Annotated in this window: 52 protein-coding genes, 1 tRNA gene and 1 pseudogene (2 of these 54 running past the window's edge); 21 read left to right on the top strand and 33 right to left on the bottom strand. The window is 71.3% G+C overall.

The window, feature by feature from the left end; genetic code table 11:
* From ACN27J_RS00820 to ACN27J_RS00805, 4 genes are all read right to left on the bottom strand, one after another.
* A protein-coding gene (locus ACN27J_RS00820) for an ATP-binding cassette domain-containing protein (protein ID WP_421362340.1) crosses the window boundary here: on the bottom strand, positions 1-1,995 show its 5' portion. It extends 573 nt beyond the left edge of the window; only the first 1,995 of its 2,568 coding nucleotides appear in the window; it begins with the start codon at positions 1,993-1,995; its stop codon lies off the left edge, out of view.
* Positions 1,996-2,000: 5 nt separating this feature from the next.
* Positions 2,001-3,179: a substrate-binding domain-containing protein gene (locus ACN27J_RS00815; RefSeq protein ID WP_421362337.1), complete on the bottom strand. Its 1,179-nt coding sequence runs from the start codon at positions 3,177-3,179 to the stop codon at positions 2,001-2,003.
* 185 nt (positions 3,180-3,364) lie between these two features.
* Entirely contained in the window at positions 3,365-4,399 is a 1,035-nt protein-coding gene (locus ACN27J_RS00810) for an ABC transporter permease (protein ID WP_421362334.1), read from the bottom strand.
* A complete protein-coding gene (locus ACN27J_RS00805; RefSeq protein WP_421362331.1) occupies positions 4,396-5,784 on the bottom strand; it encodes an amidohydrolase family protein in 1,389 nt (462 codons plus the stop codon). The genes ACN27J_RS00810 and ACN27J_RS00805 overlap by 4 nt, the downstream gene beginning before the upstream one ends.
* Positions 5,785-6,008: 224 nt before the next feature.
* Between ACN27J_RS00805 and ACN27J_RS00800 the strand changes: the two genes are divergently transcribed.
* Positions 6,009-6,629, top strand: coding sequence for a helix-turn-helix domain-containing protein (locus ACN27J_RS00800; RefSeq protein ID WP_421362328.1), 621 nt, complete (start codon positions 6,009-6,011; stop codon positions 6,627-6,629).
* Between the two features lie 21 nt (positions 6,630-6,650).
* Here ACN27J_RS00800 and ACN27J_RS00795 read toward each other — a convergent pair whose 3' ends face one another.
* The 3 genes from ACN27J_RS00795 to ACN27J_RS00785 form a co-directional block, all read right to left on the bottom strand.
* Entirely contained in the window at positions 6,651-7,931 is a 1,281-nt protein-coding gene (locus ACN27J_RS00795; RefSeq protein ID WP_421362325.1) for a glycosyltransferase, read from the bottom strand.
* Positions 7,928-8,389 carry a GbsR/MarR family transcriptional regulator gene (locus tag ACN27J_RS00790; protein ID WP_421362322.1) on the bottom strand — a complete coding sequence of 154 codons (462 nt, stop codon included), beginning with the start codon at positions 8,387-8,389 and terminating at the stop codon, positions 7,928-7,930. The genes ACN27J_RS00795 and ACN27J_RS00790 overlap by 4 nt, the downstream gene beginning before the upstream one ends.
* Positions 8,390-8,532: 143 nt before the next feature.
* Positions 8,533-9,450: an SDR family NAD(P)-dependent oxidoreductase gene (locus tag ACN27J_RS00785; protein ID WP_421362320.1), complete on the bottom strand. Its 918-nt coding sequence runs from the start codon at positions 9,448-9,450 to the stop codon at positions 8,533-8,535.
* A gap of 87 nt (positions 9,451-9,537) precedes the next feature.
* On the opposite strand from ACN27J_RS00785, the gene ACN27J_RS00780 reads away from it, so the two are divergent.
* Positions 9,538-10,113 carry a TetR/AcrR family transcriptional regulator gene (locus tag ACN27J_RS00780; RefSeq protein WP_421362317.1) on the top strand — a complete coding sequence of 192 codons (576 nt, stop codon included), beginning with the start codon at positions 9,538-9,540 and terminating at the stop codon, positions 10,111-10,113.
* Positions 10,114-10,123: 10 nt separating this feature from the next.
* On the opposite strand, the gene ACN27J_RS00775 is transcribed toward ACN27J_RS00780, so the two are convergent.
* On the bottom strand, positions 10,124-11,605 hold the full coding sequence (locus ACN27J_RS00775) for an AAA family ATPase (protein WP_421362314.1): 1,482 nt from the start codon (positions 11,603-11,605) through the stop codon (positions 10,124-10,126).
* A gap of 95 nt (positions 11,606-11,700) precedes the next feature.
* On the opposite strand from ACN27J_RS00775, the gene ACN27J_RS00770 reads away from it, so the two are divergent.
* A complete protein-coding gene (locus ACN27J_RS00770) occupies positions 11,701-11,874 on the top strand; it encodes a hypothetical protein (protein ID WP_421362311.1) in 174 nt (57 codons plus the stop codon).
* A gap of 34 nt (positions 11,875-11,908) precedes the next feature.
* Here ACN27J_RS00770 and ACN27J_RS00765 read toward each other — a convergent pair whose 3' ends face one another.
* Positions 11,909-13,084 carry a helix-turn-helix domain-containing protein gene (locus ACN27J_RS00765; protein WP_421362308.1) on the bottom strand — a complete coding sequence of 392 codons (1,176 nt, stop codon included), beginning with the start codon at positions 13,082-13,084 and terminating at the stop codon, positions 11,909-11,911.
* Positions 13,081-13,350: a flavin reductase gene (locus tag ACN27J_RS00760; RefSeq protein WP_421362305.1), complete on the bottom strand. Its 270-nt coding sequence runs from the start codon at positions 13,348-13,350 to the stop codon at positions 13,081-13,083. The genes ACN27J_RS00765 and ACN27J_RS00760 overlap by 4 nt, the downstream gene beginning before the upstream one ends.
* Before the next feature lie 421 nt (positions 13,351-13,771).
* Between ACN27J_RS00760 and ACN27J_RS00755 the strand changes: the two genes are divergently transcribed.
* Both ACN27J_RS00755 and ACN27J_RS00750 read left to right on the top strand, forming a co-directional pair.
* The gene (locus ACN27J_RS00755; RefSeq protein WP_421372067.1) at positions 13,772-15,130 is read left to right on the top strand and encodes a hypothetical protein; all 1,359 of its coding nucleotides are present in this window, start codon (positions 13,772-13,774) and stop codon (positions 15,128-15,130) included.
* Positions 15,127-15,690: a flavoprotein gene (locus ACN27J_RS00750; protein ID WP_421362303.1), complete on the top strand. Its 564-nt coding sequence runs from the start codon at positions 15,127-15,129 to the stop codon at positions 15,688-15,690. Before ACN27J_RS00755 ends, ACN27J_RS00750 begins: the two co-directional genes overlap by 4 nt.
* Before the next feature lie 155 nt (positions 15,691-15,845).
* Here ACN27J_RS00750 and ACN27J_RS00745 read toward each other — a convergent pair whose 3' ends face one another.
* The 6 genes from ACN27J_RS00745 to ACN27J_RS00720 are packed head-to-tail and all read right to left on the bottom strand — an operon-like array spanning position 15,846 to position 21,111.
* On the bottom strand, positions 15,846-16,238 hold the full coding sequence (locus ACN27J_RS00745) for a hypothetical protein (protein ID WP_421362300.1): 393 nt from the start codon (positions 16,236-16,238) through the stop codon (positions 15,846-15,848).
* 13 nt (positions 16,239-16,251) lie between these two features.
* The gene (locus tag ACN27J_RS00740; protein ID WP_421362297.1) at positions 16,252-16,968 is read right to left on the bottom strand and encodes a DUF624 domain-containing protein; all 717 of its coding nucleotides are present in this window, start codon (positions 16,966-16,968) and stop codon (positions 16,252-16,254) included.
* 11 nt (positions 16,969-16,979) lie between these two features.
* The gene (locus tag ACN27J_RS00735; RefSeq protein WP_123600899.1) at positions 16,980-17,801 is read right to left on the bottom strand and encodes a carbohydrate ABC transporter permease; all 822 of its coding nucleotides are present in this window, start codon (positions 17,799-17,801) and stop codon (positions 16,980-16,982) included.
* Positions 17,798-18,745 (bottom strand): carbohydrate ABC transporter permease, encoded by a 948-nt coding sequence (locus tag ACN27J_RS00730; RefSeq protein ID WP_421362293.1) that lies wholly within the window; start codon positions 18,743-18,745, stop codon positions 17,798-17,800. Before ACN27J_RS00730 ends, ACN27J_RS00735 begins: the two co-directional genes overlap by 4 nt.
* A gap of 8 nt (positions 18,746-18,753) precedes the next feature.
* Positions 18,754-20,040, bottom strand: coding sequence for an ABC transporter substrate-binding protein (locus ACN27J_RS00725; protein WP_421362291.1), 1,287 nt, complete (start codon positions 20,038-20,040; stop codon positions 18,754-18,756).
* Positions 20,041-20,097: 57 nt separating this feature from the next.
* A complete protein-coding gene (locus ACN27J_RS00720; RefSeq protein ID WP_421372065.1) occupies positions 20,098-21,111 on the bottom strand; it encodes a hydroxyacid dehydrogenase in 1,014 nt (337 codons plus the stop codon).
* Positions 21,112-21,275: 164 nt separating this feature from the next.
* On the opposite strand from ACN27J_RS00720, the gene ACN27J_RS00715 reads away from it, so the two are divergent.
* Positions 21,276-22,373: a substrate-binding domain-containing protein gene (locus ACN27J_RS00715; RefSeq protein ID WP_421362289.1), complete on the top strand. Its 1,098-nt coding sequence runs from the start codon at positions 21,276-21,278 to the stop codon at positions 22,371-22,373.
* Positions 22,374-22,375: 2 nt separating this feature from the next.
* Here the strand turns inward: ACN27J_RS00715 and ACN27J_RS00710 are convergent, their stop codons facing one another.
* From ACN27J_RS00710 to ACN27J_RS00680, 7 genes are all read right to left on the bottom strand, one after another.
* Entirely contained in the window at positions 22,376-24,397 is a 2,022-nt protein-coding gene (locus tag ACN27J_RS00710; protein ID WP_421362286.1) for a DUF2264 domain-containing protein, read from the bottom strand.
* Positions 24,394-26,310 carry a heparinase gene (locus tag ACN27J_RS00705; protein ID WP_421362283.1) on the bottom strand — a complete coding sequence of 639 codons (1,917 nt, stop codon included), beginning with the start codon at positions 26,308-26,310 and terminating at the stop codon, positions 24,394-24,396. Before ACN27J_RS00705 ends, ACN27J_RS00710 begins: the two co-directional genes overlap by 4 nt.
* Positions 26,307-27,089, bottom strand: coding sequence for a sugar phosphate isomerase/epimerase family protein (locus ACN27J_RS00700; protein WP_421362280.1), 783 nt, complete (start codon positions 27,087-27,089; stop codon positions 26,307-26,309). The genes ACN27J_RS00705 and ACN27J_RS00700 overlap by 4 nt, the downstream gene beginning before the upstream one ends.
* A gap of 145 nt (positions 27,090-27,234) precedes the next feature.
* Positions 27,235-28,005, bottom strand: coding sequence for an SAM-dependent methyltransferase (locus tag ACN27J_RS00695; protein ID WP_421362277.1), 771 nt, complete (start codon positions 28,003-28,005; stop codon positions 27,235-27,237).
* A gap of 260 nt (positions 28,006-28,265) precedes the next feature.
* Positions 28,266-30,725 carry an FtsX-like permease family protein gene (locus ACN27J_RS00690; RefSeq protein WP_421362274.1) on the bottom strand — a complete coding sequence of 820 codons (2,460 nt, stop codon included), beginning with the start codon at positions 30,723-30,725 and terminating at the stop codon, positions 28,266-28,268.
* On the bottom strand, positions 30,722-31,447 hold the full coding sequence (locus tag ACN27J_RS00685; RefSeq protein ID WP_421362270.1) for an ABC transporter ATP-binding protein: 726 nt from the start codon (positions 31,445-31,447) through the stop codon (positions 30,722-30,724). Before ACN27J_RS00685 ends, ACN27J_RS00690 begins: the two co-directional genes overlap by 4 nt.
* The gene (locus ACN27J_RS00680; protein ID WP_421362267.1) at positions 31,444-32,043 is read right to left on the bottom strand and encodes a helix-turn-helix transcriptional regulator; all 600 of its coding nucleotides are present in this window, start codon (positions 32,041-32,043) and stop codon (positions 31,444-31,446) included. Before ACN27J_RS00680 ends, ACN27J_RS00685 begins: the two co-directional genes overlap by 4 nt.
* Before the next feature lie 150 nt (positions 32,044-32,193).
* Here ACN27J_RS00680 and ACN27J_RS00675 point away from each other — a divergent pair, with 150 nt between their 5' ends.
* From ACN27J_RS00675 to ACN27J_RS00665, 3 genes are all read left to right on the top strand, one after another.
* Positions 32,194-33,045, top strand: a complete 852-nt coding sequence (locus ACN27J_RS00675; protein WP_421362264.1) for a hypothetical protein — start codon at positions 32,194-32,196, stop codon at positions 33,043-33,045.
* A gap of 150 nt (positions 33,046-33,195) precedes the next feature.
* Positions 33,196-33,489, top strand: coding sequence for a type II toxin-antitoxin system Phd/YefM family antitoxin (locus tag ACN27J_RS00670; RefSeq protein WP_421362261.1), 294 nt, complete (start codon positions 33,196-33,198; stop codon positions 33,487-33,489).
* 137 nt (positions 33,490-33,626) lie between these two features.
* On the top strand, positions 33,627-33,767 hold the full coding sequence (locus ACN27J_RS00665; RefSeq protein ID WP_421362259.1) for a type II toxin-antitoxin system RelE family toxin: 141 nt from the start codon (positions 33,627-33,629) through the stop codon (positions 33,765-33,767).
* Positions 33,768-33,853: 86 nt separating this feature from the next.
* On the opposite strand, the gene ACN27J_RS00660 is transcribed toward ACN27J_RS00665, so the two are convergent.
* A tRNA-Val gene (locus ACN27J_RS00660) sits at positions 33,854-33,928 on the bottom strand.
* A 60-nt stretch (positions 33,929-33,988) separates the two neighbouring features.
* The gene (locus ACN27J_RS00655) at positions 33,989-34,474 is read right to left on the bottom strand and encodes a TIGR02611 family protein (RefSeq protein WP_421362256.1); all 486 of its coding nucleotides are present in this window, start codon (positions 34,472-34,474) and stop codon (positions 33,989-33,991) included.
* Between the two features lie 384 nt (positions 34,475-34,858).
* Here ACN27J_RS00655 and ACN27J_RS00650 point away from each other — a divergent pair, with 384 nt between their 5' ends.
* The 5 genes from ACN27J_RS00650 to ACN27J_RS00630 all read left to right on the top strand — a co-directional run bounded on the left by ACN27J_RS00650 (position 34,859) and on the right by ACN27J_RS00630 (position 37,775).
* Positions 34,859-35,290 (top strand): SsgA family sporulation/cell division regulator, encoded by a 432-nt coding sequence (locus ACN27J_RS00650; protein ID WP_123600885.1) that lies wholly within the window; start codon positions 34,859-34,861, stop codon positions 35,288-35,290.
* A 193-nt stretch (positions 35,291-35,483) separates the two neighbouring features.
* The gene (locus tag ACN27J_RS00645; protein ID WP_421362254.1) at positions 35,484-36,470 is read left to right on the top strand and encodes a helix-turn-helix domain-containing protein; all 987 of its coding nucleotides are present in this window, start codon (positions 35,484-35,486) and stop codon (positions 36,468-36,470) included.
* On the top strand, positions 36,425-36,880 hold the full coding sequence (locus tag ACN27J_RS00640; RefSeq protein WP_123600883.1) for an RrF2 family transcriptional regulator: 456 nt from the start codon (positions 36,425-36,427) through the stop codon (positions 36,878-36,880). Before ACN27J_RS00645 ends, ACN27J_RS00640 begins: the two co-directional genes overlap by 46 nt.
* 89 nt (positions 36,881-36,969) lie before the next feature.
* On the top strand, positions 36,970-37,149 hold the full coding sequence (locus ACN27J_RS00635) for a DUF4236 domain-containing protein (protein ID WP_278168316.1): 180 nt from the start codon (positions 36,970-36,972) through the stop codon (positions 37,147-37,149).
* 74 nt (positions 37,150-37,223) lie between these two features.
* Positions 37,224-37,775: a potassium channel family protein gene (locus tag ACN27J_RS00630; RefSeq protein WP_421362250.1), complete on the top strand. Its 552-nt coding sequence runs from the start codon at positions 37,224-37,226 to the stop codon at positions 37,773-37,775.
* Here ACN27J_RS00630 and ACN27J_RS00625 read toward each other — a convergent pair.
* Positions 37,726-38,691, bottom strand: coding sequence for a hypothetical protein (locus ACN27J_RS00625; protein WP_421362247.1), 966 nt, complete (start codon positions 38,689-38,691; stop codon positions 37,726-37,728). The genes ACN27J_RS00630 and ACN27J_RS00625 overlap by 50 nt on opposite strands.
* A gap of 91 nt (positions 38,692-38,782) precedes the next feature.
* Complete coding sequence (locus ACN27J_RS00620) at positions 38,783-39,304, bottom strand: VOC family protein (protein ID WP_421362245.1); 522 nt, start codon at positions 39,302-39,304, stop codon at positions 38,783-38,785.
* A 50-nt stretch (positions 39,305-39,354) separates the two neighbouring features.
* Between ACN27J_RS00620 and ACN27J_RS00615 the strand changes: the two genes are divergently transcribed.
* Both ACN27J_RS00615 and ACN27J_RS00610 read left to right on the top strand, forming a co-directional pair.
* The gene (locus ACN27J_RS00615) at positions 39,355-39,828 is read left to right on the top strand and encodes a MarR family winged helix-turn-helix transcriptional regulator (RefSeq protein WP_421372064.1); all 474 of its coding nucleotides are present in this window, start codon (positions 39,355-39,357) and stop codon (positions 39,826-39,828) included.
* A gap of 103 nt (positions 39,829-39,931) precedes the next feature.
* Positions 39,932-40,447 (top strand): annotated as a pseudogene (locus ACN27J_RS00610) (tetratricopeptide repeat protein); the annotation flags it as partial.
* 2,017 nt (positions 40,448-42,464) lie between these two features.
* Here the strand turns inward: ACN27J_RS00610 and ACN27J_RS00605 are convergent.
* Positions 42,465-43,970 (bottom strand): sensor histidine kinase, encoded by a 1,506-nt coding sequence (locus ACN27J_RS00605; RefSeq protein ID WP_421362242.1) that lies wholly within the window; start codon positions 43,968-43,970, stop codon positions 42,465-42,467.
* Entirely contained in the window at positions 43,967-44,623 is a 657-nt protein-coding gene (locus tag ACN27J_RS00600; protein WP_421362239.1) for a response regulator transcription factor, read from the bottom strand. Before ACN27J_RS00600 ends, ACN27J_RS00605 begins: the two co-directional genes overlap by 4 nt.
* 136 nt (positions 44,624-44,759) lie before the next feature.
* On the opposite strand from ACN27J_RS00600, the gene ACN27J_RS00595 reads away from it, so the two are divergent.
* The 3 genes from ACN27J_RS00595 (at position 44,760) to ACN27J_RS00585 (ending at position 48,180) form a co-directional block, all read left to right on the top strand.
* Complete coding sequence (locus ACN27J_RS00595; RefSeq protein ID WP_421362236.1) at positions 44,760-45,965, top strand: LolA family protein; 1,206 nt, start codon at positions 44,760-44,762, stop codon at positions 45,963-45,965.
* 256 nt (positions 45,966-46,221) lie between these two features.
* Positions 46,222-47,601, top strand: coding sequence for a cellulase family glycosylhydrolase (locus tag ACN27J_RS00590; RefSeq protein ID WP_421362234.1), 1,380 nt, complete (start codon positions 46,222-46,224; stop codon positions 47,599-47,601).
* A gap of 138 nt (positions 47,602-47,739) precedes the next feature.
* Positions 47,740-48,180 carry an NUDIX hydrolase gene (locus ACN27J_RS00585; protein ID WP_278168308.1) on the top strand — a complete coding sequence of 147 codons (441 nt, stop codon included), beginning with the start codon at positions 47,740-47,742 and terminating at the stop codon, positions 48,178-48,180.
* Positions 48,181-48,211: 31 nt separating this feature from the next.
* Here the strand turns inward: ACN27J_RS00585 and ACN27J_RS00580 are convergent, their stop codons facing one another.
* The 4 genes from ACN27J_RS00580 to ACN27J_RS00565 all read right to left on the bottom strand — a co-directional run bounded on the left by ACN27J_RS00580 (position 48,212) and on the right by ACN27J_RS00565 (position 52,453).
* Positions 48,212-48,910 carry a DedA family protein gene (locus tag ACN27J_RS00580; protein ID WP_421362231.1) on the bottom strand — a complete coding sequence of 233 codons (699 nt, stop codon included), beginning with the start codon at positions 48,908-48,910 and terminating at the stop codon, positions 48,212-48,214.
* 143 nt (positions 48,911-49,053) lie between these two features.
* On the bottom strand, positions 49,054-50,592 hold the full coding sequence (locus tag ACN27J_RS00575; protein WP_421362229.1) for an alpha-N-arabinofuranosidase: 1,539 nt from the start codon (positions 50,590-50,592) through the stop codon (positions 49,054-49,056).
* A 186-nt stretch (positions 50,593-50,778) separates the two neighbouring features.
* Positions 50,779-51,606, bottom strand: coding sequence for an SAM-dependent methyltransferase (locus ACN27J_RS00570; RefSeq protein ID WP_421362226.1), 828 nt, complete (start codon positions 51,604-51,606; stop codon positions 50,779-50,781).
* Between the two features lie 181 nt (positions 51,607-51,787).
* Positions 51,788-52,453, bottom strand: coding sequence for an HAD family hydrolase (locus ACN27J_RS00565; protein ID WP_421362223.1), 666 nt, complete (start codon positions 52,451-52,453; stop codon positions 51,788-51,790).
* A 143-nt stretch (positions 52,454-52,596) separates the two neighbouring features.
* Between ACN27J_RS00565 and ACN27J_RS00560 the strand changes: the two genes are divergently transcribed.
* Positions 52,597-53,457, top strand: a complete 861-nt coding sequence (locus ACN27J_RS00560; RefSeq protein WP_421362221.1) for a universal stress protein — start codon at positions 52,597-52,599, stop codon at positions 53,455-53,457.
* A gap of 162 nt (positions 53,458-53,619) precedes the next feature.
* On the top strand, positions 53,620-55,896 hold the 5' portion of the coding sequence (gene ppdK, locus ACN27J_RS00555) for a pyruvate, phosphate dikinase (RefSeq protein WP_421362219.1). Its footprint extends 417 nt past the window's final position; 2,277 of the gene's 2,694 nt are visible here — the first part of the coding sequence; its start codon is at positions 53,620-53,622; its stop codon lies beyond the right edge, outside the window.

Here is a 55,896-nt window from a genome sequence, read left to right as displayed (position 1 = left end):
CCCGAGTACGCCGATCCCGGTGATCAGTGTGGCCACCACCGGGGGCAGCCCCACGGCGGTCACCAGGGTCCCGTTTATCAGGCCGACCAGGATGCCGGCGCCGACAGCCGCGACGATCCCGACGGCGAAGGCGGCGGGTGCGCCGTCGGCGAAGAACGACACGACGACCACCGCGACCGCCACCGTCGAACCGACCGACAGGTCGATCCCGCCGGTGAGGACGACGACCAGTTGAGCCAGGCCGACCAGGGCCAGCGACGCCGCGGCGACCAGCAGCTGCTGCAGGCTGATCAGGCTCAGGAAGGCCGGCGACGACGCGGCGGTGACCGCGCCGCCCACGACGGTCATCGCCAGCACCGCCAGGGTCTGTGTCTCGCCGCCGAACAGCCGCCGCCGGGGCGTACGGGTCGGGTTGGCACCGTGCTCGACCGCCGCTTCGGTGGCGAGTACGGCGGCGCCGGTGACGTGCCGTTCGGAAAGCGTGTCGGCGGCCAGTTCGGCCTGCACCCGACCCCGGGAGAAGACCAGCACCCGGTCGCAGAGCCCTTCCAGCTCGACCGCGTCGGTGGACAGCACCACCACGGCGGTGCCGCGTGCGGCCAGCTCGCGCAGTACCCGGTAGATCTCCACCCGGGCGCCGGCGTCGACACCCTGGGTGGGGTCCTCGACCAGCAGTACGGCGGGCTCGCCGAGCGCCGCCCGGGCCAGCAGCGCCTTCTGCTGGTTGCCGCCGGACAGCGCGCCGACCGGGCTGTCCAGGGTGGCCGTCTTGACCCGCAGCGACGTCACCGCGGCGGCCACGGTCTGCCGCTCCGCGCCCCGCCGGGGCAGCACCTTGCCGATCGACACCGTCGGCAGGTGCGTGGCGGCCACGTTCTCCCGGACGCTGAGCTGGCCGAACATCGCTTCGGCGAGCCGTTCCCCGGAGAGGAAGACGATGCCGTGGCGGGCGGCGGCGGCCGGCCCGGTCAGCCGTACCGGCCGGCTGTCGACCGCCACCCGGCCGCTAGCCGGCACCAGGCCGGCGAGCGCCCGCAGGAACTGCCGCTGCCCGTTGCCTTCCACCCCGGCGAGGCCGAGGATCTCGCCACGGCGTACTCCGCCGTCGACGCCCCGGAACCCGGTGCCGGTGAGCCCGTCGAAGGTCAGCAGCGGCAGGCCGGGGTCGGCCTGCCCGGCTGCAGGCAGGTCGGCGGCGGCCCGCCCGGCTGTGGTCGGCGCGGCTGTGGGCAGATCGGCCTTTGGTGGGAAGGTGGTCTCCAACGAGCGCCCGACGATCAGCTCGACGATCTCCTCGTCGGTCTGCGTCCCGACGTCGCCGCTGTCGACCACCCGGCCGTCGCGCAGCACGGTCAGCCGCTGCGCGATCTGGCGGATCTCCGGGATCCGGTGGGTGATGTAGACGACCGCCCCGCCGGCCGCGACCAGCCGGCGGACCTGTTCGAACAGCCACTCGGTCTCGTCCGGCCCGAGCGCCTCGGTGGGCTCGTCGAGGACGAGCACCTGCGGTTCGCTGCCGAGCGCGGCGGCGATCTCGACCAGGTGCGCCTGGCGTGGGGTGAGGTCGGCGACCAGGGTGGCGGCGTCGATGGGCAGACCGAGTTCGTCGAGGTGGCGGCGGGTCCAGGCGGCCACCTGGTCGACGCCGGGCCGGACCCGCTCGGGCAGCAGCATCAGCATCGACTCGGCGACGGTGAGGCTGCCGACGAGCACCGGCGTCTGGTAGACCAGCGCCAGGCCGTCGGCACGGGCCAGCGCCGGGGTCAGCCGCCGGTGCTCCCGCCCGAGCAGGGTGATGGTGCCCGAGTCGGGGGCCACCGCGCCGGCGGCGACCCCGACCAGGGTGGACTTTCCGGCCCCGTTCTCACCGAGGACGGCGTGCACCTCGCCGGCCCGCACGGTCAGGTCGACCCCGTCGAGGGCGCGGACGCCCGGATAGGTCTTGACGATCCCGCGCAGGGTCAACACGGTGTCGTGGCGGACCGACGTCGTCATCGCGGTCAGCCCTCGAACAACGCGGCGAGGTCGTCGGCGGACAGCTGCGACGAGGGTGAGGCGCCCGGCGGCAGCGCCGGCTGGCAGGCGTCGGCGGGGGTGACCGCGCCGTCGGCGGCTCCGGTGGAGTCCTCGTAGAGGCTGAGCTGGATCAGCGACGGCTCCGGGTTGTCCAGGCCGTTGATCTGCGCGAGCGCCTTGCGCAGCCCGACCCGGCCGATCCAGGTACGGGCCGACACGGTGGCCAGTTCGAAGGCCGGGTTGTCGGCCTTGGCGTCGTCGAACAGGCAGCTCAGTTCGTTGTCGTCGGTGGTGGCGATCGGCACCAGCGGCCGGCCGGCGCTCTGGAACGCCCGGATGGCGCCCATCGTGGCGGTGCCGTAGTCGCTGATCACGCCGTCGATCTGCGGGTACCTGGCGAGCAGCCCGGCCATCGCCTGCTGGGTCATGGCCGGGTCCCAGTTGGTGGTGACCGGTTCCGGGGTCAGTACGTTGATCTGCGGGGCGGTGGCGAAGACCTCGTTGATGCCTTCGAGTTCCTGCTGGCTGACCGCGTTGCCGGCCGGGCCGCCGAGCAGGACGACGTTGCCGCCCTCGGCGCCGAGCCGGTCGACCATCCACTGTGCCCACAGCACGCCGTCGTGCCGGGTGTCCCAGTCGACGTAGTCGAAGTAGTCGGTGCCGGGCGTACCGGTGGGGTCGGCGGCGATCGGGACGACGACCACACCGGCGGCGTGGGCGGCCTGGATCGCCGGCAGATGCGACGCGCCCGGTCCGGCGGACGGGACGACGAGCAGGATGTCGACGCCCTTGGCGGTCATGCCGGTGATCGCCGACAGGGTGGCCTGCAGGTCGCCGCGGCCGGCGGCGTACTCGACGCCCTCGATCGCCGGGCACTTCTGTGCCTCGTCCTCGACCTCGGCGCGCAGGATCCGCGACCACGAGTTGGTGCCGAAGCCGTCGACCAGGCCGACGGTGACCGGTTCGTCGCCGCAGACCTCGCTCATGTCGATCAGGTCGGACAGCGGGCCGGTGTTGCCGATGGCGACGGCGCCGCCGTCGGTGCCGGTGTCCTCGTTCGGGGCGGCGGTCGATGAGCAGGCGGTGACGGTGAGGCAGGCGGTGGCGAACAGGGTGACGGCTGCGGACCGCCGGTGGCGGCGCAGGTTGGTTGTTCGGGTCATCGGATTCTCCTGACTTGGTGATGGATCAGGATCATGAAATAGAGTGAAAATTCATCTGAATATGGCCGCAGTGGGCCAGCCGGCGGAGGTCTCCGCCGACGGGGTCGGTTCGTCAAGGGCTGGTCTTGTCCGTTGGTCCGGTCGCGTTCTCCGGTCCGGGCGTGCTGTCCGTTGGTCCGGTCTGGCTATCCGCTGGTACGTCTGATCGCCCGTTGGCGCAGTCGCGCCGCGAGGCTGAGTTGAACCACCACGCCCACGCCGATGATCACGGCCTGGACGATGTTCTGGATCGCGGCGGTCTGGCTGTACGTCTGCACCAGCTGGTTGAGCTGGCCGAGGAACAGTGCGCCCAGGGCGGTGCCGACGAGGCTGCCCCGGCCGCCGGTGAGTGCGGTGCCGCCGAGCACGACGGCGGCCACCGACGGCAGCAGGTAGCTGTCCCCCGCGCTGAGCGTGGTGGTGCGCAGGAAGCCGGCGAGCAGCACCCCGGTGGCCCCGGCGAGCAGCCCGGACAGCAGGTAGGCGGCGACCGTGTAGCGCCGGGTGTTGATGCCGGCCGCGTGTGCGGCCCGCCGGTTCGCGCCGACCAGCTCGAACCGGCGGCCGACCACGGTGGTCTTGAGGACGAGTTGGGCGACGACGACCAGCGCCACCGCCAGGTAGAGCAGGTTGGGCAGGCCGAGGGTACGGCCCACCGCGAAGCCGGCGAACGACTCGGTGACCTGGGCGCTGTAGCCGCCGGACAGGTACTGCACGAAGCCGAGCAGTACCGCGTTCATCGCGAGGGTGACGACCAGGGCGGGCAGCCCCAGGTAGGTCACCACAAGCCCGCTGGCCAGTCCGGCGACCGCCGCGACGAGCAGCGCCAGCCCGATCGCCGGCGCGAGCCCGAGAGCGTCCGCGCCGCCGTAGCGGGCGACGACGAGCGCGCCGAGGGCGATGCCACCGGCCACCGACAGGTCAAGGCCGGCCTGCTGCACGACCAGGGTCTGGCCGAGCGAGACCACCATGGTCAGCGCGGCGAACGGCAGCATGGCCAGCAGCGCCGTGCTGCCGACACTGGCCGGCGAGATGATCGCGCTGGCGGCGAAGAGCACCACGACCGCGGCCAGGGCGCGGCTGGCGGGCCAGCCGGCGAGTTGCACCCGCAGCGGGTCGGCCAGCCGCACGGCCGGTGTCGTCGGTGTCGGCGGTGCGCCCGCCACGGTCTGGGTGCTCATGCCAGCAGCAGCTTCGGGTCTGGCTGCCAGCCGCCGCCGATCGCCGCGCCGTCGAGCGAGGAGATGACGTGGTCGCGGGAGGCTTCGGCGAGGTCCCGCAGCCGGTCTAGGTCCACCCCGACGAGCTTGCCGTCGCGCTTGACGAACCGGCCGGCCACCAGCACGTCGCGGACCATTCCGGGGTGGGCGGCGTAGACGATGGAGGCGACCGGGTTGTTCATCGGCATCGTGGCGAGTGAGTCGCCGGCCAGGATGACGATGTCCGCCGCCTTGCCGACCTCCAGCGAGCCGGTGACCGCGTCCAGCCCGTTGGCCCGCGCGCCCTCGATGGTGGCGAAGCGCAGCACGTCGGCGCAGGACAGCCGGACCCGCTCGGGGGCCTCGCCGGCCGCGACCGCCGCGCTGTTGTCGGTGGCCCGCTGCACGGCGAGGGCGGTACGCATGGTGGTGAACATGTCGCCGCCGATGGAGCTGCACACGTCGACCGACAGCGACGGCCGTACGCCGAGGTCGAGTAGCCGTCCGGTGGCCGGCCAGCCGTGCCCCATCTGCATCTCCACGTCGGGGGCGATCGACGCGGTGCCGCCGGTGTCGGCGATCAGCCGCAGCTCGTCGTCGGCGAGCGTGTTGCAGTGCACGTAGGTGACCTGGTCGCTGAGCAGGCCCTCGCCGTTCATCTGGTGAATCGGCTTGATCTTGCCCCAGTGTCCGTCACCGACGTGCACCGACACCCGCAGGTCGAGTTCGCGGGCGAGCTGGAAGTCGCCCTTGGTGACCTCCAGGGTGCTGAACTGCGGTCCGCGCAGCGCCAGCCCCATGGTGACCAGGCCGGTGTTGTCGGCGAACCGGCCGGCGCGCAGCCGACGTACGTCGGCCTCGGGGTGCGGCACCGGTGAGGGCATCTCCCCGCCCCACTGCTGCGCGCCCCCGCCGTGGGCGAACACCGCGCGGAGTCCGGCGTCGGTGAGGGCGTCGACGGCGGCGTCGGCGTGGTCGGGGGTGAACAGGTTGTGTGACCAGTCGAGCAGGGTGGTGATGCCGGCGTCGAGCGCTTCCAGCGCGCCGATCAGCGTTCCGGCGTAGGTGTCCTCGGGCCGGAAGTAGCGGCTCAGCCCGACGTGCAGGCCGACCAGGTACTGGTCCAGGGTCCAGTCCGAGGCGATGTTGCGGACCACCGCCTGCCAGGTGTGCCGGTGGGTGTCGACCAGACCGGGCATGACGATGCGCCCGGACACGTCCACCCGCTGCGCGTCACCGGCGGGCAGGTCACGGCCGATCGCTGTGATCACGCCGTTGTCGATCAGTACGTCCGCCGGCCAGAGCACCTCGTCTGACCCGGCGCACGTGACAACTATTCCTCCCGCGAGCAGGACGTTGCCTGTCATCGGTGCCGTCCCTTCGTCGAACCATGTGAACGTCTTGAAACTCAGGTGACTCGTCCAGGAAATGTGTCTGCCCAGGATGAGACGCACACCACGCCGGTGTCAAGCCTCAGTCAACACTTCGTTCAACAACACTCACCGAAACCCGGCATCAGCTAGCCGACACCGGGCGTGATCGGGTAGATTCACAGAGATCGACTGATTGGGCTGTTTGGGGTGGCTTGACATTGTCTGAGGCGGAAGACCTGGGTGGGCGGATCCGCGCCGCCCGCCAGGCACGCGGTATGTCGCTGCGGGCGCTGGCCAAGAAGGTCGGCGTCTCCGCGAGCATGCTCTCACTGGTGGAGACCGGCCGGTCCCGCTCCTCGGTGAGCACGCTGTACGCGATCGTCGAAGCCCTCGACATGTCGATGGTCGACCTGTTCGACACCCCGCCGTCGCCGAACGGCTCCGCACCGGTCCCCGCCGCCACCATCGAGGCCCGGCTGGACACCGAGGTGGCAATCGTGCGTCGCGACCAGGGTCGACGGATCGAGATGGACAGCGGCGTCGTCTGGGAGCAGCTCGGCCCGGCGACCGGGTCCGGCACCGAGTTTCTGCGGGTCACCTACCCGCCCGGTGCGAAGTCCAGTGTGTCCGGCCGGTTCCAGCGGCACACCGGCCACGAGCATGCCTACATCATGGCCGGTGAGCTGACCTGCCAGGTCGGCTTCCAGGAGGTCGTGCTCGGCACCGGGGACAGCATGGTGTTCGACTCGTCCCGCCCGCACCTGCTGGAGAACCGCAGCGACCGGGACGTGCACGCGATCTGGTTCATCGTGCGCCCCAAGCCCGACTCGGGACCATGAACGTCGGCGACCTGAGAGCGGTCACGCCACGGCCGCTTCGATCCGCGCGACCGCGCTCGCGACGCCGTCCTCGGCCGTGATGCGCCGCCCCAACCCGGCCGCCGCGTCCCGGACGTCGGCGTCGGTGGTGACCTGGCGGATCGCGGCGGCGAGCCGCTGTGCGGTGAGTGTGGACTGCGGCACCGGGGCGCTACCCGCGCCGAGCGCGGCGACCCGCCGACCCCAGAAGAACTGGTCCAGGATGAACGGGCAGATCACCGACGGTCGGCCGGCGCGCAGCGCCGCGGCGGTGGTGCCGGCCCCGCCGTGGTGCACCACGGCGGACACCCGGGGAAACAACCAGTCGTGCGGCGCCTGGGTGATGGGCAGGACGGTGTCCGGCAGGTCCGCCGCGTCCAGTCCGCCCCAGCCGGTGGCGACGATGCCGCGTACGCCGGCCAGGCGCAACGCTTCGCCGACGGCGCGGGTGAGGCGCTGCGGGTCGCGCCCGGCCATGCTGCCGAAGCCGACGTACACGGGCGGTTCGCGGGCGTCGAGGAAGTCGACCAGCTCGGCCGGCGGCTGCCAACCGGTGGCGCCGTCGAGGAACCAGTATCCGGTGAGCTGGGCGTGGCCGGGCCAGTCGGCGGGGCGGGGCAGGACGTGGCCGCTGATCGCGTGCAGCACCGGGATCGGCCGCCCGTCGGGCAGCCGGGTTGCCAGGGCCGCGCCGCTGGTCCTGGCCAGCCCCAACGTCTCCTGCCGGAAGGTGTTGACCATGCCGTCGTACATCCGGTAGCCGGCACCGGCGAGACGGTAGGTGAGCCGGTTGTACGGGCGGCCGAGCGGCAACGCGGGCATGCCGATCATCGGGAAGTCGCCGGTCGCCACGGACATCGGTACGGGCACCGCCTGCACTGCCGGCACGCCGAGTTTCTCGGCGACGTGCGGGCCGGCCAGCGCCTTGGGGTGGTAGACGATCACGTCCGGGTCGGCCTGGCGGGCCGCCTGCCAGACGTCGGCCAGCAGCCCCCGGTTGATCGGGTTCGCCTGCCGGGCCAGCCTGATGTTGGTCCTGATCGAGCCGAGAAGCCCGGTGGTGTCCTCCATCGCGGCGCGGCCCGCCGCCGAGTCGAGCAGTTGCAGGATCTCGTCGCCGAGGTGGCCGTACGTCAGTCCGTGGTCGGTGACGAAGGACCGGAACCTGGCGCAGGTGGCCAGGGTGACGTCGTGGCCGGCCGCCCGCAGCCCGGTGCCGAGCGCCAGGTACGGCTGGACGTCGCCGCGAGACCCGACGGTGACCACCAGGACCCGCACCGTCACACGTCCCGTTTGGTCTGCCGCCGGAACTCCTCCATCAGCGCGGGCGTCCGTTCGATCATGAACGTGTAGAAGTCGCGGGTGTGCCGGAGCCGGTCCGCCTCCGGAGCGTCCGCGTCGCCGACGAGATCGATGCCGCGCTGCATCAGGTCGATGAAGGTGCGCATCTTGTCGGTGGGGTCGATCGCCCGGGCGAAGGCGTCCGGGTGCATCTCGTACGCGTGGCCCCGGCCGCTGGTCGGCACCCGACGCACCATGCCGGACTGCTCCAGCGCCCGCATCCCGGCCGAGACGGAGGCCTTGGACAGCCCGACCGCCTGGCACAGTTGCGCGGTGGTCTGGCCCGGCGGGTCGCAGATCAGCAGCCAGCCGAGCAGCTTGCCGAACGCCGGGGTGGTGCCCATCTGAGCGAGGGCGACACCGACCTCTTCGGCGTACCGCCGCCCGGCGTCCGGGTCCACGCACATCTCCTTCGCCGCCGAAAACGCCCCACCATGAGGAACGCCACCATCGAAGAACGCCAGTATCACGAACGTTCAGGACTTCCCGAACGTCAACGGTAACACGGCTGCTGGTGACGCGATCCGCAGCGGCCCCACTCAGCTCAGCGGCGGGCGAGCGCCTGGTCGATCAGTTGCTCGCTGTCGACCCAGAGCTGCTGGGCCCGAGCGACGTCGTACGACTCGGGTGAGGACGGGGCGATCTTCGGACCCTCCAGGTAGGCGCCGGTGGTGCCGTCGAACCGGGCGTCGCTGACCAGGTCGGCCAGGTGCCGGGCGGAGGCCCGGGAGCTGCGCGCGCCGGGCAGCAGCGCGCTGATCAGTGGTGCGGCCATCCGGTAGCCGGCCCGGGCGAGCGCCGGGTAGTCGCGGGACAGGCTGGTGTCGGGCATCAGCCCCGGGTCGTACGCGTTGACGCTGATCGGCCGTCCGTCCAGTCGGCGGGCGAGCTCGTAGACGAAGTAGATGTTCGCCAGCTTCGAGGTGGAGTAGCGGACCCGACCCGCCGTCGAGGTCGGGTCGGCATCCGGCGGCGGGTCGGCGAGCTCGCGGGCGCTCGTCCAGCGCGGCTCCGGAAAGCCCATGCCCTTCTCCCGCCAGTGGGTGCCGCTGCTGACGATCGCGATCCGGGCCCCGGCGGGCAGGTCGTCCAGCAGCCCGGTGACGAGCAGGTGGTGACCGAGGTGGTTGGTGGCGAAGGTCAGCTCGTAGCCGTCGGCGGACCGGCGTACCCCGTCGATGACCTGGATGCCGGCGTTGCCGACGATGGCGTGCAGCGGCGGACGCTGCCCGGGCTGGCGCAGTGCTCCGGCCGCGTCGGCCACCGATTTCAGGTCGGCCAGGTCGATCCGGAGCAGTTCGAGGCTCGCTGCGGGTGTCCGGCGACGGATCTGCCGGGCCGCTGCCTCTCCCCGGCTCTCTGACCGGTGGCCGAGCACGACGTGCCAGCCCTGGGCGGCGAGCCGCGCGGCGACGCGCAGCCCGAGGCCGGTGGTGGCCCCGGTGATGACGACGGTTCTCATCGGTGTGCACCCTTCGACAGGTTGACGTTGTCAACCTGACTCTACGTCGTCCAGGTTGACAACGTCAACCTGATCTAGGATCGGGCAATGAGCACCCGGGACGACCTGGTCGCAGCGGCGACCGCACTGCTCGACGAGGGCGGCCCGGAGCGGGTCACCCTGCGGGAGGTCGGCCGTCGTGCCGGTGTGTCGCACAACGCGCCGTACAAGCACTTCACCGACAAGCAGGCCCTGTTGGAGGCCGTCGCCATCCAGGAGTTCGACCGGCTCGAACGGGTCATGACAGCGACACCGACGCCACGGGCCGAGGCCGCCGCGCTGCTGCGGCGCGTCATGCTCGACTACGTACGCTGGGCGCAGCGGCACCCGCGTCGGTTCGCGCTGGTCTACGGGTGGTCGATGAACGCCTCCGCAGACCTGCACGAGCGGGCCGGTGCCACCTGGCGGCGACTCGTCGAGCTGACCGCCGAAGCCCAGGCAGCCGGGGCCCTGCCCGCCGGCGACCCGCAACGGGCCGCCGCGCTGGTCCGCGCGCTGGCGCACGGCGCCGCCGACCTGTCCATCACCGGCCACCTGGCGGCCGACGGAAAGGGCCGGGCCAGCGCCGAGGACCTGGTCGAGGACCTGCTCCGGGTGCTGCGTCAGGCCGGCCGGTCGAGCTGACGTCGTTCGCTCAGGATAGGTCCGCCGCGTACAAGCGGTCCAGGTCGACGAGCTGGACGCCGGGGTCCGTGGCCGCCACGGTGCGAAGGTCGTCGGCGAAGCCGCCGCTGAACAGCAGCAGCCGGCACCGGTCGGCCCGGACGCTGTCGCGGCCACGCAACAGGCTACGGATGTGCGCCAGGCGTTGCAGGTGGCCGGTGCCGACGGTCTCCTGCCACTTGGCCTCGCCGATCGCGAGGAGCTCCTCGCTGCCCTGCTCGTCGCGACCGAAGACCGCCACGTCCACCTCGCGCTGAGTGCGGGCGGCGGGGTCGTTGACGACACCGGCCGCGACCCGGGTCGGAAAGCCGCCGAGAACGTCCGGATCGGCTTCCCAGCGGGTCCATTCGCGGCAGATCGTTTCGAAGTGCGGGCCGACGACCTTGCTCAGGAACGTGCGCTGCAGCCGAGGCCAGACCTGCCGCGACCGACCCACACGCTCCAGATCGCCCCAGGCCGGGCGCATCACGGCGTGGTAGAAGACGAGCAGTGGCTCAGCGATCCGGTAGACGCCCCGGTTGCTCTTGAACGCATCCTCCTCCCGCACGACCAGACCGACGTCCTCCAGCACACCCAGCGGATGGGCCAGGTCGGACGTCTGCCGACCCAGGAAGTTGGCGATCTCCCCACGCCGGGTACGACCGTCCGCGATCGCCGCCAGCACCGAGTGGTACAAAGCGGGGTCGCGGATGTCCGGCTCCTCCGCCAACAGGTAGCGGGCCTCCCGGAACAGCGGGCGGGCCGGGTTCAACACGGCCCGCACCACCCAGTCGTCGAAATCGTCCGGCCCGGCCGGTGAGTCGTCCTGCGTGAACTCGTGCCGGTAGGCGGGGGTGCCGCCGACGATCGCGTTGACCAGCAGGGCGGTGCGTGGGTCGGCGATCCCCCAGAACCGGGCCGCTGCCCGGTAGTCGAGCGTGCGGACCACCAACTCCAGGCCGGCCCGTCCGCGCAGCGGCGCGGTGCCGGCCAGCAGGCCGCCCATGAACGACAGCGCCGAACCGCACAACAGCAGCCGCACCTGGGTGTTCGACCGCTGTCCCGCCGGGTCGAGCGCCCGCTGGATGATCGAGGGAAGTGCCGGACTGACGCGGGCCAGGAACGGAAACTCGTCGATCACCACCGGCAGTGGTCTGGCAGGGGCGAGTGTCATCGTCCGGGTGACTGCCTCGTCCCAGTTCGCAAACCGCAGCGGCGTCGCCTCACCCAGATAGCCGCCGAGCGCCTCACCGTACTGGCGCAACGCGTCAGCCTCGGACGACTCCGTGGCGGTGAACATGAACCCGCCAGCTACCCGTACCAGCGCGTCGAGCAGGAACGTCTTGCCCTGACGGCGACGACCGGAGACCACTCCCAGCGTCGCCCCGCCCTGCGGCAGTCGCGCGAACCGGACCAACTCGTCCCACTCGACGTCACGGTCGAAAATCTCCGCCGGCTTCTCCACCCGCACCACCCCGCCACGCTAGTGTAAGCGTAGTTACTATAACTATACTTACACCTTGCCGGCCCGAGATTGCCTACCCCTCGACCCAGCTGACAGGAGAGGTAATGACCGAGTTCCACGACTGGGACGACGTCCGCAGCGAACTACACGACGGGGACGACGCCGCGCTGGCGACGGAACGCGCGCGTACCGAGGCATGGATCAGCGCCTTCCACCTCACCGAGGAACGCGGTGACACTGCCCGGCCGGCGCCGACGAGGGAACCTGCATTGTCGTAAAACTGGCGGGTTGAGGGTCATACAGGTTCCCTCGTCACGAAACGCCGGTCGTCAGCCCGAGCGCCGTCGCCAGCCGGGCGACGCCGGCCATGTCCGGCCCGCACCGGGCGATCTCCGCCACGACCGTACGGGCGGAGGGCCGGCAGCGGATCTCAGCCGGTGCGACGCGGTCCGCCTCGACGAGCCACCGTCCCGCCGCTGGGAAGTCGCCGACGTCGAGGTGTGCCCGCGCGGCGTCTATCAGGTACGCCGCCCGATGCTCCGCCGGCAGCCCGCGCCACGTCTGCCGCCCGGCGGCTGCCTCGTGTCGGCGTACCGCCTGCCGGGCGTCGCCCGACTCCACGGCCGCCACGACGTGCGCCAGCTCGACGGCCGCCGGGCCGAAGCTCGCCGTACGATAGTCCAGCCCGTCGCCGATGCGGCCAGCGACGTCAGCGGCCCGGCCGAGCAGCTCGTCGACGCTGTGGGTCTCGCCGCAGCCGGCAGCGGCCAACCCGGCCTGCAGCAGCAACGTCCCGTACACCGTGCCGCGCTCGACAGACGCCGCCGCGATGCGGTCGGCGGCGGCGACCGTCGTCGTCATCGCCAACCGGTCCTGGCCCAACCCACGCAGCGCCTGCCCGAGCGGCACCGCCGCCGACCCGGCCAGCACCGGATCACCGCCAGCCACGGCAAGCGCCCGATCGGCCGCCAACCAGGCCAACTCCGGCTCACCCACCTTGACCAGCACGAGCGCGATAATCCGGTACGCCCGCACCAACAACTCCGCCCCAGGCCCAGGACGGGTGGCGTGCAGCCGCCGAGCGGCGTCCAGCAACTCCGGCACCGTCCGCAGCAGCCGGGGATAATCCCCATGCTGGTACGTCGACCAGGCATGCTCCACCCGCTGCGTGACCTCGTGTTCCCCTGCCGGTCCGCTGTCGACGGCGGTGAACACCTCGTAGCTGGCCAGCGCCGCTCGGACCGCCGCCACCCCGTCGACCGCCCCACCGGCCTCCGCTGGCCGGTCCGGGCCGACCAACTCCGCCGGGTCGACCCGCAGCACCTCGGCGACCTGCCGGATCAGCGAAAACCGGTCCAACGTCCGGACACCACGCTCCACCTTCTCCACCCAGCTCTTCGACCGACCGACCCGGTCGGCGAGCACCTGCTGGGTCATCCGCCGCCGTACCCGCCACAGCGCGATCCGACGCCCGACGGCCACGCTCATCGCCTGCCACCCGCGTCGATCCAGGTCCACGACACGAAGCGTTCGTACAACTCGGCCGGGTCGGTGATCCCGGCCTCCTCGGCGGCGGTCGTCAGCAGGTCGCCGACGTCGATCGACAGCGCCAGCGGCTCACCGACGTACGCCTCCGCCAACTGCGTCCGGCCCGGCGGACACGGCCACGGCGTACCCTCCGGACAGACCGCACAACACCACGACGGACGCACCGGCTCATGCACCGGCCCACCGCCGGCCCGGGGCTTCTTCACCGCAGGTAATGCCGGCCGGCGTTACCACCCCGTCGCTCCGCACGATCCGTCCGCGTCGCAGGCCGACGATCCGGCGGCGGCACCGTCCGATCGACGAACCGCCGCCGCCCCGGCACCGGATACACCACATCCACCGGTACATCCGCACGCTGAAACCACTTCCCGAACACGGTCCCCCCTCAACGAGTGTTGGAAGGGCGGCGACCCGAGGTGGCTCTCCACGTCAACCCCGGGCCGCCGCCCGGCACCCGCCGCCGCAGCTCAAAGGCGTGCACGGCGGCGGGGCCACATGTCCAGGTTGGCCGGTTGAACCCTCAGCGGAAATGTCCGCACGGTGCACTGACGGTGCACGTCCGTGAACCTACGTACGGTTACGATCAGCGGCACGCACCTGAGCTTTGCCCGTCGAAAGGACGTGCAGATGACGACCGTGAGTGCCTGGACCGGTTGGGAAGCGAACGCGCTACGCAAGGCACTACGAATGAGTGTGACCGACTTCGCCGAGCATCTCGGGGCAGCGCGACGTACCGTGGCGAAGTGGAGCAGTCGAGGCCGTGACATCCAGTTGCGTGCCGAGATGCAGGCGGCGCTGGACACCGTCCTGGCCCAAGCGTCGGCGGAGGCTCGTCAGCGTTTCGCACAGCTCTGCGATGCGAGCACCAGCGGTGCACCCACGGGTCAGTCAGCTGCCCTCGTCGCACTCCACGCCGGTTGTCTGGCTCATACTGACGGCGGAGGCAATCCCGATCTTGACCAGGATGAGAACGTGCGGCGCAGAGATTTTCTGACCGATACGGCTGTCAAAGGCGCCGCCGCGATCCCGACCGTGGCGCACCTGCTCGACGTGCTGTTGTCTCCCGGCCGTGATGCTGCCGGACCTGGTTCGCCCATCTCCGTGCAGGACCTCGCCGCCCAGGTCGCTCAGGTCAAGGGTGACTACCAGGCATGCCGCTACGGGCGCACCCTCGACCGGCTCGTAACCCTCCTCCCAGCCTTCACCGCAGCGAGATCGCAGCAGGCCAGCGAGCGTTCCGTACTCGATGCACTCGCCGCCGACCTCTACCACGTCGTCGGTAGCGTGCTGCTGAAGCACGGCGACACCTCGATGGCGCTTGTGGCAGCCGAGCGCAGCACCCGATACGGACTCGACAGCGGCGATCCTCTCGCTATCGGCACCAGTGCACGGATAATGACCCACGCGCTGATGAGCAACGGCCACACCCGACAAGCTGTCACCTTCGCGCAGATATCCGCCACTACCGTCAGTGACGTCACCGGGCTCGGCTCCAAACACGCCCTCGCCGTCTACGGCGCGCTCCTGCTCCGTGGCTCGATCGCCGCTGCAAGGATCGAAGACCGCGACGTTGCCGCCACCATGCTGGACGAGGCGACTCAGGCCGCCAACCGGCTGGGGCACGACGGCAACGACCGGTGGACCGGCTTCGGCCCTACCAACGTGCTGCAGCACCGGGTCAACGTTGCCCTCGCCCTCGGCGACGCCGGCACCGCCATCACCTACGCTCGCCAGGTACAGATCGACAAGATCATCCTCAAGGAACGCAAAGCAGCCTTGTTCGTCGACGTCGCACAGGCGTACGCCCAGTGGGGACGTCATGAGCAGGGACTGTCAGCGCTACGGACCGCCTTCGGGATCGCGCCGGAGGAGATCTGTGCCCGCCCGGCGGTGCACCGCATCGTCGAGAACCTCGCCGCTCTGTCACGCGGGCACCTACGAAGCCACGTCACCGAGTTCGCCGCCAATGCAGGGATTCGGCTGTGACCTCAGGGCACCTCCGGATTGTTGTGTGCGGTGCTGGGCCCGCCGCCGATGTTCTCCGACTCGTTGAAGCGGCACAGGAGCAGTCGTGGGCGACGACGGTCGTCGCAACCACCAGTGCACTCGACTTCATCGACGCCTCCGCCGTCACCGGGCTGACCGGCAACCCCGTACGCAGCTCATACCAGACTTCAGACGTCGGCGGTCGGCGGACCTTGCCACCGGTGGACGCGGTGATCATCGCACCCGCGACGTACAACACAGTCAACAAGCTCGCCTGCGGCGTCGCCGACACCTACCCGCTCACCTCAACCGCCGAACTGATCGGACGCGGTGTCCCCACCGTCGTCGTGCCGTTCGTCAACGCCGCGCTGGCCGCCCGTGCCCCGTACCAACGCTCCATCGCCGACCTGCGGGCCGAAGGCGTCCGGGTCATCTCCGGCCCGAACGACGACTGGACACCACACCCACCAGGCACCGGCACCGACCGGCAAGCCGCGTTTCCGTGGAGGAAGGCGTTTCGGCTCGCCGTCGAGCCGGACCAGCATCGTGCTCGCCCGTAGCGAAACTCGGCAGTGACGAGGAGACATGTGACTCGTCATGCACTTGCCGGGAGCACCTGTATGACCAAACAGGTGCTGTCGTCAGTGCAGGCGATCTCCGAGCCGGCGGAAGGCGTCCTCGATCGCCACGCGGTCCAGCAGCGGATCATCGGCGCTCACGCGACGTTCAATTCTTGCGGCGATACGTAGACTCCGCGACGGCGGAACGCCGCCGGGGCGTGCACCACCGCGTCGACCCGCGCGGCCCGGGTGTTGAACGGGAACCAGAACCGGCGCAGTGATCGTGCCTCGGCCCATGCCGGTGCCCCGCGACCATCCTTGGTCGCCAGGTGTTCCGTCAACGCGGCCAGGAACACGTCCCAGCGCTCATCGCCGGTGACAGCCGGCTCCTGCTCCAGCAGAGCAGTCCGATTCTCCGCTGGCTCCGACCGGTACTCCTCAAGGAACTCCGCCACCAACCGCCACCGTCGCTGCTCGTCAGCGCCGACGAGCAGCGCGCCCAGCCCCGCCACCGTCAGCGACTCGTAGCTCTCATCGTTACTCCGCACGCCCTCGACGCTATTACCCGCGAGGCGGTTCAAAGGGCAGGGCGGGGGACAGTGCGACGCGGCTGTTAACCCAGACGACCAGCAGCGCGCAGCCGGGCAGCGTCGCCAACGCCAGCAGCGGGGCCTGGTTGACCGACAGCAGGGCGGCCAGCAGCACGACCAGGCTGAGCAGGCTCAGCGGCGCCCGGCGTACCGCCGACCAGGCCGCGGCCCGGACCGCCGCGCGCACGCCCAGGCCCGGGGCCAGCTCGACCAGGGCCAGCAGCAGCACCGTCGTGGCCAGGACCACGACGGCGGTGACGACCAGCAGTGGTACGAGCACCGCCGGCCAGCCGGCGTCGTGCAGCCAGACGATGTCGGTCACCAGGACCGCGATCAGCGCTGTCGCCGCCGCCCAGCGCCGCGTCGCTGCGGCGAAGTTCCGCCGGTACGCGCGGAAGTACTCGCGTACCGGTGCCCGGTCGTCGTCCTCGGCCTGCCGCAGGTGACCGAACGCGGCGGCGACCGCCGGCCCGACGCTGACCGACAGCAGCCCGAAGAAGACCGGGTAGCGCCACGGCTGGGCGACGACGGCGAGCGCGACCAGCAGCGGCAGGTTGGCCACGGCCAGCCCGAGGTTGACCACCAGCACCCGGTGCACCAGTGACCAGATCGTCGACCAGGTGTCCGCGCCGACGTTGACCCGCGCGGTCAGCGACGGCCGCAGTGGCTGCCGGGCCGGTTGACGCATGCCGGCCGCCGTCATTTCAACCCACTCGTGGCGATGCCCTGCACGAAGTAGCGCTGGCCGAACAGGAAGACGACCAGGATCGGCAGGATCGACAGCACCGAACCGGTCATGATCATGGCGTACTCGGCCTCGTAGAGCCCGATGAAGGTCCGCAGCCCGATCTGTACGGTCCAGAGGTCGTTGCTGGTCAGGTAGATGAACGGTCCCATGTAGTCGTTCCAGGTGTTGACGAAGGTGAGCAGCGCCAGGCTGGCCAGCGCCGGCTTGGACAACGGGAGCACGATCCGCGCCCAGATGCCGTACTCGTTGAGGCCGTCGATGCGGGCGGCCTCGGTCAGCTCGTCGGGGATGGTCAGGTAGTACTGCCGCATCAGGAACACCCCGAACGCGCCGAACGCCTGCAGCAGGATCAGCGACAGGTGGGTGTTCACCAGGCCGAGCCGCTCCATGATGATGTACTGCGGCACCATGTACGCCTGCCAGGGCACGGCGATCGTGGCGATGTAGGCGAGGAACAGCAGGTCGCGGCCCGGAAAACTGATCTTCGCGAAGCCGTACGCGGCGAAGCTGCCGGTGAGCACCTGCAGGAACGTGATGGTGACGCTGAGGAACATCGAGTTGTACAGGTAGGTGCCGAGCGGGATCCGGTCCCAGATGCGGACGTAGTTGTCGAAGTGGAACTCCTGCGGGATCCACTGGATCGGCACGGTGAGCACCTGCGAGTCCAGCTTGACCGAGGAGACCAGCATCCAGGCGAACGGCACCAGCACGGCCAGGCCGAGGACGGTGAGCAGCACCTGCAGGACGGCCCGGCGCAGCACGGCGAGGCTCATCGTTCCCCCCTCCGTTGCAGCTGGAACTGGACCACCGTGATCACCAGGACGACCACGAACAGCACCATGGCGATCGCCGACGAGTAGCCGAACCGGCCCTGGGTGATCCCCTCCCGGAAGATCAGCTGCGACAGCACCAGCGTGGCGCGGCCCGGACCGCCCTCGGTCATCACCTGGATCAGGTCGAACACCTTGAAGCTGGAGATGGTCAGCATGATCAGCACGAAGAAGGTGGTGGGCCGCAGCGACGGCACGGTGATGTGCCGGAACCGCTGCCAGGCCGACGCCCCGTCGGTGCGGGCCGCCTCGTACAGCTCGGCCGGGATGGTCTGCAGCCCGGCCAGGTAGAGCACCATGTAGTAGCCCATGTCCCGCCAGACACTGGTGATGATCACCGCCGGCATCGCCCAGGTCGTCGAGGTGGTCCAGCCCGGCGGGTTGTCGACACCGATCGCCCGCAGCAGCTGGTTGACCGGCCCGGCGTCCGGGTTGAACAGCATGTTCCACACCACGGCCACCGCGACCAGCGCGGTGATGTAGGGGAAGAACAACGCGGTACGGAAGAACCGTACGCCGCGCAGCGCCCGGTTGAGCAGTACGGCGAAGCCGAGCGCGGCGACCAGGGTCAACGGGATGTGGCCGAGCGCGTAGTAGGTGGTGTTGTACAGCGCGGTCCAGAAGGTTTCACTGCCCACCATGCGGCGGAAGTTGTCCAGCCCGACCCATTCCGGGGTGCTGTAGGAGTTCCACTCCATGAAGGCCAGCGCCAGCGCGGCGACCACGGGCACCAGGGTGAGCGCGGCGAAGCCGACGAAGTTCGGCAGGATGAAGCTCCAGCCGGCCAGGGTGTTGCGTCGGCGCAGCCGACGTGCCGCACCGGCACCCGGCGGCGGACCGCCGGGTACCGGTGTGCGTACGGTGTCGATCGGGGTGTGGATCGCCATGGTGAGGGTCAGTCGACCTCGGAGGTGACCCGCTTGCCCATCTCGGCGATCCCGTCGTCGACGGACCGCTCGCCGATCATGATCAGCTCGTGCTCCTCGGTGAGGATGACGTCCACGTCGGAGGACTTCTCGCTGACCGGCATCTCCAGCACCACCTCGTCCGGCTGGAACGCCGCCTGGGCGACCTCGTCGTTGGTCATGCCGTCGACGCCAAAGTAGGTCTCGGTGATCGTCTCGTCGGAGTAGGCCGGGTAGACGCCGATGCTGGCGATCGCCGCCGCGCCCTCGGGGCCGGCGGCCCAGGCGACGAAGGTCCGGGCGGCCTCGGAGTTGCGGGCCTTGTTGTTGACCGCGAACGCGGTCGGCGAGCCGAAGGTGGTGACCGGGCCGCCCTCGGTGACCTGCGGCAGCGGCGCGATGCCCCAGTCGACGTCGATGCTGCCGGCCTTCTTCTCCTCGATCAGCCGGGCCGCGTACCAGGTGCCCATCGGCAGCATCGCGGCCTGCTCGGTGGAGAACATCGTGTGGTACTGGACCTTCTGCGTCGACGCGGTGGCCCACGGCAGAGTGGCGCCGGCGTCCTGCAGGTCGAGGACCATCTCGTAGCGATCCTTGAGGAAGCCGTACTCGCCGCCGATCAGGTCACCGCCGCTCTGCGCCGCCGCCGTCGAGTGGATGATGGATCGCCAGGTGTGGTGGTAGGTGCCGTAGACGGTGTCCTGGCCGCTGCCGCTGGTCAGCTGCTTGGCCAAGTCGGCGTACTCGGCCCAGGTGAGGCTGGTCAGGTCGGCGCCGGTGTCGGCGAGCATGGCCTTGTTGTAGTACAGGACCCAGAAGTCCTGCCGGTACGGCAACGCGAAGTAGTCCCCGTCGAGGTTGAACGGCTCCAGGCTGAGGTACTTGCTCTGATCGAGGTCGGCGGCCTCGTCGGCCACCGACGCCAACTGGCCGCGCAGCGCGTACCGGGAGTAGTCGGTGACGTTCTTCATGGTCAGCACGTCGGTCTGGTCGCCACCGGCCAGCATGGTGGTGACCTTCTCGGCATAGTCGTCGGCGAGGATGTCCACCGGCTGCACGTCGATGTCCGGGTGGGCGGCCTCGAACCCGTCGATCAGGGCCGCGAACTCGGGGGTGCTGTCGTAGTTCCACAGGGCGATGGTGAGGATCTCGCGACCGTCGTCGCCGACGGCCGGCTCGTCGCCACCACCGCAGCCGGCGGTGACGAGAACCACTGCGGTCGCGGTGGCCACCGCCCTGCCGATGTGTCGGTTCATCCTGCCGGTGTGTCGGTTCATCAGGTGACTCCTTTTGCGGAGGGTGCGGGGTTTCGTAGTGGTGCGGAGCCCGGCCGGTCAGGCGTGCAGCGTGAACGCGTCCGGGGTGACTTCGGCGTGCAGTGGTTCCCCGCCGGTCCAGCGGGCCAGTTCGTCGAGGGTGTGGTCGGTCAGCCGGTGGATCTCGGTGCCGAGGGAGCCGGCCAGGTGCGGGCTGACCATGACGTTCGGGCTGCCACGCAGGGCAGCGTCGACGGGTAGCGGTTCGGGGTCGGTGACGTCGAGGATCGCGTACAGCCGGCCGGAGCGGCACTCGGCGGCGAGCGCCGCCGGGTCGACCAGACTGCCCCGGGCCGTGTTGATCACGGTCGCGTGGTCGGGCAGCAGCGCGAGTTCGGCCGCGCCGATCATGCGGTACGTGCTGGGCAGCTCCGGCGCGTGCAGGGTGAGGATGTCGCTGTGCGGCAGCAGCTCGGCCAGCTCGACCAGGGTGCCGCCGGCCAGGGTGACCTCGGCCGGATCGGCGTACGGGTCGGCTACCAGGCAGCGGGCCGAGTCGAGGCAGCCGATCAGGTCGACCACCCGGCGACCGATCCGGGAGAAGCCGACGACGCCGATGGTGCGGCGGTAGTTGGACAGGTCGCCGTGCCCGTGGTGGTGGCTCCATCCTCGGTACGCCCGGTCGGGGTCGGCGGCGATGAACGGCACCTTCTTGCCGGCGAAGATGATCGCGGCGAGGGTGTACTCGGCGACCGGCACGGCGTTGGCGTCGGCGGCGGTGCTGACCTGGATGCCGCGCCGCCATACCTCCTCGGTCACCAGTGACCGGACGCTGCCGGCGGCGTGGAAGACGGCGCGCAGGGCGGGCGCGGTGTCGAGGCGTTGCCGGGTCAGCGGGGGTGCCCCCCAGGACGTCACCAGCACCTCGACCGTGGCCAGCCGGGCGCGTACTGCCGGCGAGTCGATTTCGTCGGCCCAGACCGGGTCGGCCAGGGCGACGAGGCGGCCGAGGCGCTCCAGCCGTGGCTCGTCGAAGTGGGCCCGGTAGGAGTCCCGGTCCATCACGACGAGCGCCTGCGGCGGGGTGTGCACCGTCAACGTGTCTCCTCGGTGGCGAATCTCCGGCCGACGTCCGACGTCGTGGGGACCTGCTGGATTCGCCGATGTGACATGGTTAACCTACGGTGAACATGCTCGCTACCAGCCGATCTCATTCGGTCGGAAACGTTCGCGAACGAACATGGACGGGAGTGCCCATGCCGGCGGACCGGATGTTCAACCTGCAACGCCGGGAGCGGCTGCTGGAGGAGCTACGCCGGCACGGATCGGTACGGGTGGCCGACCTCGCCCCGCTGCTCGGGGTCAGCGAGCTGACCGTACGCCGCGACATCGCCGCCCTGGCCGAGAGCAACCTGCTGACCAGGGTGCACGGTGGCGCCACCCTGCCCACCCAGCTGGGGCCGGCGCCGCGCCGACCCCGGGTGGCGCCGACCCGGTTCACCATCGGCATGGTGGTGCCGTCACTGGACTACTACTGGCCGCAGATCGTCACCGGCGCCCGCAGCGCCGCCGCCTCGCTCGGCGTGCACATCCAGCTGCGCGGGTCGAGCTACGACCCGACCGAGGACCGCCGGCAGATCACCCGGCTGATCGACGCGCAGCAGGTGCAGGGTCTGCTGCTGGCACCCAGCCTGGACACCGACGGCGCCGCCGACATGATCGCCTGGATCGGCAACCTGCCGGTGCCGACGATCCTGGTGGAACGGCAGGCCCCCCGGTGGACCCCGACCCTGCGCCAGCTCGAATGGGTCCGCAGCGACCACGCCCTCGGCCTGGAGATGGCCGTACGGCACCTGCACGAGCACGGTCACCGTCGGATCGGCCTGGTGCTGTCCAAGGGCAGTCCCACCTCCGCCCACCTCGCCCAGGGCTGGGCGCTGGCCTGCGCGGACCTCGGCCTGCCCGCCGACCTGGTCATCCGGGAGGCGGTCGCGTTGGACGCCCCGGGGCACCGGGAAATCATCGGCGACGTGCTGCGGCGGTGCCGCCGCGAAGGCGTCACCGCGCTGATCGTGCACGGCGACCCGGACGCCATGTCGGTCGCGCAGTACTGCGCCGAGCAGGGTGTGCCGATCCCCGACCAGCTCGCCCTGGTCTCCTACGACGACGAGGTGGCGCACCTGGCCGAGCCGGCGCTCAGTTCCGTCCGCCCGCCGAAGAACCAGGTGGGCCGGGTGGCGGTCGAGCTGATGGTGGCCCGGCTGGTCGAGGGCCGACGCCGCCCCGTGCAACGGGTGCTGATCACCCCCGAACTGGTGATCCGCGACTCGTCCACCCCCCGGCCGCCGCGCTGACCTCACCCCGGCGCGGCCGGCAGCGGCATCGTCGAGGTGTGACCGTCCGGCCAGCGGATGTCGATCGTGTCGCCCGCACCGCCGGGCGTCACCGCAACCACCGGCGCGGCGGCATCCGCCGGGTCTCCCCCGGCGCCGGCCGAGTCTCCCCCGGCGCCGGCCTGGTCGGATCCGGTGCCGGTCAGTGTCACGGCCGCGACGTGCACCCGGCCGGGCACCGGCGCGGCGGCGGTCCGCAGCACCGGCACCGCCACTTGATCACCCAGCGGCGAGGTACCCCGCTCCCGGCGTACCAGCGCATGCTCGAAGCCGGCCAGGCCGACCAGCCGGGAGGTGACCGCGGCGCCGGCCACGACGGACACCGGCGGGTCGCCGACGGTACGCGCCGACGGCGGTACGTCACCGGCGACCGGCCAGCCGCTGAACTCCAGCACGGTGCCGCCGTCGAGACCGTCGGCGGAGTCGACCCGGGCCAGCCGTACCTCGGTCGGGCCGCGCACCGCCGAGGCCATGGTGACCACCGGGCCGCGGCGCAGCCGGCCCCGCCGGCCGGACCCGTGGTCCGGGCCGGTGTCGTCGGCGGTGTCGACCCAGTGGGTGTCGGCCCGCGACACCGCCCAGCCGACCCCGTCGACCAGCCGGCAGTCGACCGTCACGAACCCGTTGCGGTGACTGCGCCGGCCCGCGCCGTCAACGACGGTGACCGAATTGTCCGACGGGTCGCCGACGGTGGCCCCGGTCAGCGGCGGCATCGTCGCCGTCGAGTAGCCGAGCCGGGCGTACAGCGGCGAGTCGGCGCGCTCGTCGCCGGGCACCGAATGGTCGGTGCCGTGGTTGACCACCCGGACCACGCCGTCACGCCGGGTGCCGGTGACCAGCCAGCCCGGTGTCGGCAGCGCGGCCAGCAGGTCCGCCCGCTCGACCGGCAACGGCTGTTCGGTCGCCGTCCACACCGGATGATCGGCCGGCAGGGCCAGCCCCAGCATCCCCTTCGCCGCCCAGTACGGCGACCCGGGCCCCGAGTACGACTGGGCCATCGCCGGCCACTCGTGGTGCCAGCCGATGGGCAGCAGGCCACGCCGGTCCGGCGCCCCATGGTCGTGGAAGTGGCGCAGCATCCCGCTGGCCGCCCGGCGCAGCACCCCCGGCGCCACGTCGGTCGCACCGGTCATCGCCCCGACCCACAGCGGTGCGGCCGCTGCGAACCGGTACGCCAGGCTGCGGCCCTGCATCAGCGGCGACCCGTCGGCCCCGATCAGCCGGACCGCATCGTCGAGGAACGCCGCCAGCCGCTGACGCCACGCCTGACGCAGTCTGTCGGGGCACAGGTCACCGGCCTGATCGGCCCAGAGCAGCGGGTAGACGTGCAACGCCCAGCCGACGTAGTGGTCGTAGGCGCGTTCCGGGCCGTCGGAGTACCAGCCGTCGGCCCGGTACAGCGACTCGTGCACCCGCAGCCCGGACTCGATGTCCTCAGTCGACCACGGCCCGCCGACCGAGCGCAGGAACGTCTCCACGACGATCTGGAACCACACCCAGTTGATCGGCGGATACGCCTGCCCGACGACGGTGGCGAGCCAGTCGACGGTCCGCTGCCGGGTCGCCTCGTCGAGCCGGTCCCACAGCCAGGGCCGGGTCAGGTGCAGCCCGAGCGCGATCGAGCAGGCTTCGACCTTGGCCTGGTCCAGCCGGTCCGGGCGGGGCCAGGCCGTCGGCGAGGCCGGGTCGGTGCCGGCGCGCAGCCCGGCGGCGTACCAGTCGGTGAGGCCGTGCGGGTCGGCGCCGGCTTCGCCGCGCAGCCGGACCGCCGCCAGCAGAAACGACCGGGCGAACGCCTCCAGCGAGTCGCTGTCCGGCCCGTAGGCGCTCGACCGGCCGGGCAGGTCGATGCGGGCATGGTCAGGCGAGGCGTACCGGCGCAGCGCCAGCAGCATCCGGTCGGCGGCCGCCGCCCAGTGCGCGCGGGTGTAGCCGGTGTACGGCGACAGCCGCCGGTCCTCGGCGACCTCTTCATCGGCGATCATTCGGTGCCTCCGTTGACGGTCACGGTGACGGAACCGGTCCGCTGGGCCGGCAGGGTGAGCACGAGCCGGTGCACGGCTGGACCCCAGACGTCGCGCAGCAGCGGGTCGTCGACCGGCTGCCGGTCCAGCCGGCCGGCCCCGAGCCGCGGATCCCAGGCCAGCACGGCGGTCCTGCCGGCCAGGGTCCGGACGGCGAGCCGCCCGGCGGTGTGGGTCAGCGGTTCACCGGCGAGGGTGTGGTGCAGCCGCAGGTCGGCCGGGTCGTCGACCTGCCACCGCTCGGTGACGGTGACCGTCGACCGGCGGCGGTCCAGCCGCACCTGCCGCAGCCACGACCGGCAGCCGGCCTCCGGCGGGTACGCGCCGGCCAGGTCGAGGCGCAGCGCGTCGGTGTCGGTGTCGGTGTCGACGGCGACTGCCGACGCCCGGAAGTCGCGGCCAGCGGCCTGACCGTGGCCGCCGACGACCGGCAGGTTGTGCCATTCGCTGCGGGTCACCCACTGCTCGTAGCGGCGGTCGGTGAACGAGATCGCGGTGTAGGTGGGCTGGCCGAGGTCGATCAGCACCGGGCACCCGTCCAGGGCGACGAGGTACGAGCCGACGTCGTTGTGGTTGTGGTTCTCGTCGTTGTGGCCGCCCTTGACCGCCACGGTCAGCCCGCGTGGGCTGCCGGCCCGCTCCCGGCTGACCAGCAGTTGCAGGTCGGGCAGCCAGGTGGTGGCCGGCAACGGCGGCGCGGTCGGTGGTTGGGTGAGCCACTGTGGATCGGTCAGCCCGAGCACCGCCCGGCCCAGCCCGGCGGCGACCGTCACGGCCGGTTCGCCCGGGGTACGGTGACTGGCCGCGAAGTCGATCACCTGCCGGTCACCGGTGGCCCGGCCCCACCGGTGCAGCACCTGCCAGGCCTGCGCGGCGCTCGGCCGGGCCGGCCCGTCACCGACGTTGACGTACCAGCCGTCGCCGAGGGCCATCCGGTGCGGGTAGCGGGCCAGTTGCGGCAGCGGCGGCCACCGCCACGGGTCCAGCCGGCCGCCGAGGACCCGGTCGAGCAGGTCGAGCGCTTCGGCCAGCCGGGCCGGCCCGTTCCACCAGTACGCGTACCCTTCGTCGCAGCCGCCGTCGGCGGGCAGCGAGCCGAGGTAGCGGTCGAGTCCGTCGACGACGAGATTGACCGTTCGGGTCCGGACGTCCGCGTCCTCGACCAGGAACAACGCGGCGGCCAGCAGGTGGCCGTGGATCCACGGGTTCCAGTTGTGCAGGTGCCCGTCCAGGCCGAGCCAGTGCCAGTCGCGGCTGCCCAGGAACGGCTCGATCACCCGGGCGCGGGTCTCCCGGCGGATCCGTTGGCGCAGCCCCGGAGTGCGCTCGTCGAGCGCCGTACCGAGGATCAGGTCGGCCCAGGCCAGCACGGCGACCGTCTCGGCGGCCCCGAGGTCCAGGAACGGCCGGTCGACGTCGGGCACTACCCGACCGGCCTCGGCGGCGAACTGCTCGTGCGCGGCCCAGCACCAGGTGGTCTGCTCGCAGAGCAGCAGCAGCCCGTCGGCGGCCTCGTCGAGGTAGGGCTGGCCGTGCAGCGCGGCGGCCAGCGCCGCAGTGGCGGTACGCCGCCGCAACTCACCGGCGGGCTGCTCGTACGCGGTCCGGACCCCGTCGCGCCAGTAGCGGGCGTAGTCGGACAGCAGCAGTCGGGGCCAGTCGGTACCCCGGTCGGCCTCGGCGGCGGCCACGATGGCCCGCTCGGTGACATCGTCGACGTGCGGCCAGGCCTCCCCACCGGTGCCGGTCATGGCCCCGATCGCCTGCCGTGCCCGGCCGAGCGCCGCCGTCCGCTGGTGCGGGTCCAGTGCCGCCCACCGGCGGGCGAGCGGCCCGGGCCCGGCCGTCGCCGGCGGCCCGAACGCAGCCGTCATGCTGATCCTGCAGTGATCAGCTGGGCCAGCGAAGCCGCTTCGGTGGCGACCCGGGCGGGGTCGTCGTCGATCACGAACTCCAACAGGGCGTCAAAGTCGCGGCCGGTACCGCGCAGTTCGGCGAAGACGTCGCGCCAGAGCCGGTCGCGGGCGGTCAACGGCAGCCGCTCGTAGCGTGGCCACCAGGAGAAGACATGCACCGCGTCGGCCCAGGGCAGCATTTGGCGCAGGTCGTCGACGGCGGCGGCGTCGGGCAGGTCGAGCGGCGGCTGCCAGTACGTGCGTACCGCCGGATGGTCGACGTCGGCGAGCAGCCGCAGTGCCGAATCGGCGGTGTCGGTCAACGTGTCGGAGTGGTATTCGAAGGCGAGGGTGACGCCGGCATCGGCGGCCCGCTTGGCGGCGGCCCGGGTGGCCCGGACCACCGCCCGACGCTGGTCGGCGCTGGCCTGCGCCGAGCCGAGGGTGCCGGCCCAGATCCGGATCCGGGGTGCGCCGAGCGCGACCGCGCTGGCTAGTACGGCCGGAAAGTCGTCGGCCGGGTCGGAGCCGGCCCGGTAGTAGGAGCCGTACGAGGCGACTTCGACGCCGCGGTCCCGGCTGGCCGCGCGGACCAGGGCGGCGGCCCGGGTGTCGCCGGGCGGCACGTGCACGTCGCCGCCCCATTCGACGCGACGCAGGCCGGCCCGTGCGGCGACGTCCAGCACGGTGAGCGCCGGTTCCCGCCGGAGGGTCACCGAGCACATGCCACTGTGAAGCACCTGGTCGGTGGCTGTCACGTGCCCTCCTGGCGGGATCGGCAAGCGCTTTCCGCGAGACCCTAGATCAGCCGCCGGGCGAGTGCAACCACAGCGGGTCGACCGGGTCCGGGGCGATCGCCCGGGGGTCACGTGGACGATGCGCCTACCGGCCATCTGTCCTGGGTCAAGGCTTACGTCCCAACCCGGCCCCGATGATCTTCCCGGCGAGGGTCATCGGGTCCGGCACGACGCTGGTCGGGTCCGGACGCCAGAGCGGGTTGTAGACAACGCCCGGCTCCACCAGCTCCATGCCGGTGAAGAAGCCGCAGACCTCGTCGAAGCTGCGGAATCGTCCGCTTCCCAGGTCAGTGAGCATCACCTGTTCGATCTCGGCGGTCTCATCGCCGCCGTCAATGAAATGGGTGATGAACAGGTAGCTGCCCGACACGACGGCGTCCCGGTAACGCGCGACCAGCTGGCCGGGGTGCTGTGAGTCATCGAGGTGGTGGAGCACGGCCACCATGAGCAGTCCGACCGGTCGGTCGAGATCGATCACGGCCCGCAGATCGGGATGGTTCAGCACCGAGTCGGGGTCGCAGAAATCGGCTGTGATCACCGTAGTGTTCTGGTTCTCGGCCAGCAACGCGCGGCCGTGGGCCAGAACCATCGGATCGATGTCGACATAGACGACCCGGGCCTGCGGATTCACGCTCTGCGCGACCTCGTGGGTGTTCTGTACCGTCGGCAGGCCGGCGCCGAGGTCGATGAACTGATCGATGCCCTGGCTGGCCAGGTACCGAACGCCCCTGCCCAGCACGGCCCGGTTGTAGAGCGGCACGTCGGCACCACCGGGGGTGATCTCCATCAGCTTGTCGCGGACGGCCCGGTCGACAGCGAAGTTGTCCTTGCCGCCCAGCAGCGCGTCGTAGACCCGGGCCACGCTCGGGACCGTCATATCCACCCCGATCGGGGGCCCGGACTCTGAGTGCTGGACCTCGTCGACGTTGGAACTTTCGGCTCGCCTATCCACTAAGAGACTCCCGAGGGTGGCACGGTCGTGACAGGGAGAACAGCATAGCGAGATGCTGTGGCCACTGTGGCCAGCTGCCACCGAGAAGGTCTACCGGCCCTTGTCATGACGCCCTGTCGGTGCACGGTACCGGGCGATCCGAGCCGGCGGGCCGGTCCGCCCGCCGGCTCGGTGCAGTTGTCCGTCTACTCCAGCCGTAGGCGGACCAGGGATTGCGGCTCCCGCCCGGAAAGCAGCCAGCCGAGAGCTGCCGCGACCAACGGGACGCCGACAGCGATCACCAGGAGATCAACGACCGGCACGCGCGCCAGCTCGGTCAACTGGTCGCGGGACGAGCCGGCCAGGATGACGGTGTACGTGGCGCCGATGCCCAGAATCCCGCCCAGCAGTGCGAGTCCACCAGCTGTTGCCGACGTGAGCGTACGGCGGATACGACCCGATGCGCCGACCGCGGTCAACGTGCGCAGATCGCCCGCCGCCTCGGCTCGGATCAGCCCGACGGTCATCGCGAGAATCGCCAGCGCGAGGAGGGCACCACCCGCCGTCGCGGTAACGCGGAGGGTGAGCAGCCCGTCGCGCCGGTCGCGGTCCTCGACTACCAGCCCCGCGTCGAGCGCGAATTCCCGCGCTCCGGTGAGTTGTTCGTCGGTCAGCGGCTGGGCGGATTCCACCAACCAGCCGGTCCGCGCCGCTTCCCAGTTGTTCCGCTCCAGCGCGGCCGGAGTGAGAACCGTCGTCGGAAGCGAGTCGAACTGCTGGTCCGGCAGCCACTCGGTGGTCGACGGCGGGAAGGACCGCGCGGCCTCGCCGGAGCCGGCGATCAGCAGTAGGTCGGAGCCGGGCCGGGTGGTCAGCACGTCCGTTGTCTGGTCGATGTCGGCGGGATCGACGCCGTAGTAACCCAGCAGTTCGGGCGTGGCGACCGGTACGGTCCGGGGATCGGTGAACGAGCCCGGTCCGGTCTGCTGGCCGACACCGATCGGGACCCGTCCGGCCCGAACGCCGTCGGCATCCGCACGCGGTGTCTCGGCTGGATCTATCGCGATCGCGAGTGGGATGACGGTCGGGTCGGCCAGCCTGGCCGCGTACTGCCGGAGCCGGGCCTCGATCGCCTCGAACTGGGCCGGTGTCCGGTCGGGAACGCGCAAGCCTGGGGGATCTATCCAGATGAGAAGTTGGCGGTCGGAGAGGTTTCCCTCGTCGGCGGTCTGCTCCAGCACCCTCGCCGCGACCACGGTCGCGGTCGGAATCGCGAGTGCCACGCTGATTGCGGCCAACGCGGCGCTCGACCGTGCCTGATGGCGGGCGAGGTCACGCAGGGCCAGCCGGGGAGCGACTGGAAGCCGGGCGCCGACGGCGGCAAGCACCCGGATCGCCAGCGGGCCGACGAACAGCAGAGCGGACCCGATCGCCAACGTGCCACCGACGACCAGCGCCACGTCGGCGAGCTCCAACTCGTCGCCACCAGCCGCCGCGCCGTGTTGCCCGAGCCGCAGCGCCACGACGCCCAGTACGACGAGCACGGCCGCAGCCGTAGCCGACCGACGCGCCCGCTTCGGCCGTGGCGGGCGCGAGGACAGGGCAAGCGTTATCGGCACCCGCGCAGCCGCACGCGCCGGCCGCCACGCCGCGGCGGTCGACGCCAGAACAGTCAGCAGCAAGGCGGCGGCGATCTGCCACCACGGCAGATCCAGCCGGTCGATACGGTGCCCCGCCGCCGTCTCGAACCGGGGGATCAGGGCGAACCACACCAGGACACCTGCGACCGCACCGACCGCCGACGCCGCGACACCGACCGCGGCGCCGTGGGCCAGCAGCACCAGACGGAGGTGTCGTTCAGTCGCCCCGACCGCAGCGAGCAGACCGAGCTGACGCAGCCGGCGGTGCGCGATGACGGCGAATCCGGCGGCCGCGATGAGGCAGACGAGCAGCATGCTCACCGCGAAGACGCTGAACACGCCGGCAGCCGCCTCGACCCACTCGTATGAGGGGCGCAGTTCGTACGCCGGCTGGCCGTAGCGTGCGCGGTACTGGGCGAACCGGGCCGGGTCGGCGGCAGTGAGCACAGTGACCGCCTCCGGTGGTTCGGGCTGTACCGCCGCGACGAGTGCGAACTCCGCGCGGAGATCACCGGGGTTCTCGACCAGTCCGACAACAGTCCAGGTACGGTCGCCGAGCGTCAACCCGTCGCCGACTCCTACCCGCAGGTCAGCCGCCACCTCGTCGGTGACCGCCATTTCACCGGGCGCCGGGTAGCGGCCCGCCAGCAGCCGCAGCATCGGCCCGCCGTACGGACCGTGTGGATCCTGCGCCCGCAGCTCGATGGTCTCCGCCGAGGACGGGACCGGCAGGTACCAGTGCCCGACCACGTCGATCGTGCCGAACCACTCGCGTGCCTGGGCGATCCGTGGTTCCAGCGGTCGGTCGTCTTCGGCGTACAACGTGAACCACTGGCTGGCGTCGCCGAACCGGGCGATGCCCGGCGGCGTCGAATGGTAGCCGGCGGACACCCCCACGACGGCCGCTGTGACGGCGACGCTCAGCAGCGTCAGCACCATGATCTGCTGACGCCACTCGCGGCGGAGGAGCCGCCAGGCCCAACGGACCATTGCCCGCCGGGCAGGCATGCCTCCGTTGCGGCTCATGCGTTCGCTCCTGGCATCAGGAGGGAGTCCGGGCCGGGGCCCGGTAGCGTCTGGTCGACCACCCGGCCGTCGCGTAGAAACACCACGCGGTCGGCCCAGGAGGCCATCTGAGCGTCGTGGGTCACCACGACGCAGGCCACGCCATCGCTGCTGGCCAGGCGGAGCATGCGCATCACCGTCTCACCGCTCAACGAGTCGAGCGCGCCGGTGGGTTCGTCGGCCAGCAGCAACCGCCGTTCGCCGACGACAGCCCGCGCGATCGCCACCCGTTGGCTCTCCCCGCCGGACAACTCGTCCGGGTAGCGGGTGGCCCGCTCGGTCAGGTCGAGATTCGCGAGTACCTCCATCGCGGCCGCCCGGGCGACCCTGGCCTTCACCCCGTCCAGCTCCAGCGGAAGTGCGACGTTCTCGACAGCGGTCAGCCCGGCGAGCAGATTGTAGTTCTGGAAGACATAACCGATGGACCGCCGCCGCAGCCGCGCCCGGTCTTGGCGGGACAGGCGCGCCAACTCCTGACCAGCGACGAGGATGTCGCCGCCGGTCGGCTCCTCCAACGTCCCGGCGATCGTGAGCAGCGTGCTCTTGCCCGAACCGCTCGGGCCCATCACCGCCACCAGCTCGCCGGTGCGAACGGACAGGTCGACCTCGCGCAACGCGTGTACTTCTGTGCTATTTGATCCGTAGACCTTGGACACCTGGCGCAGTTCGACCGCCGCACTCATCGCCGTACCCCGGCGATCCTGCGGCCCACGCGCGGCGCGGACATCGGGGCCGTACCTGCGGGGGTCGTACCGGCAGTGCGCGCCGGCAGACGCTTGAGCCGGGCGTCCGTGGTGTCCAGCCACCGGACGATCGCTTCTATCCGGAACAGCTCCGCATCCACGACGAGCGACACCTCAACCTCGCCCTCGGTGATCTCGCTCTTCAGACGGGTGTACTCCTGCATCACCTGCACCAGGTGCCGGCGGTGCGCCTGGAGGAGTTCGGGTAAGTCCACCCCCGGTACCCGCATCGCCACCAGAACCTTGATCACGAGCTCGTCGCGCGGCGGCGGAACGACGTCCGGTGGCATGCGCAGCCACTTGTCCAGTTCGTCGGAGCCGTTCGACGTGATCGTGAATACGTTCTGGGGACCCGCGCCGGCGGCGTCCTCCGACTCGACCAGGCCGTCGCGCTCCAGGCGCTGGAGGGTGGTGTAGACCTGCCCGACGTTGAGCGGCCACACCTCACCGGTCCTGGACTCGAACTCCTGCCTCAACTGAAGACCGTACTTCGGACCCTCGCTGAGCAGGGCCAACAGCGCGTGTCGAATGCTCATACCGAGTATGATACTCAGTATACTGATCTGGTAGTCAAAGTCGCAGCGACAGGTTCTCGGCCACCCACAAAGGATCTTGCAGGAAGTTGTTGGTGGCCGGGCAGCGCCGTGCTCACAGCTGTGTCAGATCCCACGAGTAGGGAGAGCACAGTGAACAATCGACTGGTACGCCTGGCGATGGCCGCGCTGGTGGCGGTGGGAAGCACCCTGGTCGGGGTGGCGGTGGCCGCTCCGGCGTCGGCGGTGCCCGGCCTGGTCTTCGTCAGCGGCGTCAGCGCGCTCGACTCGACCAGCAGCAAGGAAGCCCTCGCGGCCTGCCCGGCCGGTACCCGGATCCTCGGCGGCGGTGGCTACATCAGCGGCGGCGGCCGGCAGGTCGGGTTCACCCGACTGCAGGCACTCGGCAGCAGCGACCGGTTCGCCGCCGGTGCCGCGGAGAACGGCGCCTACGCCGGCAACTGGCGGGTGCACGCGTACGGCATCTGCGGGCAGGCCCCGGCCGGGCTGCAGTACGTCAGCTTCCAGACGGCCAGCAACTCCGACGGCTACAAGGCCGCGACGGCGACCTGCCCTGCCGGAAAGCAGTTGATCAGCGTCGGTGCCCGCACCCTGAACGGTGCCGGCAACGTGGTGATCGACGACCTGCGGCCGAACGCGGCGCTGACCAGCGCCACGGTCACCGGCTACGAGGACGAGGCCGGCTACGCCGGCAGTTGGAGCCTCTGGTCGTACGGCGTCTGCGCCAACCCGCTGCCCGGACTCCAACTGGTCACCGCGACCTCGGCGGCCAACTCCACCGACAAGGTGGTCGGTGCCTCGTGCCCGGCCGGCAAGCGGCTGCACGGGTTGGGTGCCGAGATCACCGGCGGGGTGGGTCAGGCGATCCACGCCGGCGTTTACCCGGACGCCGCGCTGACCAGCGCCGTCGACATCTCGCTGGAGGACCCGACCGGCATCCCCGGCAACTGGTACACCCGCGCGTACGCGATCTGCGCCACCTGAACCGACGACCACTGATGATCATCGGTGCGGCCGGCCCGGACGGGCCGGCCGCACCTCACCTGCCGCAGCGCCCGGGCGGCGGGTTCCGGCACCGGGAACGCAGCGCCGGGAGCGTTGTGGTCAATATTCTGGTCAACCAGAATTCAGGTCATGACGATTTTTCCGCTCAAGGAGGTCAAGACCCGGTTCTCCGCGATCGCCGACGAGGTCGCGGTCACTTACGATCGAGTCGTGGTGACCCGGAACGGCAAGCCCCACGTCATGGTGATCTCCGTAGACGAGTTCGAGTCTCTCCAGATGACCCGCGAGATCCTCGCGACACCTGGCGCGCTCGAGGACATCAGGGAAGGTGCGAGGGATATCAAGGAGGGTCGGTACCACACGCTCGCCGATGCTCGGGGGGCGCTTGAGGCTCGGCGCCGCGACGAGGCTGACGAGTTGTGACCAATCGCTATGACGTACGGCTGTCACCAGGGGCGTCCCGCCCGTTGAGGATTGGACCACCTCGGGGTCTCCCGGAGACCACTGCCTTCGCTGTGCATGGGCTCCTTGACGGGCCGCTACGGGAGGACCCGTGGCGTATGTCCAAGCCGCTGCGAGACGAACTGGACGGTTTCCGAGGAGCACGTCGGGGCGGGTACCGTGTCGTCCTTTCCGTTGACGAGGAGCACAGGGTCGTCAACGTCGTCCGGATCGACCACCGCACGAACATCTACCGATAGCGGTTGAACACCGCCCCAGACCAACCTGGTAGGCCAGTCAGCAGTAGAGGCACCCCGCTCCGGGGTGCCTCTACTGGCTTTATAGATGGTGGGCGATACTGGGATCGAACCAGTGACCTCTTCGGTGTGAACGAAGCGCTCTCCCGCTGAGCTAATCGCCCTCAGCGCGCATGACTGTACCCGATCGTCCTGCCTGGGCGCACATCCGGGTGGCGGTCGGCTCAGGTGGTGGCAAGGTAGCGCAGGAAGCTGGCGATCACGTCGATGCCGAGCCCGACCTTCAGCGAGACGATCACCACGGCCGCGACGAAGACGAGGCCCACCCCGGCGATGCCGAGCCGCACCGGCCAGCTCTGCCGGGTCGCCCACCGGGTCCACCCCTGGACGTGGCGGCGGGCGAAGGCGAGCAGCCGCTTGGCCCAGTGGAACTCCACGCCCCAGACCGCCAGTCCGCCGAAGACGATCAGCCAGCCCGGCCCGGGTAGCGGGATCAGCACCAGGCCGAGGACCACGATCAGGGCACCGAGCAGGCCGACGCCGACCTTCAGGGCGATCCGGCCGGTGGGATTTGAGCGGATCAGGGCGAGGGTCACCCGGATCCGTTGGCGCAGCCCGGACAACGTACGCGGTGCCTCCGGTTCGGGACGATCGGTGACGGCGACCGGAGCGCCGCTCCCATCCTGACGTCCGATCGGGTCACTGCCCACCTGGTCTCCCCCCGACTCGGCGTGTCCGACAGTCTCATCCGCCGGGTCGTACGGCGCATGACCCGGTGTTGAATTCTCGGTCATCCGCTTGGCGGAGGAGGGTTTTATGGCCATTTTGCCCCTCATTGTCGCCTGCCCCGTCACCACAGGGCACCACTGGACGTTACCGGAGTGAGTCGACGTCTGAACCACCCGACGCCGGGCACGTCCCAGTACCCAAGCAGAGCCGGACAAGCCACCTAAAAAGGACTTTTTTAGTGCATCCCGGAACCGCTTCCCTCTACTGGGTGAGATCAGCGATAGACGGAGCGTAGTCAAATGCAAGGCCGGAGTATGGGGAAAGCGGGGCGGGCGTCCCGCAGCGGTGCCGGGGGGAGAACGTCCATGAGTGTCATCCGACCAACGACCGTCGAGGTCGAGACGTCACTACGGCTCATCGCGCCTGACGCTACCGCGCTGCCGGTACGAGCCAGCCTGCGTTACGAACCGAGTGATCCGTACGCGGTCCACGTGCTCTTCCACGCGGAGTCGGCCGGCGGTGAAGCGGTCAGCTGGTCGTTCGCCCGAGAGCTTCTGGTGACCGGTCTCGACGAACCGGCCGGGATCGGCGACGTCCGGGTCTGGCCCTGGGCGACTCCCCGGGGCGATTTCGTGGCGCTCGCGCTGAGCTCCCCGGACGGCAACGCGCTGTTCGAGGTGCCGCGCAGCGTCCTGGTCCGCTTTCTGCGCCGCACCTACGTGGTGGTGCCCCGAGGCCGCGAGTCCGACCACCTGGACGTGGACACCGCGGTGAACCGGCTGCTGGCCGGGCGCTGATCGGAACGGCCCGACTCCGCCCGACCCGGCGGGGATTGCGGCTGTTTCGCGTGACGGGAGTACGGCGATGCGCCGTACTCCCGCCGCTGGTGCCGCCGCCGGTGCGCCCCGGCACCTCCGCGCTGGGACGACGCGACGATCCGCCCGGTGGTCGGGATGCGGTTGCGGCGTACTGCGGTTACCGTCGAGAACGATGGTTCAGCCCGATCAGCTCGCCCGCCGGATGTCCGACCCGGATCCCCTCGGGCCAGCGATCAGCGCGACTACTCTCAGTGACAGTCTGACTGCTGACGCGCCATCCCGACCACGGCTACTCCCCCACGACGAGCTGCTACTGGTCACCGCCGGTCACGGCAGCCACGAGATCGACTTCGTCGCGTACCCGTGCCGACCCGGCACCTTGCTGTGGGCCCATGCCGGGCAGGTGGTCCGGGCCGGCGGACAGCACGGTCTGGACGCGATCCTGGTGCGCTGGACCGCGGCACCAGGCATGCCGGACCGGCCCACCGCCCGCGCCCACTGGCAGCTCACCGGCGAGGACGCCGACGCCATCATCAACGAGGTCAGCCAACTCGTCGTGGACAGCCAGCGACCCCGGCGGACGACGCTCGTCGACGAACTCCTCCGCCATGAGCTGCGGGTCCTGCTGCTGCGGATCGCCCTGCTGCCGTACGACTCCCCGCCGGCGCTCGATGCCGCCACCGCAGATGACCGTCCCGGTGACGATCCCACCTGGGCGGACGGGGCCGCCGGGGCCGGCTCGTCGAGGTGGGACACCTTCCGGCGGTTCCGGGCCGAGGTGGAGCGCGACCACGCGCGCAGCCGACGGGTCGAGGAGTACGCCGAACGGCTGTCCTGCGCGGTCCGGACCCTCACCCGGGCCAGTCTGACCGTGGCCGGGCGGACCGCCAAACAGGTGATCGACGACCGGGTGGCCCTGCAGGCCAAGCGGTTGCTCGCGGCGACCGACCTGCCGGTGGCCCAGATCGGTGCGCGGCTCGGCTTCCCCGAGCCGACGAACTTCGGCCGTTTCTTTCAGCGCGAGGTGGGGTGCAGCCCGGGTAGCTTCCGCGCCGACCTGCGGGAACGCCCACCGGTGACCGACCGGGTCGCGGCAACCGGCATGATGGTGGCGTGCAGATCTCCGCGCGCGGCGACTACGCGGTACGAGCAGCGCTGATCCTGGCTGCCGCGTACCCGACGCTGATGTCCACCCAGGCGATCGCCGCCGAGCAGGACATGCCGCGCAAATTCCTCGAGGCGGTGCTGGCCGACCTGCGCCGGGGCGGGGTGGTCCGGGCGCAGCGCGGCGCTGAGGGTGGCTACACGCTGAGCCAGCCGCCCGGGGACGTCACCATCGGCATGATCCTGCGGGCGGTGGACGGGCCGCTGGCCGGGGTGCGCGGGCTGCGTCCGGAGGAGACCCGGTACGCCGGTGCCGCGGAGAACCTGCCCCGGCTCTGGATCGCGGTACGCGCCGCGTTGCGCGAGGTGGTCGACGAGGTCAGCCTCGCCGAGGTACTCACCGGCCGGATGCCGGCGCACGTACGCAAATTGACGCTGAAGCCGGATGCCTGGGAGTCCCGCTAGTCAGGCATGTGGACGGTGGGGTTTGCCGATCGATACGGCAGGGAACTGACCAGCCCACCTGCTGACGGCCGATGGAGGGAGCGCAAGCGATGGGCGTCATGTTCCGCAAGCGGAAGCGGTTCGGCCCGCTCCAGTTGAACTTTACCGAGAACGGGTTCTCGTCCTGGACCATCCGGATCGGCCGATGGTCGTGGAACTCGCGAGCCAGGAGGCACCGGTACGACCTGCCTGGCCCGTTCTCGTGGAAGCAGGACAAGTCGCGTAGCTGAGCGGCGCAGGACAACGGTCAAAGGCTCGGCGGGATCACCCCGCCGGGCCTTCGCTCTGTAGGAATAATGACTTTATGTCCGATATAGCTGGAGATGACGCCCTGTCCCGTACCCGGAGTCCCCGCCGGGCCGAGGTACGGCGTACCACTGCCATCTGCCTGCTGATGGTCCTGCTCTACTACCTGGTCCCGGTGGAGCCGGGGGTGACGGGGATGCATCTCGCGGTCCGCGCCGTGGTCACCGTCGTCGGCGTGGCGCTGGTGGCCGCGCTGGTGCTACAGCAGATCCGCGACCAGATCACCGCCGATCCGTCCGACGTACGCCTCACCCGGCTGGCGATCGCGCTGGTCGGCGGAGTGGTCGTGTTCGCGCTGGCCGACCTGGTCATCTCGTTCAGCGACCCGGATCAGTTCGTCAACATGACGACGAAGACCGACGCGCTCTATTTCGCGATCGGCACGCTCACCACCGTCGGGTACGGCGACGTGCACGCCGAGGGCCAACTTGCCCGCGCGGCGGTCTGCGTCCAGATGGTGTTCAGCGTCGGAGTGCTCGCCACCGGCGCGTCGCTGCTGGTCAGGCGGTGGACGGAGTACGCCCGCCAGCAGCCGGGGCGGTCGGGGTGATCTCCACGTCGCCGGCCAGGCGTCCGTCCGCCGGCCGGCGCCGCACCTGGTCGGCGGCGAGCAGACCGGCCAGCGCCCGGTTGGCGTCGGCGGCCCGGTGGACCGTCCCGGTCACCGTGAAGCTGCGCAGCTCGGCGACGGTCCGAGAACCGCACTCGACGAGATGGGCGAGCAACCGGTCGCGCAACGTCGCGAGCCCGTGGTCCGGCTCCGGCCCGGGGACGGCCGTGCCCGGCTCCGGCCCGGCGACGGCCGTCGTCTGCGGATCGTCGGCGGCACGCAGCCCCCAACCCGCCGGACCGACCTCCCAGAGCGCCTCCTTGAACGCCTCGATACGTTTGCCGGACCCGGTGGCGAAGGCGACCGGGTACGGCGTACCTCCGTCGACCTGCCCGGCTACCCCGGCCGACACCAGCTCCACGACGCTGACCAGCGGAAAGCCGGCTGCGGCCAACGCCGGGCGCAGCTCAGCTGATGAGGCCGCTCCGACCACCAGCAGCTCGGCCGGGCGGCCGGCCGTCGACGCACGCCACACGGCGGGTTCGGGCAGCGGGCCACCGGCCAGGTCGAGGTGGCACAACAGCGGCGCGTTGGCGGCCGCGGCGGCGTTCACGGCTACCGGGAGCAGCTCCGGACCACCGGGCAGCAGGTGGGCCGTCACCGCCGCCGGCAGTCCGGTCGGGTCCGCCTCGGCACCGGAGGAGGTGACGGTGACAACCGTCAGGTGCCGGCCGGTGACCAGCTCCGAGTGGTCGGCGACGGCGCGCAGCGCGGCGTCCGCGGTCGCGCCCGGCGGACCCTGGTACGCCTGAACGAAGGTGGCGCGACGGGCCTCGCGCAGCGCGGCGGGAACCCAGGTGCTCAGATGGCGGAGCAACAGGTCGCACGCGACCCGGCCCGCCGGCTCGGCTGACATGCCGTCCGTTCTACCGGCCCGGGTCACGGCCCGCACGGGCGGGGCCGACCGACCCGTTGGCGGGCCGCTGTCGGCCCGGCGGTCCACGGAGTCAGCCCGGCACCGAGACGCCGACGCCCCCGCGGGTCCGGGCGCCGTACCGCTGCTTCTCCCGGGCCAGGTCGAGCGGCCGGATCCGCTTGCGGGCGACGAGCGTCTGCTCGTCGAGGCGGTCGGCGGGGACCAGCCAGACGACCTCGAACTCCAGCCCGTCCGGATCCCGGCCGTACAGGCTCTTGGTGGTCCCGTGGTCGGAGGTGCCGACCAGGGCGCCAGCGGCAGCGAGCCGGGTGGCGAGCACCTCGAGCTCGTCGAGCGTGTCCACCTCCCAGGCCAGGTGGTAGAGGCCGACGGTGCCGCGACCGGCGCCGGACGGCGCGGCGTGCCCACCGATCTCGAACAGGCCGAGGTCGTGATCGTTGGTGGAGCCGGGTGCCTGCAGGAAGGCCGCGCCGGAGAAGCCGTCGGGGGTCATCGGCACGAGGGAGAACCCGAGCACGTCCCGGTAGAAGGCCAGGCTCCGGTCGAGGCTCGAGATGTACAGCACGGCGTGGTTGAGACGGTGGATTCCCATGTCGTGAAGGTTAGCGCGAGTTAGTTTAACGCTCAACAACTGCCGGTATGATGGCGGTCATGACCCGCTGGCTCGACGACGACGAACAGCGCACCTGGCGCGCGTACCTCTACGCCACCAGGACGCTGGCCGCGACCCTGGACCGCGAACTGCAGGCCAGCGCGGGAATACCGCACGCGTACTACGAGATCCTGGTCCGGCTCTCCGAGGCGCCCCAGCGCACCCTGCGAATGAGCGAGCTCGCCGACGCCACCGACTCCTCCCGTAGTCGGTTGTCGCACGCCGTGTCCCGGCTGGAACAGATCGGCTGGGTCCGCCGCGAGGAGTGTCCGACCGACCGGCGCGGTCAGTTCGCGGTGCTCACCGAACCCGGCTTCACTGCCCTCACCGCCGCCGCGCCCGGCCACGTCGACGCGGTTCGGCGACACCTGTTCGACCAGTTGACCCCGGAACAGGTCGATCAACTGCGGATCATCAGCGAAGCGTTAGTCAAGCATCTGGCCGGTAACAATCCGCCATCATGAGCGAACTGTCCCACATCAGACCCTTGTACAGACCGTCGTCGGACACGCACGATGGGACGTGTCTCTCGGCCTGGGCGAAATCACCACGCAGGCGCACGGCCTGATCAGCGTCGGCGACCTGCCGGGCGCGCGCGACTTGCTGGCCACGGCGTTGGCCGACACCGACCCGCGTCCCGCACATGCCAGCACCGAGCAGGCGGAGGCCGCCGGGCTACTCGCCCGGGTGACAGTCGCGCTCGGCGAGGCACCGGCGGCTCGGGCGTGGGCGGCGTACGCGTACTCGGCGAACCAGCGGCTGCATGGAACGGCGGACGAACGGACCATCGGGGCCGCCGCCACCCTCGCCGCCGTACTGCACCGGGTGGGCAGCGACGCCCGCGCCGCGCACCTGTACCGCGAGGTGATCGACGAACTCTGCGCCATCGACGGCCCCGAGTCGCTCCGGGTCCTGGCCGCCCACGCGGACCTCGCCACCGTCGAGTTCGCTCGCGGCGAGTGCGACATCGCCCGGGACCGTCTGGAGGATGCCTGGGAACTGCACCGCGAGGTGTACGGCGAGGGGCATCCGGCCGGGATCAAGATGCTGGCCCGGCTCGGCGCGATGCAGCGCGACTGCGGCCGGCTCGCCGAGTCCGACGTCAGCCTGTCGCTCGCCATCGACCTGTGCCGCACCCGCCTGCCGGCCGACCATCCGCTGGTCGGGCAGGTCGCCGCGCTGGCCGAGGCGTCAGCGGATCCGGCGCACCGCTGTGGCGGGCAGGGGCCGGTCGACGACGGGCCGGACGACACCGGCGGCCCGGATCCCGACCGCAGTCCGGACGACAACGGCGACCCGGGCCCGATCCTCCGGCCGGACGACAACGGCGGCCCAGGCCCGAGCCTTCAACCGGACGACAACGGCGGCCCAGGCCACGACGGCGGCCTGGACCAAAGCGGCTGGCCGCCCGGCACCAGGCCGGCCAGTGGGCCAGCGGCTCCGGCGGCCGATCCCGCCGGGCGCGACCGGCTCACCGGTCCGGCCTGGGCCGAGCCCGGCTGGATCGAGCCGGAACCACCGGTCACTGAGGTGGCCGACCCCCGCTGGTCGGCGGCGTTCTGGACGGAACCGAGCGCGCCGTCCGCGACGCCGACCACCGACCGGTCAAGCGACGACGAGACGGACGGCCATCGGGACGGACGGCACCGGGCCGACCCGCCCTGGCTCGACCCGCTGGACCAGCCGGTGGACCAATCGGTGCCCGACCCGGCGGCTGAGCTGGACAGCGGCCGGCCGTGGACCCAGCACGGCTGGATCGAACGGGAACCGGCGGACGGCGACGCCGACGACCCGCTCTGGTCGCCCAGTGGTTGGCTGACCGACGACCCCTCCCCTGCCCGGCGGATCACGACCGGGCAGGAGCAGCAAGGCGACCAGCACCAACCGGACGAACCCGAGCCGACCGACGGCCGGCCGGCGAGCATCCCACCGCCCCGGGTGCCGGTCGATCTGCCGCCGACCGGCTCCACCAACCATGACGGGTCACCTGGCATCTGGCTCTTCGACGAACCGTGGTGGCCGCCCGAGCAGTCCGGTGCCGGCGACGGCTCCGATCCGGCCGCTGCGGATCGCCCGGATGGACCAGATCACCTGGACGGACCAGAGCGCCCGGACGCACCAGACGCCGCCGGCCCGGTCAGCCCGTTCGGGCCGGTCCGGTTCCGGCAGGCGACCGGCCCGTCAGCGGCCGACACTCCCACGGCCGGCAGTTCTATGAGCGACCCTGCGGCCGTGCCCGGCGAGCCGGTGCCGCCCGAGACCCCTGCCTTCGTACCCAACCCACGGGTGCCCGACAGGGCAGGCACTCGACCGGAGCCGGCACCACCGGTGACCGACGAAGGTTTCGCGGGCCCGGACGCCTCGGTCGATGCCGACTCCGCGGTCCGCCACGCCGAGGTCACGGACGGGCCGGGCACCGGAGCCACGGACGGACCGGCCGCGAGCGTCGCAGCCGGTGGAGCCGGCGCGACCATCGGAACCGGCACCACCGGCACGGGCCGGAGCACCGGGACGCTGTCCCGACTGCCACGGCGCGAACTCAGCCGGATACCCGACCGTCGCAGGAATCTTCCGGTCCGACGGCAGCGAGGACAGTTGGTCCCGGTACCCAAGCCGGTGACGACTGCTGCCCGCCCGCGCGGACCGATGCTGGTGTTCACCGGCGTGGTGGTGGTTCTGCTCGGCGCTGCGGCGGTGGTGGCCGGCGTCAGCCTGGTCAACGAGACGCCCTCCGGGCCGACCGGGGCACCAGCCGAGGCCACCCCCCCGACCGGTACGCCGACCAGCGCTGCGCCGCCGGCCGCACCGGGTACCGCGCCGGGCGGCGTGGGTCTGCGCGACAACCGGGACAGCGTGACGTTGACCTGGACCTATCCGGCGGGTGCCGAGGGACAGGTGCTGATCTCCGGGGGAAGCAGCGATCAGCAGCCCCGGGCCTTCATGACGTTGCCGGCGGGTGCGGACAGCTTCGTCGCGTACGGGCTGGACGAGTCGATCGACTACTGCTTCACGGTCGCCGTGGTCTACTCGGCCGACGTGATCGGGCAGGCTGACCCGGTCTGCACGGACCGGGCAGCGAACGCCCGGTGACCGACCCGGTCTATGCCGGGCCGGGCTCGTCGTCCACCGGGTCTGCCGGAAGCCGGACCCGAACCTGAAGTCCGGTACCGGCACCGTCGGGCCCTGCCGCATCACCGTCATGTCCCGCCGCATCGTCCGCCCGCCCGGCATCGGCCAGCTCGACAGTGCCGCCGTGTCGGCGGACCAACTGCGCGACGATGGCCAGTCCGAGCCCGGCGCCACCGGCGTCGTGGGCCCGCGCGTCGTCGAGCCGGGTGAACCGGTCGAAGACCCGTTGCCGGTCGGCCGGTGGGACACCCGGACCGTCATCGGTGACCAGCAGCTCATGCCAGTCCGGCCCGTCCGGTCGGGCGGTCACCAGCACCTCGGAGCGGGCGTGTCGGACCGCGTTGTCCAGCAGGTTGGCCAGCACCCGGACCAGCGCGTCCGGGTCGCCGGCGATCCACAGCGGCCGGTCCGGCGGCACCACCCGCACCGGCGGCCGTGGATACCGGGCGGCCACCGTGGCGGCCAGCTCGCCCAGTTCCACCGGACCGACCGGGCCGAGCACCACACCGGACTGGCCGGCCTGCTGGTCGGCGCGGGCCAGCAGCAGCAGGTCGTCGACCAGTCGACTGAGCCGTTGACTGTCCGCCAGCAGGTCGTCGGCGACCGCCAACCAGTCCGTGCGGCTACCGAGTCGCTGCGCCACCTCAAGCTGCGTACGCAGACTGGTCAGCGGACTGCGCAGCTCGTGGGCGGCGTCGGCGACGAACGCGCGTTGCCGGGCCCGCGCGGCCTCCAACCGGTCGAGCATGTCGTTGAGGGTGACCGCCAGCCGGTGAATCTCGTCGCCACCACCCGGCACCGGCAGGTGGCCGGCCTGGTCGCCACCGGTGATCTCGGCCGCGCCGGCCCGCAGTTTCTCCACCGGCCGCAGCGTCGCCCCGACGGCCCGCCAGACGATGACCGTGACCGCTGCCACCAACAGTGGGAACGTCATCAGCAGAATCACCCGGACCAGGGCGAGGCTGCGGTTGATGTCGGCCATCGACCGGGCGACCAGCACGGTACGCGGCTGCGCCGACCCGCCGGCCGGTTGGGCGATCACCCGAACCGGGCCGCGCAGACCGAGCCGGGCACCCGGCACGGTGACCGCCCCGGTCGGTTCGGCGGCGAGCTGTTCCCGCTCGCCCGCGTAGAGCATCGGGACGAGTCGGTCGGCGCCAATGGACGCGGCGCGTATCCGTCCCCGCTCGTCGACGATCTGCACCCGTACGTCGTTGCCGGCCACCGGCAACGGGTCAGGCACCGCGTCGGCGGCCACCAGCTGGGCGATCGCGTCGGCGGTGGTCCGGGCGTCGGCGTCGGCGCTGCGTTCCAACGCCAGCGCAAGGACGACGGTGAGCCCGATCGCCCCAGCGGCCAGGCCGGCGGTGAGACCCAGCACGCTGATCGCGGTCAGCCGGGTGCGCAGGCTGAGCCGGACCCGCAGGTACGCCCGCCACCGACCGGGATGCGCCACCGAAAGCCGTCGGCCTGTCATGGGACCAGCCGGTAGCCGGCACCCCGGACGGTCTCCAGCCGATCCCGGCCGACCTTGCGGCGCAGGTACCCGATGTACACCTCGACGGCGTTCGGCGCGGTGTCGACACTGGCGTCCCAGACGTGGTCGAGCAGTTCGATCTTGGAGACCACCTCGCCTGCGCGCCGCATCAGGTACTCCAGCAGGGCGTACTCACGGGCGGTGAGCGCCACCTCGGCATCGGCCCGGGTGACCCGCCGCCGGGCCGGGTCGAGGCTCAGATCACCGGCGGTGAGCACGGCCGGCCGCTGCGGCGCGCCGCGCCGTAGCAGCGCGCGCAGCCGGGCCAGCAGCACGACGTACGAGAAGGGCTTGGTCAGGTAGTCGTCGGCACCGCAGTCGAGGCCGTCCGCCTGGTCGTACTCGCCGTCCTTGGCGGACAGGATCAGCACCGGCAGCCAGTTCCGCTCGGCCCGCAGCTGGCGCACCACCCGGTAGCCGGACAGCCCGGGCAGCATCACGTCGAGGATCATCGCGTCGTACCCGCCGTGCCGGGCCAGCTCCAGCCCGGCCGGCCCGCTCGCGGCGACGTCCACGACGAAGCCTTCCTCCTGCAGGCCGCGCCGCAGGGCGTCGGCCAACCGGACCTCGTCCTCCACCACCAGCACCCGCACCGGTCAAGGGTGCCATCATGGGCGGGCGACGGGGGTGCCCGTGACCGTCGTCGCTGAGCGTGTTCTCAGCTTGGTCAGCCGCTCTCAGCAACGTCTCAGTACACCCGACGCACGATGGGTGGCAGGAGGTACGAAGATGTCGGTATTCACATCACGGCCGGCGATGCGCTGGCTGGTCCCCACCGCGTCGGCGGCGGTGCTCGTCGGCGGCGGTGTGGCCGTCGGTGCGCTCGCCGCGTCCGCTGACCCGGTCCTGCCGCCGCGCAGCGCCGAGCAGTTGCTGGTCGACCTGCAGACCGCCGAGGTCGACGGCATGTCCGGGACGGTCGTCCACCGCGCCGAGCTGGGTCTGCCGGCGGCGCTCAATCTGGCCGGCCAGATCGGCGCCGGCAACGGGCTCGGCTCGCTGATCGACGGTACGCAGACCCTGCGCGTCTGGTACGCCGGTCCGGATCAGGCCCGCCTGGCGATGGTCCGCACGCTGGGCGAGACCGACGTCATCCGCAACGGACGGGACGTCTGGATCTGGTCCAGCCAGCAGCAGCAGGCCACCCACTTCGAGTTGCCGGCCGAGGCCGACGGCGCGGCGGACGAGCGGGCCGGGGCCGATCCGGCGCCGGAGCTGCCCGTCACCCCGCAGGCGGCGGCCGACGAGGTGCTGAAGGCGATCGACCCGAGCACCGAGGTGTCGGTGGGCCGCTCGGCGGAGCTCGCCGGGCGGACCGCGTACGAGCTGGTGCTCACTCCGCGCGACGAGGACTCGCTGGTCGAGGAGATCCGGATCGCGATCGACTCGGTCGAGTACGTGCCGCTGCGGTTCGCGGTCTATCCGGTCGGCGCCGACCGGGCCGCCATCGAGACGGCGTTCACCCAGGTCAGCTTCGACACGCCGGATGAGGAGCAGTTCGTCTTCAACCCGCCGCCGGGCACCGAGGTGATCGAGGCGGGCGAGGACGATGTCGCGACGCCGGGTGACGGTAGCCGAGGTCCGGGCCAGCTGCCGGGCGACACCGAGCTGGACGGCATGCTGGACGAGCTGACGCAGGGCTGGGCGGACAGCGAGGACACGGTCCGTACGGTCGGCAGCGGCTGGGGCACTGTCCTGGCGGTCACGCCACCGGCCGAGGCGGCGGCTGCGGCCGAGGAGCACGCCGGTGACTCCGCGGAGGGCGCCCAGGTCATGCAGATTCTGGGTGACCTGCCGGCGGTCGACGGGCCGTGGGGCAGCGGCCGGCTGTTCTCCAGTGCGCTGTTCACCGTGTTGATCGCCGACGACGGCCGGCTGTTCGCCGGCGCGGTGACGCCGGAGCGGCTGTACGAGGTGGCGAACGAGACCCGCTGACTTGACCGGTCCACTACCGGCGTCGACCCCGGATTTCGGGAGTCGACGCCGGTAGCGGCGTTACGGGGCCCGATCAGGCAGAGGCGTCGACCGATATCAGGGCCGGCTCAACTTAACCGGTTGCGTAGCGGGAACGCGCCGGTCTACTCTGATGCCTGCGCGAAGGGGCCGGGTAGTCGCCGACATCGGGCTGACCACGTCAGCCGGTGTCTCTCGTCCCCGTGGGCCACCCACGGGCAGCTACCCGAGGTAGGTCATGAAGACACGTCTGAGCGTCGCGGCCGCGACGCTGCTCGCCCTGGTCACTTCCGTCGTGGTGCTGGTCCAGCCCGCACACGCCGCCGTCGGTCTGCACGTCAGCGACGGCCGGCTGGTCGAGGCGAACGGCACCCCGTTCGTCCTGCGCGGTGTCAACCACGCACACACCTGGTACCCCAGCCAGACCAGTTCCTTCGCCAACATCAAATCGCTGGGCGCGAACGCCGTCCGGGTGGTGCTCAGCAACGGCCATCGGTGGACCCGCAACGATGCCAGCGACGTCGCCAACGTCATTTCGCTGTGCAAGGCCAACCGGCTGATCTGCGTCCTGGAGGTGCACGACACCACCGGGTACGGCGAGGAGGGGGCCGCCGCGACCCTGGCGTCCGCCGCCGACTACTGGATCAGTCTGGCCAGCGTGCTGCGCGGCCAGGAGAACTACGTCATCATCAACATCGGCAACGAGCCGTTCGGCAACAGCGGCTACCAGAACTGGGCCAGTCACACCACGAGCGCCGTACAGCGGCTGCGTGCCGCCGGTTTCGAGCACGCGATCATGGTCGACGCGCCGAACTGGGGGCAGGACTGGACCTTCACGATGCGCGACAACGCACAGTCGGTGTGGAACGCCGACCCGGCCCGCAACCTGATCTTTTCGATCCACATGTACGGCGTGTTCGACACCGCCGCCGAGATTAGCGACTACCTCGGGCGGTTCCGCTCGGCCGGGCTACCGATCGCGGTCGGCGAGTTCGGACACGACCACTCCGACGGCAACCCGGACGAGGACAGCATCCTGTCCTACACCCGGCAGCACGGCATCGGCTGGCTCGGTTGGTCGTGGAGCGGCAACAGCGGCGGCGTCGAATACCTCGACATGGTGAACAACTTCAACGTCAACAGCCTCACCTCGTGGGGCCAGCGGCTGTTCAACGGCACCAACGGGATTCGGGAGACCGCTCGGGAGGCGACCGTCTACAGCGGCGGGACGCCACCGCCGACCACCGCGCCCCCGACCACCGCGCCGCCCACCACCGCGCCCCCGACCACGGCACCCCCGACCACCCAGCCGCCGGCCGGGGCGTGCACCGCGACGTACGCGGTGGTCGGTCAGTGGCAGGGTGGTTTCCAGGGTGAGGTCCGGGTGACCGCCGGCGGTTCGGCACTCAGCGGCTGGCGGGTGAGCTGGACGTTCGCCAGCGGTCAGTCGGTCAACCAGGCATGGAACGCCACCGTCACCGGCAACGGGGCGAGTGTCTCGGCGACCAACGTCAGCTACAACGGCAACCTCGGTGCCGGACAGAGCACGACCTTCGGCTTCATCGGCAGTTGGAGCGGCAGCAACCCGGTGCCGACGCTGTCCTGCGCCGCGCGGTAGCCGCCGCCGCCACCCCAGCAGGTGTGACCGGTGGCCGGGCGGGTAACCGTCCGGCCACCGGCACACCCGGCGCACTCACCTGAGACGGCTGGCGGCTGGTGTGGGCACTGGCAAGTCGCTACGAGCTGGAGGTTTACGGTGAGCGAAGGTCCTCGTCTACGGGTGGGTGCGTACGCGGTGATCGTCCGGGACTCGGCGGTGCTGCTGAGCCGGTTGTCCGAGGCGTCCCCGGTGTTCGAGCCGGGTGCCTGGCATCTGCCGGGAGGTGGTCTCGATCCGGGCGAACAGCCCGGCGAGGCGCTTACCCGAGAGTTGCAGGAAGAGGCCGGGCTGGAGGTGATGTCGTCGCGGTTGCTGGACGTGCGGTCGTACCTGGCGCACCGCAACGGTACCGACTGGCACGTGGTCGGGCTGCTGCACAGTGCGCGGGTCGGGCCGGGCGAGCCGGTGGTCACCGAGGTCGGCGGCAGTGCGGACGCCATCCGGTGGGTGCCGATCGACGAGATCGACCGGCTGCCGCTGTCGCCGCCGACCGCGGACGGGCTGCGGATGGCGGAGCTGCTACCGGTGCCTGCGTAGGAGTTCGTCACCGGGCGTGGCTGGTTGGTCGTCAGGCGTGGTCACCGGACCGGTCGCAGCCGTCACGGCCTCGGCCGGGCCGGTGACGACCGGATCTCGGCTGGCCGGCCGCCGCGTCGGGTGCACATTCGCGGCGGGCGGCCCGTAGCCGCCAGACGACGAGCGCCCCGAGCGCCAGCACCGCGACCACGACGGCGGCCGCCCGGCCGGCGACCTCCTCGATCGCGGCGTACGAACTGCCGGCCAGGTAGCCGATCAGCACCGTGCCGATCCCCCAGACCAACGCGCCCGCGACGTTGTAGAGAAAGAACCGCCGGTACGGCATGTGTGCCGCGCCGGCCAGGGCGGGCATCACCGCGTGGAAGAAGGTCACGAACCGGCCGACGAAGACCGCGGTGCCGCCCCGTACCGCCAACTGGTGCTGCGCCCGCCGCACCCAGGCCTGCCGCTTGCGCAGGAAGCGCATCCGCAGCAGCCGCGGCCCCAGGGCCCGGCCGATCAGGTAGCTGGTGGTGTCGCCGGCCACGGCCGCGCTGACCACGACCACGGTGATTCCGGGCAGCGAGATGGTGCCGAGGCTGGCGGCGACGCCGCCGAGCACCGCGGCAGTCTCGCCGGGAAACACGAAGCCGACGAACAGCGCGTCCTCGGCGAAGACCAACAGCCCGACCAGCAGGTAGATCAACGCACTGTCCATCGACAGCAACCGCTGCAGCCAGTCGCTCAGCACAGCACCCCCCGCTCACGGGGGGCTGCGGAGCCGACGTTAGCAGTTGCGGGACGGTGCCCGTGACGGTCCGACGGATGCCGCGCCGGGGCGTCACGGGCGTACTCCCCACCACAGAGAGGTGTCAGCCGGACCCGGCAGGCGGCTCAGCCTGACGTCGCCAGCCGCACCATGGTCCAGGAGACGGACGGCAGCATCACCGACAGCCGCCCCTGGTCGACCGCCGGGCCGGGAAGGGTCTGGGGACGGACCCGGTCCGGCTGCGCCGACGTGTTGGCGGCCCGCACGTCCGGGTCGGTCAGCACGCACTGCTCAACGACCCGGTAGCCGGGGAATGCCCGCAGGTCGATGTCGAGCACGAGGGACTCCCGCTGCCCACGGTTGACAGCGAAGATCACCAGCTGATCCGCGTCGTCGTCGTGGGTGGCCACGACATCCAGTAGCGGCACCTCGCCGTACCGCGCAGTCTCCACGACCGGCCCGCTGCCACACTCGACCCGCAGCACCGTCCCTCGGGCGTGGCGGGCGGTGTACGCGAAGGGGTAGAAGATCGTCTGCCGCCAGGCCGGACCGAGCGGTTCCGCGCGAATCGCCGCGATCGTGTTGACCAGTTGGGCCTGGCAGGCGGCGGTCACCCGGTCGCTGTTGCGCAACAGGGTGATCAACGAGGAGCCCACCACCACGGCGTCGGCGACGGTGTAGTCGTCCTCGCTGAGCGACGGCGCCCGCACCCACTCGGTCGGCACCCCCTCGGCAAGGAACCGGCGCATGTACCAGACGTTCCACTCGTCGAACGAGATCTGCATCCGCTTGCCGCTCCGGGTCTTGGCCCGGACGTGGTCACAGGTGGCCACGATGTCCCCGATGAATCGGTCCATCTCCACCGACGACGCCAGGAAACTGGTCAGGTCCCCGTCCTGCTCCTCGAAGTAGAGGTGGGCGGAGACGTAGTCGACCTGGTCGTAGGTGTGTTCCAGGACGGTCGCCTCCCAGGCCGCGAAAGTCGGCATGGCGGGACCGGAGCTGCCACAGACGACCAGCTCCAGATCGGGGTCGATCATCCGCATCCCCCGGGCCGTCTCGGCGGCCCGTCGCCCGTACTCGTCGGCGGTCTGATGGCCCAGCTGCCACGGCCCGTCCATCTCGTTGCCGAGACACCACATCCGGATGTCGTACGGGGCCTGCCGGCCGTGCGCCCGGCGCAGATCGGACAGCTGGGTGCCGCCCGGATGGTTGGCGTACTCCAGCAGGTCCATCGCCTCGCGGGGACCCCGGGTGCCCAGGTTGACCGCCAACATCGGCTCGACACCGGCGGACCGCGCCCAACTGACGAACTCGTCCAGCCCGAAAGCGTTGGTCTCGATGCTGTGCCAGGCCGGGTCGAGCCGGGTGGGACGCTGGTCCCTGGGCCCCACCCCGTCCTCCCAGCGGTAGCCCGAGACGAAGTTGCCCCCGGGGTAGCGGACCACCGAAACGCCCTGTTCCCGGACCAGGTCGAGCACGTCACGGCGCAGTCCACGCTCGTCGGCGGTCGGATGGTCGGGCTCGTAGAGCCCGGTGTACACGCACCGGCCCATGTGTTCGACGAAGGATCCGAAGGTACGGCGCCGGACCGGTGCGACCACGAACGCCGGGTCGATGTGCACCGTCACCGGGCGGGGCACTGCCGGGTCGACCATCGTCATCGGGGCGTACCTCCGCAGCAGGTGCACGGGTGCGGTCGTAGGCGACCGGCCACGGGCATCGACGGTCACCCGCAGGCGCCCCAGGCTGTCGGACGCTAACACGCGCGGCGTGGCCCTGTCTGCCAGCAGATCCGGCTACGGCAAGGGTGCGGCGGCTACGACAGCGTACGGGACGGGCGCGGCGGGTCAGGGTTTGCGGGCGACGCCGCCGACGAAGGTGTAGTAGGTGTCGGTCTGCTCCGACGGCTCGTCGTCAGGGTCCGGACGCCACTCCGCAAGGGGCACCAGGCCCGGTTCGAGCATCTCGAAGTCGCCGAAGTACCCAAGGATCTCGTCGCGCTGGCGCCACCGACCGGTACCCAACGTCTGGTTGAAGATCTTCTCGACCACGACCGCCTTGCGGGCGGCCTCCGGTTGGCTGTCACCCGGGTTGTGGAAGTGGGACAGGGCCAGGTAGCTCCCGCTCGGGACCGCGTCCCGGTAGACCGTCGCCACCCCGGCTGGATCCTCGTCGTCACCGAGATGGTGCAGGATGCCGAGCATCAGCAGACCGACCGGCTGATCCAGGTCGATCATCGACTGTACGTCGGGGTTGGCCAGGATCTGCTCCGGGTCGCGGGTGTCCGCCTGGACGACGGTGGTCATCGGAGAGCTGTCGAGCAGCGCCCGACCGTGTGCCAGCACCATCGGATCACTGTCCACGTACACCACGCGCACCTGCGGGTCGACCTGGTGGGCGATCTCGTGCACGTTGCCCTGGGTCGGCAGGCCCGAGCCGATGTCGAGGAACTGCCGCACGCCGGCCTCGGCGACCAGGTGCCGCACCGCGCGGCGCAGGAAGCCGCGGTTGGCCCGGGCGGCCAGCGGACCGTCGGGGGTGACCTGCAGCGCCATCTCGCCGGCCTGGCGATCGACCGCGAAGTTGTCCTTGCCGCCGAGCATGTAGTCGTACACGCGGGCGACGCTGGGGCGGGTGGTGTCCACCCCGACCGGGGCTCGTTCCTCAATGCTCACGGCGGAGACCTCCGGGGGTGCGGCCGACCAGGATCTCGTGGTCGGCTGGGAGCGCTGCCAGGCGCAGTCTAGAGGATCCGGCCCGGCGCCTGGGGACTCCCCCGGCGGACCCGGCTCACCCGCGCCGGGCTGGAACCGCCGGTGGCATGTCTATCCCCTGTCGACGGCGGGATCGGCCACTCTATCCCCTGTCGACGGCGAGGGCGAGCACCCGGTCGACCGTCAGCTCGTCGAGGCGGTCGACGACGAGCGTCGCGCCGGCCAGGGCGTCGGCCGCCGGCGGATACGCGGGGTGCGGCACCGCGACCACCACCAGACCGGCGGCCACCGCGGACCGCAGCCCGTTGCTCGAATCCTCCACCGCCAGGCACCGCCCCGGCGGTACGCCGAGCAGCCGTGCCGCCACCTGGTAGACCTCGGGGTCCGGCTTGCCGGCCGCGCACTCCTCGGTCGACACGGTCGCCCGGAACGCCTCGGTGAGCCCCGCCGTGGCCAGCACCTGTTCGATCAGGCGGCGGGGGGAGGAGCTGGCCAGCGCGAGCGGGAACCGCCCGGCGAGGTCGCGGACCACCTCGATTGCGCCCGGGATCAGCGGCAGCTCGGCCCGGTACCGCGCCGCCATGGCGTCGATCACCTCGTCGGCGACCCGGTCGGCGCCGCGCCCGACGCCGAGGTCCGCGTCCAGGTAGCCGGCCCACTCCGGGGTACTCATCCCCATCAACCGCTGCTGGGCGTCCGGCAGCCACCGACCACCGGCCCCGGCCACGTAGTCGCGCCGGACCTGCTCCCAGACCGGCTCGGTGTCGACGAGTACGCCGTCCATGTCGAACACCACCGCCGAGATCATGACCCCATCCTGCCCGGTCGACCGGAATCGACCCGGAGCGGGGTCACTGAGCGCTATCCTCGCAGGTGAGCTCCCCTTTCTCGATCCGGGCCGGGTCGCTGCAGCGGCCCATGCACCGGACAGAAGCGGTGAAAGGAGTTGCGATGTCGGAGCACGCCGCACCGGCCCGCGACCGGATCGTGGCCGGCGTCCACGACTCGGCATCCAGCTGGGCCGCCGTCGCCCTGGCCGCCCGGGAAGCCGCCACCGCGCACCGGCCGCTGCGGCTGGTGCACGCCCTCAACTGGATCCCGGACGACCTGTCCGGCGGCGACGAACCCCAGCCGGACGCCTACCAGTTCGTCGAACGCGCTGTGGAGATCGCCACCCGGACGGCCCCCGGAATCGACGTCACCACCGAGGTGTCCGAAAACGCCCCGGCCACCGCGCTGCTCCGGGAGTCCCGGATGGCGTCGTTGGTCGTGATCGGCGACGGGGACCTGGCCCGATGGACCTGCCTGCCGTTGGACGCACTCGCCGTGCAGATCGCCGCCCGCGCCGACTGCTCGGTGCTGGTCGCCCGGGCCGGATCCGAGTCGGCCCCCGAACCGGCCGCGCCGGTGCTGGTCGGCGTGGACGGCTCGGCCGGCTCGGAGCGGGCGCTCGGCTTCGCCTTCGACGCCGCCGCGCAACGGGGCAGCGACCTGATCGTCGTGCGCAGTTGGGAGAGCGAGTCGAGTTGGGCCGACGCCTCGGCGGCGACCGCCGACGAACTCGCCGCGGCGGTGACCCCGTGGCAGGAGAAGCATCCCGACGTCGCGGTCCGCCAGCAGGTGGTGAACGGCCCGCCGGCCCGGGTGCTGATCGAGCGTTCCACCCAGGCCGGGCTGGTGGTCGTCGGAGCCCGTGGCGACCATCCGCTGCGGGTTCCGCTCGGCGCGGTCAGCCAGGCGGTGCTGCACCATGCCAGGTGCGCGACGGCGATCGTCCGCGAAGGTGGCCCCCGGCCGCCCGCCGGCGACTGACCGGCGTGCGGGTCACCGTCGACCGGTGACTGATCCGATGTCCAGGCCACCTCCCGGGACCTATGCCCCGGGAGGTGGCCCGACCGGCCCTGCCCCGCCTGTACCCGCCGCTGCTACCACGGAAGGAGAAGGATTCGCCGACCAGTGCAGGAGGCGGGCGCCATGCCGAAATTCGTCTACGACTTCATCGAAGGTAACCGCGAACTCACCGACCTGCTCGGCGGCAAGGGCGCCAACCTGGCGGAGATGACCCGGCTCGGCCTGCCGGTGCCGCCCGGCTTTACCGTCACCACCGTCGCCTGCCGCGCCTACCTCGCCGCCGGCGCACCGCCGGCCGGGATGTTCGACGAGGTCAACCGCCACCTCCGGGGCATCGAGGCACGACTGGGCAAGCGGCTCGGCGACCGGCACGACCCGCTGCTGCTCGCCGTACGGTCCGGCGCCCGCTACTCCATGCCGGGCATGATGGAGACCGTCCTGGACATCGGGCTCACCGACACCACCGTGCACGGCCTCGCCGCGCAGAGCGGCGACGATCGTTTCGCCTGGGACTCCTACCGCCGGCTGGTGCAGATGTTCGGCCGGACCGTGTTCGGCGTGCCCGACGAGCTGTTCACCGCCGAGTTGGAGACGGTCAAACGGACCGCCGGGGTCACCGCCGACTCGGCGCTCGACGCCGACGACCTGCGCGCCCTGGTCGAGGCTTACCAGAAGGTCTTCCACCAGCACACCGGCCGGGACTTCCCGCAGTCGCCGCACGAACAGCTCGACCTGGCGATCCGGGCGGTCTTCGAGTCGTGGAACGCCGAACGCGCGGTGCTCTACCGCCGACAGGAACGGATCCCGGCCGAGCTGGGCACCGCGGTCAACGTGATGGCGATGGTGTTCGGCAACCGGGGCCCGGACTCCGGCACCGGGGTGGCGTTCACCCGCGACCCGGCGACCGGTGCGCGCGGCGTGTACGGCGACTACCTGGCCAACGCCCAGGGCGAGGACGTCGTGTCCGGGGTCCGCAACACGGTCCCGTTGCAGGAACTGGAGCGGATCGACCCGCGCAGCTTCCACCGGCTGATGACGATCATGGACACCCTGGAGCACCACTACCGCGACCTGTGTGACGTCGAGTTCACCATCGAACGCGGCACCCTGTGGATGCTGCAGACGCGGGTCGGCAAGCGGACCGCCGAGGCCGCCTTCGTCATCGCCGCGCAACTGGTCGACGAGGGCGTCATCGATCTCGACGAGGCACTCGACCGGGTCACCGGGGCCCAGCTCGGTCAGCTGATGTTCCCCCGGTTCGACCCGGCCAGCGCGCCCACGCCGTTGGCGGTCGGCGTACCGGCCGCTCCGGGCGCGGCCGTCGGCCGGGTGGTGTTCGACTCCGAGGCGGCGGTCGCCGCCGCCGGTCGGGGCGAGCGGGTCATCCTGGTGCGTCGGGAAACCAACCCGGACGACCTGCCCGGGATGATCGCCGCCGCCGGGATTCTGACCAGCCGGGGTGGCAAGACCTCGCACGCCGCCGTGGTGGCGCGGGGCATGGGCCGTACCTGCGTCTGCGGCGCCGAGGCGTTGACCGTCGACACGGCGGCCGGCCAGCTCACCGTCGCCGACGGTACCGGGGCGGCACCGACCGTGCTGCACGCCGGGGACCTGATCTCGATCGACGGGGCGACCGGCGCCGTGTACGCCGGCGCCGTCCCGGTCCACCCGTCACCGGTGTTGCGCTACATCGAGGGCGAGCTGGCACCGGAGGCGGATCCGCTGGTGTCGGCGGTGCACCGGTTGCTGGGCCACGCGGACGTGGTGCGCCGGCTCGCGGTGCGGGCCAACGCGGACACCGCCGCCGACGCCCACCGGGCCCGGGCGTTCGGGGCTGCCGGCATCGGCCTGTGCCGGACCGAGCACATGTTCCTCGGCGACCGGCGGGAACTGGTCGAACGGCTGATCCTCGCCGAGACCGACGCCGACCGCGAGGCGGCGCTGGCCGCACTGCGCCCGCTGCAGCGGCAGGACTTCGAGGCGTTGCTGGCCGAGACCGACGGCCAGCCGGTCACCATCCGGTTGCTGGATCCGCCGCTGCACGAGTTCCTGCCCGCCCTCGACGAGCTGACCGCCCGGGTAGCCCGTGCCGAGGCGCTCGGTGAGGACCCGGGGCACGACGGGCAGCTGCTCGCGGCGGTCCGCCGGATGCATGAGGCCAACCCGATGCTCGGCCTACGCGGTGTCCGGCTCGGACTGATGGTGCCGGGTCTTTTCGCCACCCAGGTGCGGGCGATCGCGGAGGCGACCGTCGCCCGGCTACGGGCCGGCGGCGACCCCCGCCCGCAGATCATGGTGCCGCTGGTCGGCGCGGTGCAGGAGCTGGAGGCGGTACGGGACCAGGCCGAGGCGCTGCTCGCCGACTTCGACGGTCTGCCGCCGATCCCGGTCGGCACCATG

Source organism: Solwaraspora sp. WMMB762 (assembly GCF_049179115.1).
Taxonomy (GTDB): Bacteria; Actinomycetota; Actinomycetes; order Mycobacteriales; family Micromonosporaceae; genus Micromonospora_E.
This window is presented reverse-complemented; position numbering and strand designations above follow the sequence as displayed.

What these genes read in the sequence shown, in the direction of transcription:
- ACN27J_RS00815 (WP_421362337.1), bottom strand. Translation starts at nt 3,179, where the DNA reads ATGACCCGAACAACCAACCTGCGCCGCCACCGGCGGTCCGCAGCCGTC.
- ACN27J_RS00810 (WP_421362334.1), bottom strand. Translation starts at nt 4,399, where the DNA reads ATGAGCACCCAGACCGTGGCGGGCGCACCGCCGACACCGACGACACCG.
- ACN27J_RS00805 (WP_421362331.1), bottom strand. Translation starts at nt 5,784, where the DNA reads ATGACAGGCAACGTCCTGCTCGCGGGAGGAATAGTTGTCACGTGCGCC.
- ACN27J_RS00785 (WP_421362320.1), bottom strand. Translation starts at nt 9,450, where the DNA reads ATGAGAACCGTCGTCATCACCGGGGCCACCACCGGCCTCGGGCTGCGC.
- ACN27J_RS00780 (WP_421362317.1), top strand. Translation starts at nt 9,538, where the DNA reads ATGAGCACCCGGGACGACCTGGTCGCAGCGGCGACCGCACTGCTCGAC.
- ACN27J_RS00770 (WP_421362311.1), top strand. Translation starts at nt 11,701, where the DNA reads ATGACCGAGTTCCACGACTGGGACGACGTCCGCAGCGAACTACACGAC.
- ACN27J_RS00765 (WP_421362308.1), bottom strand. Translation starts at nt 13,084, where the DNA reads ATGAGCGTGGCCGTCGGGCGTCGGATCGCGCTGTGGCGGGTACGGCGG.
- ACN27J_RS00755 (WP_421372067.1), top strand. Translation starts at nt 13,772, where the DNA reads ATGACGACCGTGAGTGCCTGGACCGGTTGGGAAGCGAACGCGCTACGC.
- ACN27J_RS00740 (WP_421362297.1), bottom strand. Translation starts at nt 16,968, where the DNA reads ATGCGTCAACCGGCCCGGCAGCCACTGCGGCCGTCGCTGACCGCGCGG.
- ACN27J_RS00735 (WP_123600899.1), bottom strand. Translation starts at nt 17,801, where the DNA reads ATGAGCCTCGCCGTGCTGCGCCGGGCCGTCCTGCAGGTGCTGCTCACC.
- ACN27J_RS00730 (WP_421362293.1), bottom strand. Translation starts at nt 18,745, where the DNA reads ATGGCGATCCACACCCCGATCGACACCGTACGCACACCGGTACCCGGC.
- ACN27J_RS00725 (WP_421362291.1), bottom strand. Translation starts at nt 20,040, where the DNA reads ATGAACCGACACACCGGCAGGATGAACCGACACATCGGCAGGGCGGTG.
- ACN27J_RS00715 (WP_421362289.1), top strand. Translation starts at nt 21,276, where the DNA reads ATGCCGGCGGACCGGATGTTCAACCTGCAACGCCGGGAGCGGCTGCTG.
- ACN27J_RS00710 (WP_421362286.1), bottom strand. Translation starts at nt 24,397, where the DNA reads ATGATCGCCGATGAAGAGGTCGCCGAGGACCGGCGGCTGTCGCCGTAC.
- ACN27J_RS00705 (WP_421362283.1), bottom strand. Translation starts at nt 26,310, where the DNA reads ATGACGGCTGCGTTCGGGCCGCCGGCGACGGCCGGGCCCGGGCCGCTC.
- ACN27J_RS00695 (WP_421362277.1), bottom strand. Translation starts at nt 28,005, where the DNA reads ATGACGGTCCCGAGCGTGGCCCGGGTCTACGACGCGCTGCTGGGCGGC.
- ACN27J_RS00690 (WP_421362274.1), bottom strand. Translation starts at nt 30,725, where the DNA reads ATGAGCCGCAACGGAGGCATGCCTGCCCGGCGGGCAATGGTCCGTTGG.
- ACN27J_RS00685 (WP_421362270.1), bottom strand. Translation starts at nt 31,447, where the DNA reads ATGAGTGCGGCGGTCGAACTGCGCCAGGTGTCCAAGGTCTACGGATCA.
- ACN27J_RS00680 (WP_421362267.1), bottom strand. Translation starts at nt 32,043, where the DNA reads ATGAGCATTCGACACGCGCTGTTGGCCCTGCTCAGCGAGGGTCCGAAG.
- ACN27J_RS00670 (WP_421362261.1), top strand. Translation starts at nt 33,196, where the DNA reads ATGACGATTTTTCCGCTCAAGGAGGTCAAGACCCGGTTCTCCGCGATC.
- ACN27J_RS00665 (WP_421362259.1), top strand. Translation starts at nt 33,627, where the DNA reads ATGTCCAAGCCGCTGCGAGACGAACTGGACGGTTTCCGAGGAGCACGT.
- ACN27J_RS00650 (WP_123600885.1), top strand. Translation starts at nt 34,859, where the DNA reads ATGAGTGTCATCCGACCAACGACCGTCGAGGTCGAGACGTCACTACGG.
- ACN27J_RS00645 (WP_421362254.1), top strand. Translation starts at nt 35,484, where the DNA reads ATGGTTCAGCCCGATCAGCTCGCCCGCCGGATGTCCGACCCGGATCCC.
- ACN27J_RS00635 (WP_278168316.1), top strand. Translation starts at nt 36,970, where the DNA reads ATGGGCGTCATGTTCCGCAAGCGGAAGCGGTTCGGCCCGCTCCAGTTG.
- ACN27J_RS00630 (WP_421362250.1), top strand. Translation starts at nt 37,224, where the DNA reads ATGTCCGATATAGCTGGAGATGACGCCCTGTCCCGTACCCGGAGTCCC.
- ACN27J_RS00625 (WP_421362247.1), bottom strand. Translation starts at nt 38,691, where the DNA reads ATGTCAGCCGAGCCGGCGGGCCGGGTCGCGTGCGACCTGTTGCTCCGC.
- ACN27J_RS00620 (WP_421362245.1), bottom strand. Translation starts at nt 39,304, where the DNA reads ATGGGAATCCACCGTCTCAACCACGCCGTGCTGTACATCTCGAGCCTC.
- ACN27J_RS00615 (WP_421372064.1), top strand. Translation starts at nt 39,355, where the DNA reads ATGGCGGTCATGACCCGCTGGCTCGACGACGACGAACAGCGCACCTGG.
- ACN27J_RS00605 (WP_421362242.1), bottom strand. Translation starts at nt 43,970, where the DNA reads ATGACAGGCCGACGGCTTTCGGTGGCGCATCCCGGTCGGTGGCGGGCG.
- ACN27J_RS00595 (WP_421362236.1), top strand. Translation starts at nt 44,760, where the DNA reads ATGTCGGTATTCACATCACGGCCGGCGATGCGCTGGCTGGTCCCCACC.
- ACN27J_RS00590 (WP_421362234.1), top strand. Translation starts at nt 46,222, where the DNA reads ATGAAGACACGTCTGAGCGTCGCGGCCGCGACGCTGCTCGCCCTGGTC.
- ACN27J_RS00575 (WP_421362229.1), bottom strand. Translation starts at nt 50,592, where the DNA reads ATGACGATGGTCGACCCGGCAGTGCCCCGCCCGGTGACGGTGCACATC.
- ACN27J_RS00565 (WP_421362223.1), bottom strand. Translation starts at nt 52,453, where the DNA reads ATGATCTCGGCGGTGGTGTTCGACATGGACGGCGTACTCGTCGACACC.
- ACN27J_RS00560 (WP_421362221.1), top strand. Translation starts at nt 52,597, where the DNA reads ATGTCGGAGCACGCCGCACCGGCCCGCGACCGGATCGTGGCCGGCGTC.